This window comes from Streptomyces sp. NPDC058335, from assembly GCF_042723915.1.
In the GTDB taxonomy this organism is placed as follows: Bacteria; Actinomycetota; Actinomycetes; order Streptomycetales; family Streptomycetaceae; genus Streptomyces.
Window position 1 is genome coordinate 1 of record NZ_JBHXHX010000036.1, and the last position, 44,743, is coordinate 44,743.

A 44,743-nucleotide genomic window follows, 5' to 3' on the forward strand; every position below is an offset into this window, starting at 1 on the left:
GGACGAGGCGGAGAAGCCGTTCGACGGGCTTACGTCGCCACGTTCGGCTGGGGCGACTACGTCACTCCTTGATGGGGTTAAACAACAAGCTCAACCGAGATTGGGCAGTTGCCATCGGGGGTGTTGCCCGTTGCCGAATGAGGGCACCTGCCCGGCCGCGCGCGGCCCCGCCGACGCGCGGGACGGGGAAAGCCAGCGCCCGATCCCTCCAAACGCTCCACACGTCCCCCGCCCTTCCCGCCCTTCTTCTTCCAGGCCGGGCCGGTCGTGGTTCTGGGACCCCAACGACTTCTCCCCACCGCCCTACCCCGACATCGCCTGGTGATGGAACCTCCTCGACGCCTCGGCTTGAACAGCAATCACGGCCTGCCCGGTCCGAGCGTCGTCACAGGATGCCCGCTTCTCGGCCGTCAAGAGCCTCTCCGAACTTCTCCTTAGCCTGCCCGCTGAGATCGTCCATTTTGTTATTGGCCTGATCGACCACTCCGTTGAGATCAAGGGGAAGGTCCGCGCCCCCGCATTGGCTGGCCGGGCCGCCAAGGGGGATCCCGGCAAGGTTGCCGTTGCCAGTTCCAGTCCCGTGTGTGGTGCTGCCGCGCGCCTCCGCGCCGTGGTGATTCATGCAGGTGGTCGCGAAAGCGGGCGACAAGAAGTCGCCCACACCGCCCGCCGCTGCGGGGGCCGCTGCCGCGACTCCGGTACCGACAAACGCTGCCGTGACAAAGACGGCGCTTATGACCATGCGAGTGCTCATACCTAGCGAACGATCAACAACCACAGCAGTCACTTGCGAGATAGCCACCCCGGTGGAGGTTAGAAACTCAAAGACGGGGCCTTCGGTCAGGGTGATGGGCGGGATTTCGAACGGGCCGTGGCCGGGCAGATGGTCATGCAGTCGACGACGGCGGAAATGCACTGAGGCATGTGTTCGGCGTAGCGGGCGATGTTGGTGATCAAGCGCGCAGTGCATGAGGATCTGGTCATGGAGCATCCGGCGGTGCGCCTATCTGGCGCGCACCAGCGGGGCGTTGGCCGGGCTGGAAGGCATCCTGGAGCGTGATCCGGGTCATGGGCTGGCGCCGGGCACTGTTGGTGGGCCGCCAGGCCGACGAGCTAAGAGCTAGAGGCGAGCGGTGGACCCTTCGCCGTGCTGTGTTGCAAACCCCCGGTACGGGGGTAGTGGAAGCAGTCGATATGTCGGCAAAGAACGAAAACAGCCGTTGCGCGGTGATGGTCCACACACCCCGGTCGAACACCGCGCGGTGCGCGCATCGTCCTGTTCCACGCGGTTCCGCAGAAGAAGAGGGCGACGTGGTAGCGCGGTGGAACTGCGGTTGTGCGCGGGCGGACACGCCCGGTGCCGTGCTTCCGGCCGGTGAGGACTGACAGTTTCTGTCCGACGCGGCTAGGGCAGTTTTGGGCGGCAGGCATGAAAGGCGCGCATTTCCCAGCCTCCCTCACTGTTGATCGCCAGTCCGGCTGTACGACGGACCGGCCGCCTTGGTCGTCACCGACTTGGAGGACTGTCCATGGGGACCGATCTGCCGGAGGTGAGCGCCCCCTGCGTGCCGGGAGCGTGGCCAGTCCTGGGGCACGCCCCGGCTCTGCTCCGAGATCCACTGCGGTTCTTCGGGTCCTTGGCAGACCACGGTGAGATCGTGCGTGTCCGTCTGGGTCCGGTCCCGGTTTATGCCCTCACTCACCCGGCTCTCGTCGACCGGGTGCTGGTCACCGATGCGCATCTGTACGAGCGCGGGCGGCTGTTCGACAAGCTGTCGGGAATCGTCGGGCACGGTCTGCTGACCAGTTCGGGACCGCCGCACCGCGCCCAGCGCCGCATGGTGCAGCCGCTCTTCCAGCGAGAGCAGATCGCCCGCCACCTGGGGGCGATGCGGGCCGCGGTCACGGAGGTCACTTCCTTGTGGAGGCCCGGGCAGCGTGTCGCGGTCGAGAGCGCCGGCAATGACATCGCCCTGCTCGCGGTCACCAACAGCCTGCTTCCGCCCGGAACCGGCGGGCAGGTGGCGCAGGCGGTGAAGGAGAACCTCCCGGTGCTGATGCGCGCCCTCATCCTGCAGATCGCCCTTCCGGAATGGTGGATGCGTCTTCCCGTCCCCGGCAACCGGCGCGCCGAGCGGGCGGTTGCGAACCTGCGGGGGGCCATCGCCGAAGCCCTCACCCGCCACCGGGCCGCCCCGGCCGGGGGAGGAGACTTCCTGTCGAGCCTGGCGAGCGCACGGGACGCCTCGGGTAAGCCACTGGACGACGAGGCGGTCATCGACCAGGCGCTGGCCCTCCTCGTCGCGGGCGTGGAGACCACCAGGTCCACGCTCGCCTGGGCCTTTCACGAACTGGCCCGACACCCGCACGCCGAACGGCAGGTCCACGACGAGGCCGACGCGACGGCTACGGAGGAGATCAGCGATCCCAAGCAGTTACGCCGGCTCTCCTACACCACGCGGTTTCTGCAGGAGACTCTGCGCCTGCACACCCTCAGCTTCTTCATGCGCCGCACCCTGGAGCCCTGCGACCTCGGCGGGGCACGCCTGGCGGCCGGCGCGGAAGTCGTCCTCAGCCCGCACGCCCTGCACCACGATCCCCGCTGGTACACCGACCCCGAAACCTTCGACACCGACCGCTGGAAGCCCGGCACCCCGACAGTCCTCAAAGGCGCCTATCTCCCCTTCGGCTCGGGCGCACACCGGTGCGTCGGCGAGCACTTCGCCTTCACAGAGATCCTCACCGCCCTCACGATGATCTGCTCACGATGGCGGCTGCGTCACCTTCCCGGCACCCGCGTGCGCGAGATTCCCCGCATCGAGGTGCACCCCAGCACGTTCCACATGCTCCTCGAAGAACGATGACGGCCCGCCACCCCACCGCAGGCCCCGCCTCTGATCGCCAGCACACGCCCACCGGGAGAACCAACACCCATGAACGGCCCCCGCATCGCGGCCTTCCAGCGGATCTACGACGGCATCAACGCAGACGACCTCGACGCCGCCGTCGCCAGCTACGCCCCCGACGTGCACTACGAGGAGACAAGTCTGTACTGGGACCTGCACAGCCGCCAGGAAGTACGGGACAACTTCGGCCCCTGGTTCAGCTACGCGGCTCTATGCGCGGAACTCGTTGACGGCATCGAGACCGAACACAGGGCAGCTGTCCAATGGCGGTTCTCCGGCGAGATCCGCGCCGCGCTGCCCGGCGTGTGGCCGGCCGAAGCCGTCGGCCGTCAGTTCTCCTTCCTCGGCACCACGATGGCCACCTTCAACGAGGAAGGGCTCATCAGTCACGCCGTCGAAGTGTGGAACCTCGCCGAACTCCTCAAACAAGTCGGCTCACTCCCAGCCTGACCCCTGACCCCTGACCCCTGACCCCTGACCCGTGACGGCGACAGGTGACTGCCGCGAAGCCGGCCGGCGTAGGCAGATGTGCAGCAGAAGCGAGGGGCAGGTCGGTGGCTGTGCGCTCCGACGGCGCCGGTATCAACGACGAATGCGACAGCCCACCCAGATCAGCCCGCCCACCCGATGTCACGGACCTCGATCGCTCCGGCGTGCGGCATGAACTGGATCCAGCACCGTCGGCCGAACGCCTCCCGGATCTCCTCCACTGAGCCGACGTCGCGCGCATCGGGCCAGGCCCGCGGATCCATTCGCGCAACTTCCACCAGCGCCATCACCTCCTTCCGGGCCCGGTCGTCCGGCAGCTGCGCCATGACCTCCACCGCGAGCTCCTCCACCACCGCGCCGTACCGCATCCCGCGCACCCCCGGGTGATCGACTCGGGCAGCAGCGTACGAAGGAACCACCGATCGCGTTCCGGCCTGTGGATAACCCGCGTTCGTGCCGCTCAACGGCCCCGGAGACCAGCCTTTCCACGGCGGGGCGCTGGGACGACAAGCCTCCGGGGTCAACCAGCCCCGGAGGCTTGTCCCTTGCTCCGCAGACCCGTTCAACGAACGGGGTCCGACGGCGTCACACCACGGCGGCCTGCTGTGCTTCGCCAGTGCAGCGAGCGGGGAGCGCCGGCCTTTCCCGACTGAACGCAGCTGCTCCCAGTCGACATCGGTCCTCGAGGCGAGCGCGTCGACGGACGCCGTGGTGTAGAGCGCGACGTCGACGGCCCCGGCCCGGGAGGTGACGAAACGGACCTCGATCGATTCGGCGGGCCTGATCCACTTCAGGCGCAGCATCCAGTCGAAGCCGGCCTTGCGGACCCGGAGCCGCTCGGCTGCTTGCTCCGGTCCGAGCGGCGTGTCGGTGGCGACCAGCTCCGCCAGGTCCTCGCGCTTGCAGACCTCCGCGACCTGGCCGGGGTGGACCAGTGAGTCGACTGTAGATGGCGCTTCTATCTGATCACCTACGAATACTCGGACAAGATCCTGCGCGACATTCGGCAGAAGGACAAACCGGAGGGCCTCGCCGACGACCACCACGACTACGAACTCTGGGTCAAGAGTTGGGGCGAGATCCTGAATACGGCGGAGAGGAAGCTGCTGTTCTTCCAGAAGCAGCTGAACTACGAGGCCACCGACGACCGCGTCACGCAGCACCTGCGCGGAAGCTACTCCCGTTTCATCCCGGAGGCCCTCGCTGACCACGGCCAGAACGGCGCGGCAGCGTCCGACAGCAACACGGGCAGTTGAAACAACGAGCACGTTGCGCCCCTGACCTGGGTAGAAGCCCTCACGTCCGGGACTGCGGAGAACGCGTTGCACCATCGGTTTGCAGTGAGGCCAGCCGACAGTACGAGACCCCGAGACGCTCCGTTGCTGAAGGTCAGCGCAGACGCCAGAGGTCGGCTGGAGGAGCAGGCCGCGCACGTCCACGGTCAGGCCCTGCTTACGGCCCGTCGCCGGCAGTGCAGGAGTACGGCGGGACGGGTCCAGTTCGCGATGCGGGACTGGACTCGTGCAGTTCAGGCGGCCACGACAGGTTCGCCGCTCAGTGCGACACCGGCGCGGCGCAGCTCGTCGAGTGCGGTGCGCGTGGTGTCGGCGGCGACGCCGGCGGTGTAGTCGAGCAAGACCCGCACCGTGAAGCCCGCGCGCACTCCGTCCAGTGCAGTGGCCTTCACACAGTGATCGGTCGCGATGCCGACGACATCGAGGTCGGTGACATCGCGGGCCTTCAGCCAGGCGGACAACGTCGTACCGTCCTGGGTGATGCCCTCGAAACCGCTCTTCGAGGCGGAGTGCGCGCCCTTGAAGACGACCTCGTCGACGTGCCCAGAGTCCACGGCGGGCGCGAAGTCCGGATGGAACTCGCCGCCTTCACTGCCGACGACGCAATGCACGGGGAACGAGTCCTGGAAGTCGGGGTTTTCGGAGAAGTGGGCGCCCGGGTCGATGTGGTGGTCACGGGTGGCGACGACGAAGGCGTACTGCCCGTCGGCATGCCCGGCCAGCTCGGCGATGGCGGCGGCCCGGCCCGCGCCGCCCTTCACCGGAATGCTGCCGCCCTCGCAGAAGTCCTTCTGCACATCGACGATGATCAGCGCACGACGCATAGAAAAGCCCTTTCCCTCGGATGAACCGCTCCTGGATGGTCGCCCTTGCGTCAGCTGGCGTGCGCGCCACTCACCGGTCGTTCACTCAAACGTGCGCGGCGCGCACGCTAACCAAGGTGCAGCGCCGTCTCCAACGGGGACCGCGGGGTGCCGTGAGACGGCCGAGTTCGACCGTCGCCGAGACAGGCGGTCGGTACGGAAGCCTGTGAGGACGAGGACTGATCGACGAAGTCCCAGGCGGATACCCAACTCACCGAATTCGTCCACGGTTCCGGAACCGGGCTCCTGATGCCCGACGGGGCGGGGTGAAAACGGTGTGTCCCACGGATTCACCGGATCGTGCAGATAAGCCACCGTTTAACCGTTTCGCCGTTCTTCCTCGCTGATGCTAGGGGTGCGGCCGTCGCCTTCCGGGGGAACGTTGTCTGTCGTTTTGGCATGTCCGGTCGCACGCATCATCCGACCAACAGAGACGAGTCATCGTGCATTTGACTCCGCATGAGCAGGAGCGCTTGCTGATCTATGTCGCGGCCGACGTAGCAGCGAAGCGTCGTGACCGGGGGCTGCTTCTCAACTACCCCGAGGCCATGGCTCTGCTGACGGCTCACGCCCTTGAGGCGGCGCGCGACGGTAAGACGGTCAGCGACGTCATGGACTCGGGCCGGCAGTTGCTCACCCGCGCCGACCTGATGACCGGCGTCCCGGAGATGATCGACGTCGTCCAGGTGGAGGCCACCTTCCCGGACGGCACCAAGCTGGTGACGATCCATGACCCCATCCCGGACGCCGCGGTGAAGGCCGAAGGCCAGGTCCACCCGGGCAAGATCGAGCACCCCAAACCGCAGCGCAAGCCCAATTGCCCGGGCGACCGCGACACCGGCTCGCACTGCTGTTGCGACAAGTGCGAGGACGAGGCGGCCTGGACCGACCCGATCGAGTTCAACGAGAACCTGCAGGACGACAAGACGAAGATCAGGGTCAGGAACACCTCCGACCGTCCCATCCAGGTCGGCTCCCACTACCACTTCGCTGAGGTCAACCCCGGTCTCACGGTGGTGAGGGTCGGCACCCGCACGTCCCCGAGCGACCCGTTCGACTGGAAGGAGCCCTCGAACGGATCACTTCTCAAAGAGTGCGCCGAGGCGAAGGGGCGTCGGCTCAACATCGCCGCCGGCAAGTCCGTGCGATTCGAGCCAGGAGACGAGTGCGTCGTGGAGCTGGTGAAGTTTCAGGGCGAAGCCGCGACCGACACCGACCAGATTCACGGGCTGCGCAAGGGGAAGGTCACGCAATGACAGACCAGCCGGCGTCGGGCCAGGACGGTCCGCATCACAAGAAGAAGCCGAGCAACTGGCTGAAGCGGACGGACTACGCCGCTCTGTACGGGCCCACCACCAGGGACCGCGTCCGCCTGGCCGACACCGACCTCACCGTCGAGATCGAAGCCGACTGGGCCGGCGGGCCGGACCACAGCGGCAACGAGATGGTCTGGGGCGGCGGGAAGATGGCCCGGGAGTCGATGGGCATGTCCCACTTCGACTCGCGTGGCAAGGGCCCGGACGACCCGGAGGACCAGCCCGGCAACCCGGATTACATTCCCGTGGACACCGTCATCACGGGAGCGCTGATCCTCGACTGGTGGGGTGTGGTCAAGGCCGATGTCGGGATCAGGGGCGGCAACATCTGTGCCATCGGCAAGGCGTACAACCCCGAGACGATGAACCCGAGGGACTTCCGGGGGCTCGATGTTGAGCTCACTCGTAAACAGGCGCTGGATGACGTCCCACCGTCGTGGAAACCGGAGAACTTCGTGGTCGGCCCGGGCACCGAGGTCATCTCCGGCAACGGCCGGATCCTCACCGCGGGCGGCGTGGACACCCACGTCCACTTCATCTGTCCCGACGAGATCCACGAAGCCCTGGCCTCGGGCGTGACCACCCTCATCGGTGGCGGCACCGGCCCCGCCGAGGCCAGCGCGTCCACCACCGTGACCCCGGGCGCGTGGCACATCACCCGGCTCTTCGAAGCCCTGGACGAGTTCCCGGTCAACGTCGGCCTGCTTGGCAAGGGCAGCACGATGAACACGGCTGCGCTGCAGGAGCAATTGGAGGCCGGTGTCATCGGCCTCAAGGTGCACGAGGACTGGGGTGCCACGCCCGCGGTGATCGACAAGGCGCTGGAATTCTGCACGAACAACGAAATCCAGGTCGCCCTGCACGCCGACTCGCTCAACGAGGCCGGATTCCTGGAGAGCACCAAGGACGCCATCAATGGCCGTTCCGTTCACATTTTCCACATCGAGGGCGCCGGAGGAGGCCACGCCCCGGACATGATCGAGCTGGCCAAGGAGCCGAACGTCCTGCCCGCCTCGACCAACCCCACCCGGCCCTTGACGGTGAACACCGTCAAGGAGCACATCGACATGCTGATGGTGGCCCACCACCTCAACCCGGACATTCCGGAGGACATGGCCTTCGCGGATTCCCGCATCCGGCCGTCCACGATGGCGGCGGAGGACCTGCTCCACGACATGGGCGTCATCTCGATGATGTCCTCGGACGCCCAGGCGATGGGGCGCATCGGCGAGATGATCATGCGCACCTGGCAGACCGCGCACGTCATGAAGGGCCGCTACGGCACACTGCCCGAAGACCGGGCGTACGCGGAGATCCGAACGATCGCAGTCGATATCGATCCCGAGAACACCAAAGACCGGGCCAAAGTACCGAATCAGGGTGAAGGGGAGCATTCGTTCCAGGAGGATCCGGAGGTGCGGCTGCCGAACGACAACTACCGGGCGCGCAGGTACATCGCCAAGTACACGATCAACCCGGCGATCGCGCACGGCATCGCTACGCACGTGGGCTCCGTGGAGCCGGAGAAAATGGCAGACCTTGTGCTGTGGGAGCCGAAGTTCTTCGGCGTCAAGCCGCACAGGATCCTCAAGGGCGGCCAGATCGCCTACGCGCAGACCGGCGACGCCAATGGGTCGATCACGACACCGCAGCCCTACCTGCCGCGGCCGGTCTGGGGCTCTACCGGGCACGCCCCGGGAAGCAACTCGGTGAACTTCGCCGCTTCGAAGCAGGTCGACAAGTTGAACCTGCGATTCGGCACCACCCAGAGCAGCGGGGATACTGCGGCCGCCAAAAATGCTGCGAAGGCTCTGGCCGATGCGGCCGATGCAGCTGAAGAGGCCCTTGAGGCCGCTATGGCCAGGGCGGAGAATGCGGCCCAAGCGGCCCTTGAGTCAACTCAGTCCGCTGAGGCCGATGACGCCGAAGCGGCCGATAAGGACCTCAAGGCCGCTGAGGCCGTCAAGGCCCTTGAGGCCGCCCAGAAGGCTAAGGCCGCCGCGGATGCTCTGGCCGATGTGGCCAAGAAAGCCGCTCGGGCCGCTCAAGAGGCTCAGGACGCTCAGGGGGCGGTGGGAACGGTCGGTCTCAACAAGAAGTTCGTCGCGATCACGGACACCCGGGACATCAAGAAGAAGGACATGCTGCTGAACAACAAGGTGGCCAAGGCCAAGGCGGTTGACCCGGATAAGGGGGTTGACCTCGAAGTCGACCACAACACCTTCGAGGTCACCATCGGCGGCGCGACGACGGGGGACTCCCGCACCGAAATCAACGGTGTGACCGTGCCGCGCGCCTATGTCAGCGAACTGCCCATGGCGCAGCGGTACTTCCTCTTCTGATCCGGTGCCCGCCCGGCCTTGGGCGCCACCGCGCCACGGCCGGGCCCCGGGCGGGCGCGATGTGCCCGCCCGGAGGCCACCGCCTCACCCTCCGACCCTGTGAAAGGCAGCCGCTCGCCCATGAGCCGCGCAGCCCTGCTCCTCCTGGCCGACGGCCGCTTCCCCGCCGGTGGGCACGCCCATTCCGGCGGCGTCGAGGCCGCGGTCGCCCACAAAGCCGTACACGACACCGACAGCCTGGAGGCGTTCTGCCGCGGGCGTCTGCACACCACCGGCCTGACGACGGCCAGCCTCGCAGCCGCAGCTGCCGCCGGGCTTGACCCGCTGCTGCTGGATGACGCCGCCGACGCGCGCACCCCCGTCCCAGCACTTCGTGCCGTCGCCCGCAGGCTCGGCCGGCAGATGCTGCGCGCGGCCCGTGCCACCTTCCCCTCGGCCGCACTCGAAGAGCTGGCCGCCGCGCGTCCCCAGGGCGCTCACCAGCCCATCGTGCTGGGCCTCGCCGCACGCGCCGCCGGGCTCGCCCCGGTGGACGCCGCCCATGCCGCCGCGTACGAGAACATCAGCGGCCCGGCCACCGCAGCGGTGCGCCTGCTGAGCCTCGACCCGCTCAACGCCTCGGGGCTGTTGGCCCGCCTCGGCCCCGAGACGGACGACGTCGCCCAAGCCGCGGCCGAAGCCGCGACCCGCGCCCTGACCGAGGGCCTCGACGCCCTGCCGTCGGCCTCCTCACCCCTGCTGGACATCACCGGGGAGCAGCACGCCGCCTGGACCGTCCGTCTCTTCGCCTCCTGAACCCCTAACCCCCCAATGCGCAACGGAGTTGACATGCACCTCGACCACTCTGAGACGTTCCCCCAGCGGCACACGCACAGGGCCGATCCGCTCCGCCCCGACGGCAGCCGTCGCGCCCTCCGCGTCGGCCTGGGCGGCCCCGTCGGCTCCGGCAAGACGGCCACCGTCGCCGCGCTCTGCCGCACCCTGCGCGACCAGTGGCAGATTGCCGCCGTCACCAACGACATCTACACCCGCGAGGACGCCGAGTACCTGCGCCGCGAAGCCGTCCTACCGGCCGAGCGCATCACCGCCGTCGAGACCGGCGCCTGCCCGCACACCGCGATCCGCGACGACATCTCCGCCAACCTGGAAGCCGTCGAGCATCTGGAAGAAACCCTCCACCCCCTCGACCTCGTGCTCGTCGAGTCCGGTGGCGACAACCTGACCGCCACCTTCTCCAAAGGCCTCGTCGACGTACAGATCTTCATCATCGACGTGTCCAGCGGCGATGACATCCCCCGCAAGGGCGGCCCCGGCATTACCACCGCCGACCTCCTCATCATCAACAAGACGGACCTAGCTCCGTACGTCGGTGCCGACCTGGACACCATGGCCACCGACGCGAAGCGACAGCGCGGCGACCTTCCCGTCATCTTCACCAGCCTCACCTCCGACGACGGCATCCGCGACGTCGCCGACTGGGTCACCGGCCACCTCACCCAGTGGCGCGCCGGGGCAGCCGTATGAGCCCACCCACCCAACTCGCCGCTCCCCAGGCCACATCCAACCGCTACGTTCCCTCAGCCGACGCCCAGGAGCCGGCCGGACACCCGCACGGTGTACGTGCCACGGCCCGGATCCGCGCCGCGCACAACGGACGCGTCACCACCCTCCCGCAGATGCGCAGCGACGGCCCGTTCTACCTGCGGCGCATGCGCACCGACGGCAGCGCCGCCACGGTGGGGATCATTGGCGCGATGAGCGCCCCGCTCGGAGGCGACCGGCTCACCCTCGACATCACCGCCGAGGACCGGGCCGAGCTGAAGGTCATCACGGCTGCCGCCACGCTCGCCCTGCGCGGCCCCACCACCGACGCGGCGACCTACGACGTGCGGCTCACCGCCGGGGAACACGCCCATCTGCGCTGGCTGCCGCAGCCCCTGATCAGCGCCGCCGGCAGTAACCTGCGACAGACGTACACCGTCGACCTCGCCGCCACCGCACGGTTGGTACTGCGGGAAGAGCAGTACCTGGGCCGGGCCGACGAGGAACCGGGCCACCTCGTCAGCCGCATCCTGGTCCACCGTGCCGGGCGTCCACTGCTCGACCAGCGCACGGCATACGGGGCCCCAGAACCCGGCTGGGACGGACCGGCCGTCCTGAACGGGCACCGCGCCGTCGGCCAGCTCCTGGTCGTGGACCCGCGCCTCGACGTCCGACGAGACCCCGTACTGCTCGGCGACGGCACCAAGGACGGGTGCGCCGTCCTCGCACCGCTGGCGGGCGGCCCGGCACTGCTCGCCACCGCCGTCGCACCCACCACCTCGACGCTGCGGGAACTGCTCGACGAGGCGTACGCACTCGCCCTCGCCCGCTAGCGCGGACGGGCTGCCGCCCCCGACTTCGCTGATCCGGCACAGCCGCTCACGTCTCGAACAGGCCCGGTCAATCTGCGCCGTGATGAAGTCCATGGCTCCGCCGCTGTCCGCGAACGTGCTGGATTGGTGGCGTCCCGTACGCAGCTCCCAGGGGAGGGACCATGGGCGAGGTCGCCACGGCGGTGTCTGAGGAAGCGTTCTCCGCACTTGCCGAGAACTTGAGCCACACCCTTGAGACCCGCGCACTGCTGTGCGTCATCGCGCCGGAGGACGTCCAGGGTGAGGCCGTGGTGGAGGCCGCTCTCGGCCGCTGTGAAGGGGCGGACTCCGTCTTGGTCACGACCGCGGCACCGGGCAACCTGGCGGCGCTTCTGGACGCCTTCTCAGTTCCAGGAGTTGCTGATCTTGTGTAACAGGAGTTCCACGGACGCGTCCGGGTTGGGTACCGCCCGAGGCCTGGCCGAATTCGACGGCTAGCCTGACCGGGCTCGAGACGTCCGAGCGGGCGTCGGCGACATCCGGGCGAAAACGGGGAAACGGGGAACAGACATGGGCAGACGTGACGAGCACGCGGTGTCACGCAGGCAGGCGCTCAGGCTGGCCGGGACGGGGATCGGGCTGGCCGTACTGGGGGCAGGGGCATGGGGGTGCAGCCCTGAGGAGGAATCGGGCGCGTCGGGCGGCGGCACAACTGCCGGTGGAGGCCGGGGCGGTGACACCGACAAGGGTGGTGGCACCTTCACCACGCCGCCCCCGGGTACCGCGCCCAAGCCGCTGTGGCAGCAGGAGACAGGCAACGACAACCTGGCCGGGATCCACGCGCTCGCGGTCATCGGGGACACGGTCGTGGTGTCGGGTGACCCGCTGGCCGGGCGTGACGTCGTCAGCGGCAAGGAGAAGTGGTCACGGTCTGGCGTCACCATTCCCGGCGCCAAGCTGATCACCGGCGGCGGGACGCTCTATCTCGCCAGCGCCGAGTACGACGGCGACGTCGTGGGCCTGGATCCGGCCACGGGCAAGGAGACCTGGCGCAGCCGCCTGGGCAAGGAGTACGAGCAGCCGCGCCCCATCGCGGCCGACGACCGACACGTCTACGTCCTCGCCGGGATCCTGGAGGAGGACCTCTCGTCGCCGACCAACGTGATCGCCGCGATCGACACCACCTCCGGCAAGATCTCCTGGCGTGAGCAGCGTGACAAGGGAACCGAGGAGTTCGGCATCACCGCCGCGGTCGTCGGCGGGCGTCTCGCGTACACCGACTACCGGAAGAACGTGACCGTACGGGACGCGGCGACGGGCCGGCAGCTCTGGACGAAGAAGATCGGCAGGTCCAACTACTACCGCTTCGCCGTGCACGAGAACCTGGTGATCGTGCCGGACGGGGAGCGGCTGCGGGCGTTCGAGCTGGCCGCGGGCACGGAGCGCTGGTCGCTGGCGAATGAAGAGTTCACCTGGTTCAACGATCCGCAGGTTCTGGACGGGGTCCTCTACGCCTCCGACGGCGCGTACGGCATGTGGGCGGTGGACCCCGGTACGGGCAAGCAGATCTGGCACAACGAGGATCTGGTGGGCTCGGCTGCGCAGGCGTGGCAGTTCGCCAAGGTGGGCGGCACGTTGTACGGCGCGACCGAGCACGACAAGAACGGCGGCGTGCACGCCTTCGACACGGCGACCGGGAAGCTGCGCTGGACGTACAACGACAACACCGGTGACAGCGAGAAGTGGTACGTGGTCGCGGCGGGCAAGCGGCTGGCCGTGATGCACGCCGAGCGGCTGTACGCGCTGCCGGCAGTTTGAGCCGACGGGGCAGCGGACAGAAGCGGCGGCGGGAGCCTGTAGTGCGACACCGACCCCGCCCTGGTCGCCATCACCCCCGAAGGCGTCAGCTGCGCCCCGGCCCCCGGACCAGACAGCCGGCGCGTGGGAGATACCCCGCATCCCGTTGAGCTACGACCGGGCCGTCCTCGCCGGTGCGGTGGTGCGGGAGAAGCACGGTGGCTCGATGGAGAACAGCCCGCGCGCCAGCGGTGGCGGAGCCTGGTCAGCGCCAGGCGAGGTCACCTGCGCGCCACCCGATGAAGCACTGCGGGACCCGCCATTTCCGGTGGGGCCCGCAGACGTCTGCTGCTGTGATCAGGGGGCGAGGTCCAGTACGCGGACCGGTTCACCTGCCCACCGGTGCGGGGCAGTGGTCGCGATGATCGTGCCGTCCGTACGGTCCGGGGTCGGCTGCGCCGCGTGCTGGCTGTGCGCCGTGGCCCAGGTCTCCTGCCGCGCGACGGCCAGGGCAGCAGCCAGGTCCAGATCGAGGACGGTGATTCCCGGCAGGGAAGCCAGATGCTCGGCCGTGCCAGGCTGGGCGCGATCGGCTTCCACCAACGCGCACGCCGGGGCGTACAGGAACCAGCCCGATTCGGCATGGGCGCGGTGGATCAGACGGGAAGCAAGGAAGTTGCCCTGGCCGGCTGCGGTCATCGCGGTGTCGTCCAGGACGATATGCACAGCGTCGCTCACCGGCTGGTCACCTGGGCCAGGCGCCGGTCCAGCTCGCTGTCCAGGTCCTGCTCCTCGACAGCGGTCGGCGCGTAGCCGTTCCACTCCTTCGACGCGGCCAGGGCCTTCTCTGCCCGCTCGGCACGCCCGGCCGGAGTCAGCAGCGTCTCAGCGAGACGGGCGAGATACGCGCGCAGCGACAAGCCCTCAGCGGCAGCTATAGCGGCCAGCCGGTCCTTGGCTTTCCTCCCGTGGGGAGGCGGGGGAGGGACGGCGCGGCCCCGCCCAGGTGACAGCACGCGGGCGGGGTCAGAGGTGGGGCCTCCACGGGAACCGGGCGGCCAGGGGCCGGCACGCGAACCGGCGCTCTCCTCAGTTGGCAGTGCGGCGTTCGTCGTCCAGGTGAGCCATGGTGTAGCCGCGTTCGTCGGGATGACGGGCCAAGCGTGCCATCACCCATGCCGTTCGGGCGTCCATCCCTTCGCCGAAGTCGGCGGCCAGGCGCCGCGCCTGCCACGTCGTGCGCGGAGCGAGCACCCACCGCACGAGCGGGAACCGGACCCGGCTGGTGCCGGCAGTCGTCCGTCCTGCCCCATCAGAGGAAGGCTCGGAGGGGAGATCACGGGTGCTCGGGTCGACCACGACCACGAGTCTGGCGACGGCCACATCACCACGACGGATATCGGGCCGTAGGTCACCGAAACGGGCGGCCTCGCCCCCGAGCGTTGACGCCTGCTGGGCCTAGCGGCAAGAGCTGAAGGCCGAGCAAGGAGTCGACTTCGTGGATCGCGCCCCGCTCGGGCACGGGCGCGCCGTACGGTCATTCCACGCATGGCGACCGGGCAGTGACGCCGGGTCAGGCAGGGGAAGGATCTCAGGATGGTCAATGCCCGTACGTACCCGCTGTGGCGGGATCTTGCGATGAGCGAGGACCTCCCCAAGGAGCCCTCAAGACGGTGATTGAGGCCCTGTGCGCCCCGGCGATCAGCCCTCACGGCATCGGCCCCCAGGCCGACCGGTGGCGGGAGGAAGCCCTCGAAGCTGGCCTGCCCGCGCTGCTGGCCCGGACCTCTGCCAAGCGGCTGCGGAACCGGCTTCTGGTGCAGGCCGACGAGAAGATGCCGGCCGCCCTGGCGGCAGACGGCACGGTGACCACCGCTGACCTGCCCGCCATCCTGTGCACCCGCCGGGTCTGGGCCGGACTGGTCGCCGGTCTCGCACGACACCCCGACCAGGTCGAGGCGGCGATCGCTCTCCTGCCCCGCCTCCCCGGTCAGGAGGTGGAGCGGTCGTCCGGGACTGGGATCTGGACCGCTACACCCGCACAGATGGTACCGAGCCGCCCCCGCCCCTGCCGCAGGCACTGTTCGACGCCGTCCTGGAAGCCTGCCTCACTCGGCTCGCCGCGTACCTGCACCACCCGGAGCCCGAAGAGGGCTGGGAGGCCGTATCGGCGTTCTCGAAGGACTGGTCGCTGGAACTGGGCGACAACAGTGCCTGGGCGATGCCGGCCAGGTGTCCCGAACGGTGGGCGGAGCTCGCCGCACACCCCACGTTTGGCCACCGGATGGGGTGCTGCTTCTTCGGCGATGCCGCGGGCGGCGGCCGTCGGGTCTCGAGGGCCTGGTCGTGGTGGGGGTAGGCGGCGTTGTTCTCGCCGAGGGCGTCGTCGGCCAGGGTCCGGGCGGCTTTGGTGCCGACCCGGGTCTCGGCGGCGGGATCGGTGGTGGGCGTTGGTGCTGTGGGCGGGGTGGTCCGCTACGGCCGGTGGCCTCCTGGCCCATCCGGCCAGTGTGTCGGGCGTGTCTGGAGTCAGCCGCCGCTTGTTGCGGTGTCCGGTCTCGGGTTCCCAGTTGCGTAGGGGCGAACGTTCTCAGTTGACGGCGCGTGTTCCTGGGTGGGCTCCGCCGGGTCCACAAGATCGTCTCTGCTGCAGGCGGTGTGACGGCCTGCCGAGCGCGGGGTTCAGGGTTGCCGTGTGCGGGCGAGGGGGGTGCCAGGGGCGTCGTCCTGTGTGGCGGTCGGGTGCAGGCACCCGGTGCTGTCTGGGGTGACGAACCCGTAGATGTACTCACGGATTCTGTCCTCGGTTCGGGCGGCCAGGCAGGTGGAGCCGAACTCTTGGACGAGTGCGAGAAGGTGTGGCGACCGAAGGTCGCGTTCGCCCCAGAAACGGGGGTGATCAGTCAGGGCCTGATGGAAGTCGGCCACCCCGGCCGTTGCGATGTGTATCCCCATGGTGGCGATCATGGCGGGAGCCTTGGCCGTTTCAGGCGAAGGTCCGCACGCAGACGTCGAGCCGTGGCCGCCGGGCACGGCGAACTCGCGGCCCGAACAGGAGGCTGCCGTCCCGGTTGTCGTCTTCAGTGAGTGGTTGCGACGTACTGGTCCGACGACAACGCGAATACCCGTACTGGCCGGCCGCAGGTGGGATTGACGGTTTCGCGGACCGGATGCATTCCCAGTTTGGTGATGATCCGTTCGGAGGCGTCGTTGCCTGTTTGAGTGATGCTGACGATCTGCTCCAGCCCTCGCTCTTGGAATCCGAACCGTACGGCGGCCGCAGCGGCCTCGGTGGCCAGGCCCTGTCCCCAGTGGGAACGTCCCAGGCGCCAGCCGACCTCGACCGCCGGCAGTACCTCCGGCAGGAAGTGGGGCACCGAGAGGCCGGTGAACCCGGCCAGCTCGCCTGTGGAGCGGATCTCCACGGCGAACAGGCCGAAGCCGCGTGACTCCCACTCGCTCTCCCATGCCCGGATCCCGTCGCGGGTCTGCTGTTCGTCACGGACGCTGCCGTCACGGATCCACCGCATGACCTCGGGGTCGGCATGAACGGCAGCCATGGGCGCAACGTCTTCCTCGCGCCAGCGGCGCAGGATCAGACGGGGAGTCTCGAGCATGACCATCCGACCATTGTTGATCACAAAGCTCCGTTGTGTCGGGGGTTGGTGCCGGGCGGGGGTTGACGGGGTGTGGGGAGTGTTGAGGGATGGGGGTTGAGTTGCTGAAAGTGCCAGGAGTTGTACTGCATGCGCGAGGACATGGCCCAGGCGGTGTCGGCGACGGCGCTGAGGATCCCCCGAAGTGCCGGCCGGCATCCGGCAGGGGCACGACACAGCAGAAGTAGTGGGTGAGGTCCCACGCGCAGATCTGCTCCCACTGCTCGTCCCGCATTGCCGCGATCAACGCGGGCAGGGAGCGCATTCCACGGCTCATGGCGAAATCGGCGCGCAACGCGGAGGCGACCGCGGCGACCGTGCGATGTACCAGTGACTCCAGGCCGGTGCCGTAGCCGGAGTGTGGCTTGGCCAACCAGGCAGGGTCGCCGATGACCTCCTCGCCGAGCTCGGCCAGGGTGGTGCCGGTCAGCGGCAATCGGGCTCGCAGGTCCCGGCAGACTGCCGCCTCCGCCTCCAGAGCGGGTCCGGCGACGGACCCGGCGACTCGCTCGATCTTGTGCATCAGCGCGCCGTGGATCTCCCGGTAGAGCTGGGCGCTCCTGCCGACCTCGGCCCGTCGCTGGCGCAGGCCTTCGGCCAGGGCGGCAAGGTCTGCCACACGGTGGGAGGCGGCGGGCGCGATGCCGGCAACAGGCAGGATCTCGTTGTAGCCGCGGCGGATGCGTTCGAGCATGAACGCCACGTGGTCGGTGGTGATCTGCGTGCCGTTCGCCTCCTCCACACGGCCGAAGCCGGACGAGGCGGTCAGCAGTGACAAGCACACCACGAGCTGCACGTCGCTGTCGGACCACAGCTCCAGCGGCACCCCGCTCAGGCTGCTGAGGGTGCAGTCGGGGTGTCCGGGCCACAGGGTCTTGCCGGTGATCGTGTTCTGGTCGCGGAAGTTCGTGTACTGGCTGTTCTCCTGGTACAGCACGAACGGCGCGGTGCGCTGTGCCGCTTCCTTGGCCTGCTCCAGCAGCTCGTCGCGACCCTCGCCACCCTGACCGGCCAGCCACCGAGGGCAGTCGGCGACGGACTCGGCCTGGCGCTCGACGGCACGCGACAGTTCCTGCTGGTGGAGGTGCAGGACCCGCTGCGACCAGGGCACGCGTAGGACGCCGCCGGCCAGGCGATCGCGGTCGAGGGGCGGTTGGGAGGGACCGCGCAGCACGATGCGGCCGCTGGTGCTCAGGGCTGTCTCGCCGGGGAAGGCCGGTTCCTCCTCCCCTTCGCCGTCCCCGCCCGGCGCGGCCGGACCGCAGGCGGCCGGCTGTCCCTCCTCTCGCGCCAGGTCAGGCCGAAGAGCGCCTTGAGAGCGGCCTCGTCGCCGTGGCTCGTCGGTCTCGACCAGGGCCGCAGCGCCGCTTGAGCGGCGCTCGAACCGCGCATCAGCACTGCGCCGGACGACCGCAGCGGCGCACCGAGGGGCGTCGGGCCGCACCGCGGTACCTGCCCCGCACCATGACTCACGACCTGTCGAGAGGCCGCCGAGCGGCTGCCCGCGGGACAGCCACAACGGTGTCGTCCTCCGGGGTGGGACGATGCCCCCGTTCGGTGACGGGCCACCGGTGCACAGCCTCGGACCGTCCTCGTCCGTCCGGCCCCGCCCGACGCTCCCACCGCAGTACGGCCGCATCAAGGCACCGCAGTCACGTCGTACTCATGCCGCGTACAGGTCGAACGTCGAGGTCCGCCGAGGTCCGGCGATGACGTCGAGCCGGGGGTCCACCGCGAGCATCGCCTGGTGCATACGCTGCAGTTGCGGTGAGGGCTCCACCCCGAGCTCAGTGATCAGCCGCTGCCGCAGCCGGCGGTAGACGTCGAGCGCAGAGGCCTGCCGCCCCGGCCGGTAGAGGGCCACCATCGCCTGCGAGTGCAGCCCTTCGTTGCGGGGGTGACGTGTGATCAGATCGGCCAGCTCGGCGATCAGCTCGACGTGCCGGCCCAGCCTCAGTTCGGCGTCGATCCGCCTCTCGCGGGCGACCTGGCGGCCCTCTTCCAGCCGCATCACCTCTATCTGCAGGATCGGTCCGGCATGCACGTCGACGAGTGCAGCGCCTTCCCACATCCCCAGTGCTTTGCTCAGGCAATGGGCCGCGCGCGCAGTCGACCTGCCGGATGGTGTGAGCGGGCGGTGGGGTGGCAGTGGGTGGGCGTCAGCGGGACCGGGGTGGTGATGTTCTGGCAGGAGGTGTGGGGCGGGGCGGTGGCCGCTGTCATGAGGACCAAGCGGCTGGTGTGGCTGGCAGGTTGGTTGCTGGCTGTCATGGCTTTCGCTCTTCCTACCGGAAGGGCTGGCTGGGCAGGGTGGGCTGGGCCGTATGACGGTTCAGGGGGTCTCGGCGGGTGGGGCCGGGATCGGCTGGTGCTGTGCCGGCCGGGGGCGCGTCGTTGGCGCGGGGTGTGGTGGTACGGCGGCTTCTCGCGGTGGATGGGGAGGGGACGCTGCGGCGGTTGCATGTGCGGATCGCGGCGGAGCGTCCCCGCTCGAGCGGAGCCGAGAGTGGGGAGGTCGGCGACAGCGAGTCGAGCGGCAGCGTCCCCGACAGACCCCTGCCGGCCATGAAGATCGTCGGCCTGGACCACGTCATCGACACGTACCCCACGCTGGAAGCCGCCCTCCGGACGTAAGCGGGCCTGTCGGCCTTCACACGCCGGGCCGGCTGGTGCGAGCCCGGCCGGCGACGGCTTGGACAGCCCCGCCCCAGTCAACCCACCGAGGCGCCCGGACCGTGCCATTCGCAGAACAGAACGGTGGCGTCGTCCTCCAGCCGTCCCTGGTGGTAGTCCATGACGGCGTGCATAAGACGGCGCAGCGTCTCGTCGACAGGCAACTCGTCGGCGTGGTGGCGGATGATGAAGTCGGTGAAGCGCTCCACGCCGAATTCACGGCCGTCTCTGTCGCGGGCTTCGGTGATGCCGTCGGTGAACAGCAGCAGCCGGTCGCCTGGCTCCAGCTGCTCGGTGCACTGTTCGACCGGCAGGTTGAACCCGCTGCCCATCGGCCCGGCCGGCGGGCAGCGCAGCGTGCTGGCCCAGCGGCCGCCGCGGATCAGTACCGGCAGCAGGTGGCCCCGGTTGACCCAGCTGAACTTGCCGGTGTTCAGCTCAAGGTCGGCGAGGATGCCCGTGGCGTAGCGGCTGTGCCCGAACTGCTCGATCAGGGTGTTCTCGATGGCTGCGCTGGCTTCGGGGATGGTTGCGCCGGCGCGGCGGTGGCTGCGGCAGGTGGCCATCGACAGGGCCGCGGTCAGGCCGGCGGAAGTGTCGTGGCCCATCGCGTCGAAGACCGCCAGGTGCAGGACGTCATCGGCCACCGCGTACTCGAAGGCGTCCCCGGCCACCTGGTAGGCCGGTTCCATGAAGGCGCTGATGGTGACCCGATGGTCGGAGAAGGTCCGCGGCGGCATCAGCGCCCACTGCAGCTCCGCCGGCACTCCCATCGGCCGGGTGCGGATCAGCCGGGCGTGGGAGTCGCTGTGGGCCCGCTTGGAGACCAGCAGCAATCCGGCCATCGACGCCAGCGCCCGCACCACGTCCTCATCGGGCTTGCCCCCGTCGCCGGGAGGGGGCTCGACCTGCAGGACCCCCAGCCGCTGGGTGCCGTCCCGCACCGGCACCCAGCACGCCCCTCCGCGCGGCGACACCACGATCTCTGTGAGCTGGTAGGCGCGGCCCGGCAAAGTGCCCTCGATCCGAAACTCCTCGCCACCTTCGCCGGCGCTCAAGCCGATGCCGGTGACCTCGCGCAGCACATCCTCCTGAAGATCCGCCACGAACAGCCGCGCTCCACCCGCACCGGCCTCCTTCGCCGCGGTGTCGAGCAGACAGCGCAACTGCTCGAAGGGCGCCGTGTGACTGGCCTCCAGCAGCCCGGCCAGCGCACGCGCCAAGCCCTGCGCCGTCATACCCGCCTCCGCAGCCCAGGAACCGGCCCGCCGACATCCCACTCTTCCGCCATGACCTACCCCCCTACAAGCGCAAGACCACAAGGGCCCGCGAACCGATGAACACATGCCACCGGGAACCACGGACTCAGCCCGAAGGAGCGACCACCGGCGCGACCAGCCCACCCTGACCCCTCGGCGGGGGCAGACATGACGACGGTCTCCACCACTCTCCCACCCTGGCCTCGGTCAGCCCGCATAGCCCCGTGACTGTTCACGGCCCCGCCCGCTTCACGCTCGGCCCACACCTGGACCTTGCCGGTCCGACAGGTGCTCCCCTGAGCTTCGTCTCACCTGTGGCGGCTCACTGCCGACGCCGACTCCCAGAGCAGTCGACGGCTGATCGGTGATGTACGGTGATATGCGGTGATGTGCTCCGGTATCGACCTCGTGGCCGATGACGGGCCCGATGATCCGGACGAAGTGATCGCTCTGGCGATCGCGGGAGTGATCCGGCAGGAGGGGTTCCGTCATGCCCGCATCTACGGCGGCCCGTCGCGCGTACGGTGGCGGTACGACCCGCCGCCGGGAGGATCAGCCGATGAGCGCGGAGCCCGACCACCCACCCGTCCCGCCCTACGCTCCCGCCCCGGGAGCTCCGGCCGAACTCCTCGCCCAGCTGCGCGCCGACCGGCGTGCGGAGCAGTGGGTGCCGGCCTCCGAGCAGGAGTGGGCGACGGCCGTGGAGTTCCCTGTCAGGTCAGTGTGTTCAGATTCCGCGCGGTGACCGCCGAAGGGCTCCAGGCCGGGAGGTCGTCCCCCCGATCCGTGACCAGATCGAGCAGCTTGTCTGATGCACATCTTTGGGCCCCACCGCACCAAGTTTTTCGGGGACCGAGGATGTACCAAGTTGATCTGGCTCCACCGGTATGACACGGCAGTTCAGGTGAAGGCCCGGCTGGCCTGTGCACCGACGACCTTGACGAGCTGATTTCCCAGCGCATCGCCGAGGGCCGCACGATCACGGTGATGCCCAGCCGACAGGTCCCGTCATCGCGTGCGGCCGAACCGCCGGTTCGAGCAGCGACAATGTCCGGTGCTGCGCATCCAGGCCGACGCGGATGCCGACCGGCATCGGCAGATTCGGGCCGGCATGTCCGAACTCTACGTTTGCCAGGACCGGGATATCACGGCCGCCGAGGACGTCGAGGACTATCTCGGGGAGGGTCGGGGACGCATCGGGCGCGCCCGACCCGAGTCCGTCGATAGCGTGCGGAACACCCACGACCATGCCGGCGATTCGATCGAGGATGCCGCAGTGCCGCAGTGTCTGCAGATAGCTCCACACGTGCGATGCGTGGCCGCCCATCTCCTCCCAGAACAGCACCGCGCCGTCGAACCCCTCGAGCGGCAGCGCGTAAGGCGTCGCCTGCGTCAGCACGATGCGATTGAGCAGCCCGCCGATCAGGCGACCTTCGGCACGGCCAGGACGCCAGCACTCCCACCACGGGGTGGCGGGCAGCGCACCGATCGCCTCCGTGCCGGTCAGCAGCGTCGAGTAAAGCTTCTCAAGCTCCGCTCGGCGCGCCGCGGGCGCGGCCTGCCACGCCCCGCCGAGACCGGGCGTGGCCACGTCGGCATGGAACCCGACCAGACCCGTGCGCGCATAGAGCACCAGATGCAGCAGCGAGATGTCGCTGTAGCCGAGGATCGGCTTGGGGTCGGCAGTGATCGCCTCAACGTCGATCAGGTCGAGATAGCCGAGTGCCGTATGGCCGCCGTCATGCGCGATGATCGCGCGCACCTCAGGATCACGCAGAAGAGCGTTGAGTTCCTCGGCGATCTCCGCCGGCCGAGCCGCACTCCACCAATGGTGCCGCCCAGCTTCGAGGAGCGGTGCCCGACGCACGCGGAATCCCATCCGCTCGAGTACGACCACCGCCTGCTCGAGGTCGGGCTCGTAAACGGCATGGAGCGGCCCGGACAGCGACGCGATTACAACGAGATCTCCGGGCCTCAGGGCACGAGGCCGAAGCAGTTGAGGCAGTGCGGAACCGGTCACCGACGCAGTCTCCCCACACGCCCGACAACACGCCACACATTTACGATCGACCACCCGGCCCGCATACCGCGGCTGGTCCCAATAGGCCCGAAACCGCACGAAGAGCTCGGCATCGCCGTATGAGGAACCGCGGGTATCAGGTGCCGGGCGGGTGGAGAGGGACGACGTTGTCGGGAACCGGGGCGGGCTGGGCGGCCGTGCGGTGCTGGTGAGTGAGAACGGCGTTGGCGACGGTCAGGCTGGTCACGAACTGGCGGAGCTCTTCGAGTTCCGTTCGCTGGGCGGCGATGGTCTTCCTGAGCTTGGTGACGGTTTCCCTCAGCCGCTGCTCGGCTTCGGGGACCTGACGGGCTTCGTTGCATACGACGCGAACCAACCATCGCAGCGCAACAGATGGCGCGTTGCGCCCTGGCTTGCCGCGGAACCCAGGATCAGGCGTCCGGGACCGGTGCTGGCCCCCACATGTTGCTGCGCAACGGTTGCTGCCGTGTCCGGGTTCACAGACAGCCAGAACACTCCGCAGCTCCCGGACGGCGCGCTCGTGGCGGTGTTCGGTGAGGATCGCCTCGTACAGCTCCAGGACGCGCCGGCGGACCAGGCCGGTGCGGTAGCCGTCCGACAGCGTCGTCACGGCGTGCTACTGGTACTGCACCCGGCGGGCCTCGCCGAAGCCGCCGCCTCCGGCGAACTCGCACCGACGGACGTCCCGCGCTTGCTAGTTCTGGTGGGTGTGGAGGTGTTGGAGTGTTTGCCAGCGGCGTTCGAAATTTGGCGATGGTGTCGAGTGATGGGTGGGGATGGTGCGTCCGGTGGCCGGCCCAGATGGTGTAGAGGCGGAAGGAGAGGAGGTAGCGGCGTAGGTGGCCGGGGCTGACGGGTTTGTTGCCTCGGCCCCGCATGTCGTGGTGTGCGAGGTATGCGGAGAGCTGCTTCGCGCCGGGCTCGTGGTGGTGGTGTTCGCTTTGGTAGCGCATCCACGCGAGGTAGTAGCGGTCGACGGTGGTCAGGGACAGCGGTTCTGCAGCCGCGGGGCCATGGTCTGACGTTCGGTCGGTGTGGATGCTGGGTTGTTCGTTGGCTGCCTGCGCGTCGGTAGCTGAGGGTGTCTCGTCGGGCTCGTCCGGGATCACGGCAGGGGTGCGGCGGGTGGCTGGTCGGGGGGACGGCTGGGTGTCTGCGGGCTGGTGGTCTGGAGTGGGCGTGTCGGTGCGGGTCGGCTGATGGCCTGGCCGGGAGCGGCGGTTGTCGGTTGTGGCGGTATCTGGGTGGGGTGTGCGCGATGGCGGTATAGCGGTGTCGGGACGGCTGGCGCGCTGGTGTGTGACGTGCTGGGGGTTTGCGGCGTGGGTTCGTGGCGGCTGGCCGGCGGGGGCGCGGTGATCGTGGTGGGCTGTCGCGGTGTTGGGGTGGTGCGGGCGTTGGCGGAGGGTCTGGTTCAGTGGTTTTGTCTGCTGTTCGGGATGCGGGTGGCCGCTGGTGGTGGAGACGGCACCGGCAGGGGTGTCATCGGTCTTGTTGCCCGGTTCAGCAGCGGTGGGCTGGACATGGAACCATGCGGGGAATTCGTGGTGGCAGGGCTCGGTGAAGTGCTCGACTGCCTCGTCGGTCGCTGCCTGCGGTCCGTTCGCAGGCAGCAGCTTGTCCGGACCGGCCACCTCGGCCGGGGTGGCCTGCGGTGTTGTGGGCGGTTGATCTGTATCGGGTGTGTGTGCTGCCGGTGGGCCGGCTGACGGCGGTGGTGGTGGTGGTGAGGGTGTGCGCTCGGGTGTCGGAGGGAGACCTGTCGGAGAGCGGCATGCCGGTGGACGCAGGATGGGGCGCGATGCCTGCTGCTGTGAGGCCTGCGGGGGCCGTCTTGGCCAGGGGGAGGCCGTAGCGGGCCAGGCGCAGGGGCATCAGGGATTCCACCGGAGCCTTGCGGCGCCAGGCCCGGCCGAAGCGCGAGCGGAGGCGGGCCTGGTAGATGAGACGTTCCTGCTCCAGCTTGATGACCTGCTCGTAGGAGCGCAGCTCCAATAGTGAACTTCCGTCATGGATTGTGGTGGTCGTGGTGGAGCCTGGGTGGGTGATGGCTGATGCGGCGGTGGACGGCGGGGCGGGGTGGGTGGATGAGTTTGTGCTGGCGTTGGCGGCGCGGGGGGTGATGGACCGGTGGGCGGGCCAGCAGCAGGCGTGGGTGGGTGAGTTGCTGGCTTTCGCCCGGGTCCCGGTGTGGGAGGTGGGGCCGGGGGATGTGGGCGGCTGGCTGGCCGCTGCCCGGGAGTGTGGTGCGGGACCGCAGACGCGGGGGGAGATGGCGCAGGCGGTGTACCGGTTCTACGCGTTCGTCGAGGTCCGGCACGGGGGTTGGGTGGAGGAGGTGACGGGTGGGCCGGTGCGGCGGCCGGTGGATGAGTTCAACCGGCCGCGGCGTCTGGCCCGGGTGGGGGTGCGTGTCCTGCCGTCGGCGCGGGAGGTGGAGGCTCTGTTCGGTGCGTGGCGTGCCTGGCTGCCGGGCACGTCGGGCCGGGGTTTTCTGGTGGCGGCGCGCGGGATTATGTGGCGGCGTCGTTGTGGCGGCGGGTGGGCTTGCGGATCAACGAGACGGTCCGCCTTCAGGTGGGGGACTTCTATCCCCAGGTGGGTGCGTGCGGGGTGTTGCATGTGCGGTGCGGGAAGGGCGCCAGGGGCAGCGGGCCCAGGCAGCGGCTGGTGCCGGCGGTCGACGGGGTGGACCGGCTGCTGGCCTGGTGGCTGGGCGAGGTGCGGCCGCAGTTCGGCGACGGGTCGGCGGGTGGGCGGGCGGTGCTGCTGCCGAGCCGCCGGCACGCGCCGGCCGGCGGGCGGATGCCGGCGTGTGCGGTGACACTGCGCCAGGGGCTGGCGGTTGCGGTCGGGCGGTGGCTGCCGGCGTGGTCGGGCAGGCTGACGCCGCATACGCTGCGGCATTTTTGCGCTTCGCACCTGTACGCCTCGGGTGTGGGGCTGGAGGCGGTCGGGGCGTTGCTGGGGCATGTGTGGCTGTCGACGACGGCCCGGTATGTGCATGTGCCCGCCGAGCGGATCGAGCGGTGCTGGCAGGAGGCGAACGCCCGGGTCGCCGGGCGTCTGCTGGGTGCGGATCCCTATCCCGCTGCTGCTGGTGCGGTGGGGCCGTTGTGGGCGTGAGGGAAGAGACGGCGGGTGAGGACGTGCGGTGGGAGTCGCGGCTGCGGGCGGCCGAGCGGGGTGTTTTCGAGGCGGTTCAGATGCGCCGGCTGCTGGCGCAGGCGGGGCTGGAGATCAGCGCGGGGAAGATGTCGGCGCTGTGGTCGACGACGGTGGCGCCGGTGTCGGTGAGGCTGGACGATCTGCAGGTGTTGTGCCGGGTGCTGGGCTGTGACGCGGCCGGGCTGCTCGTCCTGGACACGCCTGCCGGGTGGGCGCCGCCCGCTGCCGGGCCGGCCCCGGCCGCAGGAGGGGCGCGTATCTGGGCCGGCGGCGAACCGGCTGCCGCGCCCGGGGGAGCAGGGCCCGGGGAGGGGCCTGGCCAAGGTGGCGTGGTGCGGCCGTCGCTGCCACCGGTGTGAGCGTCGGCAGTGACGGCTCAAGGACGGGCCGGAGGGCTGCTGGGCGACGGTGCAGCGCGGCGCGGCCTGGCCCGGTCCGCTGCGCGGCCCCCTGGGGCCGCACCGTTCGGTGCTTCCCCGCGCTCGACTGCTTCGAGAGCTGCGAGGTTGCCGTACCAGCGTCGGCTCCAGCGTGCCCGAAATCCTGGCGGCAGGCATGACGATGAGGAGCGGTTGATGCGGCACCGGATCGCACCCGTGGGGCCGGGTCTTCCAGGTGGGGCGGGAAGCGGGTGGGAGGCGCAACGGGCAAGGGATCTGGCCGGACGTGGGGGAAGGCCTGCGGTGTGTGCGGGGTGTGGGGTGCGCCCGGTGGCGTTCACGGTGCCGCGCGTCGATGTCTGCTTTGCCTGCCTGCCCGGGGGGCCGCATGTTCCGCCGCCGTGCACGGTATGCGGCAGGGCGGGGTTCTTCTATCACCAGGGCCTGTGTGCCGGCTGCCATCCGTTCTCGCCGGAGCGCCGCGGTTCGTGTCCGGACTGCTTCGCGTGGGGTACCAGCCGGGCCTCGCGGTGGCGTTGCTGGGGCTGTGTGGGCTGGCACCGCAAGTTCTCGAAGGCAGGTCCAGGCGGGCCGTGTGTGTGGTGCCGGCGGCCGGTGGCGGTCAACCACGACCGGGTGTGCCGAATGTGCTGGCTGCAGCGCGCCCGGCTGCGCCGGGCGACGGGGGATACGCGCCTGTCCTACACCCAGGCCCTCGAGGGCGGCTGGGTGCAGCTGTCTTTGGCCAACACCCGCCCGCAGGAACGCTGTCGCCTTCCCGCTGACGGGCCGGCGCTGCCGGGCGCGCACGACACATTGGCGCCGGTGGCGGCCGTGACCCCTCAGCAGCTGGCCCTGTTCGCCCCACCGCCCCGCACCCTCGCCGCCGCCCAGCGCAACGCGGTGGCCGATCCGGTTGCAGCCGCATGGCTGGCCCAGGAGCTGACCGGCTGGGCCGCGTCCCGCGGCTGGACACGCCGCAGGCTCAGCAAGGCCCGCCGCGGCCTGCACATTCTGCTGGCGGTGCAGGACACCTCCGGCTCTGCCGTCCCGATGAGCCTGATCGACCAGCTGACCGGGCTCAGCCTGCCCGCCCGCCTGCTGCACGAGTTCCTCGCCGCCCACCACTTTGCCGAGGACGACCGCACCCCGGCCATCGACGCCTGGTTCGCCCGCATCACCGCACACCTGCCCGAGCCGATGACCGGCCAGCTCGCCCACTGGCTCACCGTCCGCCTCAACGGCCACGCCCAGCGCCCACGCAGCCGGCCCCACTCCCCGAAAACGGTCCGCCACCAGCTGCACTTCGCGCTGCCCGTCCTCACCCGCCTCGCCGACGCCGGCACCCGCGACCTCGCCGACGTCACCCCTGCCCAGCTCAGAGAGCACCTGGCCGCCTGCCGCCTGGCCGGCACCGACCACGCCCACACCGCCTCGAGCCTGCGGGCCGTGTTCACCACGCTCGCACCCACCGCATCACTGCCTCGCCCGGCCGTGCACCTCCGCGTCGGCGCCCCGACCCCCACCATCCCCTTGCCCGCCGACACCGCCCCGATCCGCCAGGCTCTGACCGGCCCGGATGCGGCCCGGGCCGCGATCACTGCCCTGCTCGCCTTCCACGCCCTGCGCGCCAGCGAGATCCGCCACCTCACCCTGAACGACGCCCGCGACCTCGCAACAGACCGCCTGCACCTGCCCGCCCGCACCATCCGCCTCGCCGAACCAGTACGTGTACGCCTGTGCTGGCCGCACACCAGCCGCACCGCCCTGTCCACCGTGCCGGTCAGCCGGCCCTGGCTGTACCGCCAGTACCCGGCCTCCAGCACCCTGCTGCGCGGCGACCGCATCGTCGACGAGGCCCAGGCCGCCGGCGGCGACGTCCGGCTGATCTGCGAGCTGTTCGGCCTCAGCATCCAGGCCGCCACCCGCTACACCGCCGCCGGGAACTTCCCCTCCGTGTGACCGTCTGCCGTGCAGGGCCCCGGCCCGGCACAGGAGGACGGGGCTGCGGTGGCCCATTCCGCAGGCGCCGCAGCAGCGGACCCGTGCAGCGCGTGCCTACGCGCCTTCTGCGCCGGTTTCCGCCTCGTACAGGGAAGAAGGCGCCCGGCTCGGGACGGTGCCCGCCGAATAGCGCGTCCCGGCGTGCGGTGACCGAGGCCCGCCTCCGCCCAGCACCCGCAGCTGTCCGGCCATGGTGAAGGGCTGGTGTTCCTGGCGCAGCCACCAGAGGTCGTTGTCGTGCCTGCGCAGCCAGGGCAGGGACCCCTGTACTACGGACCCCTTCGAAACACTCATGCGTACGCGATATGTACGCGACAGAAGCGAAATTCGTACGGGTTGTGGGCTAGGGTTGTACGCAGGGAGGTGCTGTCATGTCCGAGTTGTTCGACGCGGTTGACGCGCTGGTCGCGTCCCGCGCCGCGCTGCCGGCGCCGTCGGAGCGTAAGCGGCTGCGTGCTGCGCATGGCCTGACGATCGACGAGGTGGCCACCGCGCTGAAGGTGCGCCGTGCCACGGTGTCCGGCTGGGAGGCGGGTAAGACCGAGCCCCGGCCGCCGGAGCGTGACGCGTATGCGCGGATGCTCAAGCAACTCGCTCAGCTCTACCCCGCCCCCACCACCCCCGCCGCCCCCGAGAAGGACCCGGCGGTGCCCGAGGGGTCCACCGGCAAGCCCGCCCCCGCTGCGGAAGTCCGGACTCCGGCCGCAGCGCCGGTCTCCGAGGCTGCGGCCGTGACGGCAACGGAGAACCCCCGGACCGGGAACACCCCACCCCCTGCCTCTGCCACTGCTCCCGTTGCCCCAGCTCGGGTGGCTGGGCAGCCGGCGTCGTCGGGGGCGTCGCATCGTCCGGTCGCGCGGAAGGCGGATCCGGCCGCGACTCCCTCGGGCGGCGGTGATCCGCGGTTCGCCAACGGTCCGCTCGCCGTCGTCGACGTCGATACCGGCGGCCAGGTCCTGGCGTACTGCACCGGTGGCCTGGTCCTGGACGTGCCCGCCAAGAGCCTGCCGTCCCTGGTCGAGTGGACGCTGAAGGAAGCAAGGCTCGGCGCTCCGAGGCTGTCCGGTCCGGGCAAGGACGCCGACCCGTTGCTGGTGCTCACCGCATCCGCGCTTAAGCGCTACGGCCTCCCCGTCGCCCTGACGGAGGAGGAGCGCCATGCCGGGCGGCTTCCGGAGGGCCACAAGGTCGTCAAGCAGCTGGTGCGCGCGGAGTGGAAGCTCACGAAGCGCGGGCTGGGGCCGTGGGCGAGGATCTACCGCCCCGCGACCGGTTCGGAGCGGGCCTGCGTGCAGCTGTGTATCCCCTCCTGGAACGCGCTCGATCCGCGCAGTTGGGGACACGCCGGGCAGCTTGCGCCGGCGGAACTGGCCCGGGTGCTGGGCGTGTACGCGTCCCGGGTGATGACGCCGCGCGGTTCGACCGCGGTGACCGGCCTGGAGCTGATGACTGCCCTGCACCCGCCGACCCGTGCCTCCGAGCCGGACGCCGACGGCAGGCGGCACTCCGAGCACAACCCCGGCAGCCTGGGCAAGGATCCGGTGGACTGCGCGCCGTGCGAGGCCCCCGACGGGCACCCGCTCCTGGCGGACCTGCCGCGCTTCCACGTGCGCGGCCCCGGGGAGAAGCTGTTCGAGGAGGCGTACGACTGGGCGCGCCCGCTCACCGACGCCGAATGCACCCTGCGGCACCTTGTCGGCATCGACGTGAACATGGCCTTCGCCGCCGGCGCCAACGGCCTGGTCGTCGGCCTCGGCGCGCCGACGCACGTCAAGGCGCCGGTGTTCGACCCGAAGCTGCCCGGCTCCTGGCTGGTCGACCTCTCCCACGTCGACCTGTCGCGGGTGAAGACCGGCAAGGACAAGTGGGCGGACCTGGACGCGAGTCTGCTCCCCAGCCCGTTCACGCCGTCGGGCGAGCGGCCGCAGGGTCCGGCCTGGTACGCGACGCCGACCGTCGCCTACGCCCAAGAGCTCGGCTACGACGTCACGCCGGTCGAGGCGTACGTCCGCTACGACAACGGCCGCTACCTGGACGGCTGGTACCAGCGGCTGCGTGACGCCTTCCTCGCCACGATGGCCGACCTCGGCGTCCACGCAGACCTGTCGCCGGCCGACTTCCTCACGGCGATGGACGACTACAAGAGCCGCGACCCGGAACTGGCGATCGTCGTCTCGGCAATCAAGGCGACGGTCAAGGGCGGCCTGGGCAAGCTGCGCGAACGGCCGCGCGGCGAGGGCTGGAAGCCCGGGCAGCCGTGGCGCGCCCTTGCCCGCCCGACGTGGCGGCCGGACATCCGCGCGGCGGTCATCTCCCGCACCCGGATCAACCTCCACCGCAAGATCGTCAAGCACGCGGCGTTCACCGGCCAGTACCCGGTCGCGGTCCTCTCCGACTGCGTCGTCTACGCAGCCGACGGAACGTCACCGCTGGACTTCCTGCCCTACCGCGACGGCAAGCCCCTGCCCGGCGGCTTCAAACTCGGCATCAACCCGGGCCTGGTCAAGCACGAGGGCACCCAGTCCGTCCTGTGGGGGGAAGAGGTCCGCGAGCGGTTCAACGCCCCCGAACTCAACCTCGCCCGCTACATCAAGGACGGGCAGGTCACGGACAAGGACAGCGGGGAGTAGCAGGCGATGAGCATGTTCGCAGACGGCCTGGACCAGGCGGTGCAGCGGGCGTTCACCCGCCCGATCCCGAAGTCGGCCGGCGCCCAGATGCGGTACCTGGTCAAGCAGTACAAGGGCACCCGGGCCGTCGCCCAGATGCTGCGGATCTCCCAGCGCACCGTCGAGCGGTACGTGAAGGACCAGATCAAAAAGCCCCGCCCGGACCTCGCCGCGCGCCTGGAACGCGAGGTGAAAAAGCGGTGGCAGCCGCAGATCCGCGCCAAGGCCAAGGAACGGGCGGCGACCACCGGCGGCATCGTCATCGACACCCGCGCCCGCCTCGGCTACACCGCACCGATCGGGTCCACGGACCAGGACCGCATCCGGCACCTGACCGTCGCCCTGCCCCCGCAGCACGCCGCCCGCCTCTTCGACGCCCAGGAGCAAGGTGCCACCGAGCAGCGCCTCCAGGAACTGGCCGCTGAGGCACTCAAGGAGGTGTACTTCCAGGACGGCGGCCGCCGCGCCGGAAGCCTGGAGGAGGTCCGGTTCACGGACATCGAGCACCTCGAGTTCGACCTGTAGCAGCCGCCGGTGCGGCGCACCGGCGGGACCCCGGGGTGACCTCACCGCGCTGGCCCGAATGCACGGGACGAGCACAGCGCACACGGTGTCCGGCTGCCGCGCGCGGGCCGGCCGTCAGGCACCGGGGAATGATCAGCCTTAGTGCGAAACTTGCAACCGCCTTACGCCACCGTGAAGCGGTGGCTAGTCTGCATTCATGGCTGTTACCACCATGACTCTGCGCATCCCCGATGAGCTCGCTCCTTCGATCAAGGCGGCCGCCGTGGTGGCGGGTCTGAGCGTGAACGCCTACGTGGTGCGCGCGGCCCGTCGTGCCGCGACTCTCGACGCCGCGCAGCAGCTTGCCGCGCTCGGCCTCGGCGACGACCTGGCGGGAGAGGGCGACGCCCTGTGAGGCGCGGTGAGATCTGGACTCTGTCCGATGGCCGCAGCGTCCTGGTCGTCTCCCTGACCGGGCTGGAGGAGGCTCATGGGGCGGTGCTCGCGATCGTGCTGCATCCCTCCGGCCGCTATCCCGACACCGCCATGTCCGTCGTGATCGACGACCCGCTCGCCTGCACCGCGGTCGCCGTCAACCTTCAGCAGCTCAGGGTCGCCCGGTTCGACGGCGGGAAACTCCTCGGTGAGGTCGACCCCGCGGCGATGGCCCGCGTGGACCAGGCGCTGCGCGCCGTCCTCGACCTGTAGCCGCAGGCAGACGGGGCGCCGAAGTGACCTTTGGCATGGCGACGCCCTGCAGCGAGACAGCACGAGAAGGCATCTGTGGCCCGGGGTCTCTCTGTGCTCTGGGTGTCCGGTCGGTTCACCGACCCGCTAACGGGAGTGTCACGCCCACTCCCCGCCCAGGTTCCGCAACGCGCTGATCTGCTCGGCGCTGAGTTTGTCGCGGCATGTTTCTAGTTGGAGTACCAGATGCCTAGGTCGTGTCTGACAAATGATCTCTGCGAAGCTTCGTGTCCGAAGCCGAAGGAGGGCTCATGGGGATTGAGCTGGAACTGCACTCGGGGCGACCCACGCGAAAGGGTTCGTCCCGGGAGACCTTGCTGCGGGGCTCTTACGAGCACGGTGAGGCGTTGGCTAGTGTGCTGAGCACCCTCGACGGGCATGGCTCGGGCAAGCTCGGCTGGGTGGATCCGTACGGCGACACGCTGTTTAACGAACAGGAGGCTCAAGTCGCCCGCCAGGAAGTCACCGCCCTGACACAGGCGTGTACTGACGACCAGCAGAAAGCGGCCCTGCTCGACCTTGCCGAGCTTCTCGAAGCGTGTGCGGCAACGCCGGGCAGCTACTTGTGGTTCATGGGTGACTAGCCATACCTGATCATTGATCTTGTGGTTGGTCGGGGTGAACTGACGGATGCGGCGTGGGAGCGGATAGGCCCACTGCTACCGCGTGTTGATGGTCGTGGGCGGCCGTGGCGGGATCACCGCCAGGTGGTGAACGGCGTGCTCTGGCGGTTGCGGACCGGGGGCACCCTGGCGTGACCTGCCCGAGCGCTATGGTCCCTGGCAGACCGTCTACGAACGCTTCGCCCGCTGGGAGACGGACGGAACCTGGGCAAGGCTGCTGGAGTACGTGCAGGTCAAAGATGATGCGGTGGGCACGGTGGAGTGGACCGTGTCGATTGACTCCACCATCAACCGTGCCCACCAGCACGCCGCCGGAGCCCGCAAAAGGGGGCACTGGCACAGGCCGAACTGGAAGATCCGCCACATCCGACGCTTGGCCAGGTACTCGGCCGGTCCCGCGGCGGGCTGACCAACCAAGGTCCACCTCGCAGCCGACGGCCGCGGTCTGCCTCTGGCCATCGTCGTCACTCCAGGCAACGTCAACGACTCAACGGTCTTCGACATGGTGCTGGACGCGGTGCGAGTGCCCCGCCTGTCCTCAGGCCGACCCCGTCGCAGGCCCGAGACGGTCATCGCCGACAAGGCGTATTCGTCACGAGCCATCCGGACCGGCTTACGACGGCGCGGCATCCGAGCGGTCATCCCGGAACGGTCCGACCAGATCGCCAACCGAAAGCGCCGAGGATCCGCCGGCGGGCGGCCGCCAGCCTTCGATACAGAGCAGTACAAGGCCCGTAATGTGGTCGAACGCTGCTTCAGCAGGCTCAAGCAGTTCCGGGCTGTGGCCACCCGCTTCGACAAGTCGGCTGCCCGCTACCTCGCTGGTCTCCGACTCGCCTCGCTCATCCTCTGGCTACGTGAACCGTGATCATTTGTCAGACACGGCCTAGTGCCAGGTCGTGGTGCTGGCCGTCGATGACGACCTTCTCGCGGTGGGCCCGTTCGTCGAGGGCTCTCCTTCTCGGGCGACGTATTGCGCCAACGCTGTCAGGCCGCGTTGGGATGCTGGCTGTGCTTTGCCCGGGCCCTTGGCCGTAGACCGCGGCGCGGGGGCGGGGGATGGCGGCTGGAGGGGCGTCATGCCCAGCTAGCCGGTTGGGGGAGTCGGGCTCAGGACACCGCCGGCCGCAGGCCGGGGGACACCTCCCGTGAGCGGGCCCCGCGTGGTGCAACGAGCAGATGAAAGGACGGGACGCGCGTCCGACTTGCAGAAGGCGGGCGACGTCGTAGCCGGCGTCGCTGACGATCACGATGGCCGGGTCCCCGGCTTGCCAGTGGCCTGCGGCGACGAGCCGTTCAACGACTCCTCGGAGCTGGGCAGCGGTGACCGCGGTCGCATCGTCCGCCGGGTCGAGCCGAACCGTGTCCAGGATCGCGGTCCAGGAGGTGGCACCCGGCTCCAGCACGGCCACGAAGGAGTAGGGCCAGCCCGGAATGAACTGCGATGCTGTCTTCGCGCGGCCGTAGACGTGGCAGAACAGCCGCTCTGCTGAACATGGCGCATCCGAGCGGAGTCATGGCGACACGTCGACCGCCAGGACCAGGCGCCCGCCCTCGAAACGCGGCAGCCCGGCCAGCACCGGCTGGAGCCGGTCGACGTTGATCCGGCCGTGGTTCAGGCCGCCGTCCGGCGAATGCCCATGCGAGCGAATCGGTTCGAGACGCCATTCGAGCCCGTGGCACCGTGCACCGCATGACGACGAACCGAAAGTCCATGCCGCGTAGACGGCCAGGACAGATCCGTGCTGGCGCCCCCGGCAGCCACCTGACAACCGGTGCAAGGCCAGTTATCGACGGCCTGTCTTCGCGTGCACTGTCCGAGATCGCCAGTCTCGAGCACTCGAGCACACCCGCAACTATCTGCAGCCAGGCGATGTCAGCACAACTGTGGGCCTGTGGAAGAACTACGTCCACCAGCCCGAGCGGGATCTGTGGCACGACTACGAGTGGGGCAACGTGCACTGGTACTGCTGCGGCGACCCCCTCGAAGTCCGAGCCCTCCTCGACACCGTGATGCAGGCCATATCACCCCGAAGTGCCCGCGAACTGCGAAAGGTTGTCAGCCGGTCACGCCGTCTGGAATCGTCCATCCCCGCCCTATGACGCAGACGGTAGATAAAGAACAAGCTAATGGGGACGAGTACTCGTTGGCGCGGGCCAGCCCGACGGTGACGGCGGCGATCCGGGACGGGCGCGGCGCGGCGTCCCAGCGCATGACACATGCGCATGACTGGACTGCCCCAAGATCAAGCCAATGAAGTGACATCTATCCGTCCCATCGTTGATTACTCAATCAATTGCTGGCTTCGAATTTTCGGCCTGTAATTCTGATCAACCCTGCTGTGACCAGCTCTTTTGGCGGAAATTTATCTGCGGGTGCAGTGTGCTGTTGCTTGTCGGCTTGCGGCGAAACAAGCCGCTGCATCGGCCACACGTGCGTTCCGGATGGCGATGTTCCAAGCTCAGAAGCTGCTCAACAATGTGGATAAGGCCTTGCTGTGTTTGTCTTGTGCATGGTGGGCTCTGAGTGCCTGATCACTGACCAGTTCAGGTAACTCACAAAACACATGGGGGATTCGAAATGCACCTCGGCGTGCGTAGATTAGCGGCGGCCGGAGCGGTCATCATGGGGGCGGGACTGATGATGGCGCCGTCCGCGGCGGCAGACGAGACCGGTACGCAGGCCTGTCCGCCGGACGTCTGGTACAAGGTGGTGTCTTCAGGGGCCTCGTACGAGGCGGTCGGGAGCACCGCCGGCAAGTACAACTCGAGTTCCACGGCATCGATCCTGCGTTACGACCTGACGACCACGAGGTCGAAACAGACGAGTTGGGGTGCCGAGGCTGGCGGGAGCGTGAGCTGGGGGATCGGGCAGGTGGAGGCCAAGACGAGCTTCGACATCACCAGCTCGACCACCAGCGGCAAGACGGTGTCGAACACCATCAACGTTCCGGGCAGAAGCTACGGCTACACCACGCCGAAGGTCGAGCGGCGCAAGTTCACCGTGGAGAAGTGGCAGGACACTGCGGCCTGTGGCGCGCGGTTCCTGGGCAACATGGGAACGCTGAGCGGGATCACCGCCTACCCCTTCTTCTCGGAATGCACGGCCAGGAGTGCGTGCACGCCCAAGCCGTAGGGCCACCTCGCCGGGAGCGGGCTGACCACCCGCTTCCGGCATCAGCACAACCTCTGACGAAACTGGGGGGAACCCGATGGTCCACAAGACGACTCACATCACGACGCGCCGACGGCGATGTGGTGCCCTGCTGGCCCTCGGCATTCTCACGGCGATGGCTACCGCATGCGGGCCGGGCGAGGACGGCGACGACAGCCAGTCCGCACCGCACGACATCGTGGTCAATCTGGGGGGCGAGGTAGCCGTCCTGGACGATCTGAACGCAACGCCCCGCGTCGTGGGCCCCCGGCCGGCCGGGGCGGAGAACGCCGACGCCTACCGCCTCGCCAGCCCGCGCCAGCTCGCCTCCGGCCAGGTCATAGGCATCCGTGACGGCGGGGTCGTAGCCATCGAGCCACGCAAGCCCGGCAAAGCGGTACTCCTCGGCCAGGCCGGCGCCTGGTTTCCCGCCGCTGACGGCAAGCGGCTCTGGGCCGTCACCGAAGAGCCGACCGATACCGCCTGCAACGGACTGGACCTGCCGCAATCGGTCTCGACTCGCTACACCGTGACCCTGTACGAGACTTCCGGCCGCCCCTCCCGCACCACCCTGGAAGCGGCCTGCGGCCTGCGCCCGGTCGCCGACACCTCCCAGGGCCTGCTCGCCCTACGGACCACCGGCGACACGGGAGGAGGCGGCACCGGCGTACGAGCGGTGACCGACATAGTGCTTCTCAACACCCGGGCGGACACCGCCACCGAAACCGTCGCCACCAACGCCAGCGTGGTCGCCGCCGCCGGCAACCACGTCATCTGGCGTGACGACACATGCGACACAGGCAACTGCACCCACGTCTACAACATCGAGAAACGAAAGAATGCCTCCGCTCCCTCCTGCACGCACGGCGACACCGTAGGCATGGGCACACTCGACCCCAGCGGCTACTGGTATGCAAGCGCTCTGCGCACCAACCACCTGGCGATCCTCGACCTGAACGAAAACACCTGCCAGGAACAAGAACTCGACACACTCCCCACCGCCGGCTCGAGCGACCTGGACCAAACCTTCGGGACCGCCTGGTCAGGCTCCAACCTGTTGCTGCTCGACCAACGCTCCGGAGCGCTCACTTCCGTCAACGCCCCCCACAACACGACCGACAAGCGGGCCGAACCGCTCCCGGTCGTCAACCAAGCCCAGATTTGGAGCGCCTCCACCGACTGAGAGGTGCGCCAAAAGCTCGTTGCGTGGCCGACCGGTACCCGACGCCGGCGAGCCAGGCCGCACCGGCGTTTTCTGCCCGTGAGGCGTGACCCTGCTGGCTCGCACGTACGTGTGGCGGCTGGCCGTAAATGCCTGCAACGTCGCTGGTGAGCCCTTCCGCCAGTCGTTTGACGGAGCCAGACAGGGGGGATCGATTAGGGCTAACCGGCTTTGAGGTCGCCAGTGCCTTCGCCTAGACCGTCCAGCTCCTGGAACTTTTCCTGCACCGCGAAGGCCGCGCCCCCGCCGCCCGCGAGACCATACGCGTCGACGGCGACACCGTCAGGATCGGGGCCTGGCTGGCCAAGGCCCGTACCAAGCACCGTGCCGGCCAACTGCCCGATGCGGACGTACGCCTGGTCGCCGCGCTCTTCGACGGGGAATGGACCGGCGAGGACGCTGTTCCAGCCGCCATCGTGTAGCGCCCGGGCGCTTGCAGGATGAGTCCTCCCGGCGTGCGTGCAGGGGCGGACGGCGGCTGGCGTGAAGCGTTCCATGATCAGTGAATGGAGCACGCAGAACCTCCCTGCCGGAAGGCTGACCATCGCCTCTTTCGAGGCGCGCGGTGGGCCCAGGGCTGCGCCGGGTTCGCGGGTGAGCGGGGAGATGCTTTCAGTCGGCGGGTCGATGGCCTGCCTGCGCGGTTCGTACAGCCTGACGACACAGAGCGCCCTACCTGGGCCATCTACGAGAACGAGCGGTACCTCGGAACATTGCACGCCCGTCCGGACGGCGACGGCCTCTGGCACGTGCAGTCCGCGGCTGAACAGTGTCGTCTCTGGACGATGCGGTGCGAGTCCTGCGCGCTCGTCGCACGGCCTCTAGCCCAGGTACCACTGAGCGGCTTCGGCGTACTTCTCGATCGTCACGGTCGGAGTGCCTGGCTCGTACCCCGGTTTGACGCAAAGGGTGTGTGCCGTTCCCAACGCCGTGCGGGGTGCATGCGGTAGCAGTCCTTCAACTGGTAGCCCGATCTTGTACGGGCTGCGCCTTGAGCACTCTCGGATCCTGCCGTCGACCTGTAGCAGCATGATGCTCCAGGGCTCGCCGTAACTCGCTGATGTAGTAGCTGACGACCCAGCCCTGGGTGACGGGCGTGTACGCGTCGACGGTCTCCCACTTGGCGAACCGGTTCTTGCGGCGCTTGACCTGCTCGTACTCGTAGACCGTCTCGGGCTGCACTCCGTGCCGGCGCATCAGGTCGATGAACCCGCGCGCGGCCTCGGCACCTGCGGCGAACAGTTCGGCCCGTCGCCGCTCCTCGGCCTGCTGCGCAGCATTCTCCGCGTCACGCTGCTTCTGCAGCGCGCGCTCGATGTCGTCTGCGGACACGTTGCCTCCCCGTCACCAGTCGCGCGTGGCGGCAGCCGGTAGCCGCCCGTGCCATGACCGGCGATCCTACGGAGACGGGCGACCCGCAGGGCACGATTGACCACATACGCCAGGCTTCTACATGGCGCGTACTTTTTCCGTACATCACGCGTGCGCGTACTGGGGCGGGTGAACGCTTCTCGATACGGTCGGTCCTGGTCAGGTCCATCGCATGCCGATGGCGGACAGCCTCTCCATCCGTTCCGGTGTGAGCGTCGCTGCCCGGCTGCGCTGGTTGTCGATCCACGCCCCGAGCCGGAGCTCCCGAACTACTTCCTGGTCCTCGCCGCTGCTCCCGTCGCCGCCGACGGCGATCCGTTCGACGTGCTTTCTCGGCACCCGCAGGTGTCCCTCGCGCTGGTAGAACTGCTTGGCGGCCTCGTAATGCATCGCCCACTTGTCGGCCTGTGTACGGCGCGGCTTCGGCTTCTCGTCCTCGGTCGCGGGCTCGATGCCGAGGATGTGTTCGCACATCCATTGCTGCACGGTCGTGAGCTGGTCCCACCCGAGCTGCACCGACTGCACCCACCGCCCCAGATCCTCGCCCTGGCGCAGGACTTCGCCCACCTCGGTGGGCAGCGCCTCACCGGCGTCCAGGTGCAGCCGTACGAGGTGGAAGCACCGCTGCCAGGTCACCGACCAGCTCGGGCACCAGGACGCGTCGATGTCCTCGAGCTGCTCGCGCCGCTCGTCCGACAGCGCCCCGGCCGCTGACTGCACGGGCAGCCCCTGGGCACGCCGCTGCTCGTTCTCGGCGGCCCGGCGGGCCGCGGCCCGCGCGTTCTTCAGAAAGATCCCCACCCGGTATCCCTGGTAGGTGGCGTCCGCGGGCGCCAGGAGGTGCCCGTGTTCGGCGGCCCACCCGCGTGCGGCCGCGAGTCCTTCTTCCCAGGCGACGTCGTAGTGCGACCAGATCATGCCGAGCTTTTCCAGATGGGCAACGCGGTCGGCGTCCATGTTCCCGCGGGCGTAGAAGCGGCGGGCGTCGGCGATCCACTGCCCGAGCGGGAATCCGACGAGCGAGGCCGGCCACCCCTCGGCCTCCACCGCCTGGTCCTCCCCGCCGGGCACCCGGTAGGTGAAGGGCACCTTGAGGTCGCCGTGTTCGCGGGCGTAGATGACAGCAGCTTCGATGCCGCGTCGCCAGTGCTCGTGCTCGGGGTTGAGGACGCGCAGGTTGATGAACGCGGCCAGCTGCGCCGGATCGCGCGGCGTACTGAATTTCAGCAGCTGACGGGCGGGCGCCGACAGCCAGTCGCTTCGGTCGCTGCTGGCTTCTTCGCCCTCTTGGTCCCCGCTACGGCTCTGCACGCCTCTAACGCTGCTGCGGGCCTGCTGCTCGGCGAGTGCTTCCACGACACGGGCATCGTGGGCACGCAAGGCTTCCAGCAGCTTGGCCAGTCCGCCGAACGCCCGGGAGGTGAGCATGTTGTCGGCTGTCTCGCCGGGGCCGAGCAGAACGGGCACCACGAGCGAGGCCATCTTCCCCTCGCCCGGCTGCATCCGCAGCGCCCGGCCCACGGCCTGGACCAGGTCCGGCATCGAGCCGCGCACGTCCGCGAAGTACACGGAGTCGCACCGGGACGTGTCCACGCCTTCTCCGAGGACCTTCACAGAGCTCAGGTAGCTCTTCTCCACGACGGTGCCGTCTGCGGCGATTCCGTCGGCGAACTCCCCAAGGAGCCGGCGGCGGTGGAGCGGCCTGTGGTCGCCGCACAGCCAGTCGGCCCAGATCGTCTTGGGATACAGCTCCGGCTCGGCGGCATGCAGCCGGCCGGCGACGTGGGGGAGGCCGACTGCGAACGCTTCGGCCTCCTTCACCTGGTGGTGGAAGACGAGCGTCCTACGCAAGCCCTGCTCCGCCGAGGCCTTCACCAGCGCTGTCTGCAGGGCGGCGAGCCGGGCCCCGCGCACCTCATCCGAGCGGCCCTCCACACCCAGCAGCTGCGCCGCCTGGAGCTGGGTGTCGGTGATGTCCAGGCACACCACCTGGTACGGCGCGCAGATGCCCCGGTCGATCGCCTCGGACAGCGTCAACGTGTAGCAGCGCGCCCCGAACGGCCCGTCCGGGGCGTCCTCCATCGAGGCCACCAGCTCACCCTGCACGCCTGGCGCAGCCTCGGAGTTCTCGTCGAGCTGCCACAGCCGGGGTGTGGCGGTCATGTACAGCCGGCGCAGGGCGGGGATGCGCGTGTTGTCGTGAACGACCGCCCACGGTTTCCCGATCCGGCCCGAAACCCGGTGCGCCTCGTCGACGACGATCAGCGACCACCCCGGAAGGCCGGCGGCGTGCGCGCGCTCGAGTGTGCCGAGCCCGAGCGAGGCGTACGTCGCAAAGACGGTGACCTTGTCGAGCGGCCGCACCCAGTCGACCAGCTCCCCGACGTCCGTGGTGTTCGGAAAGGACGCCTCCTCGCCCCGCAGGGACGAAACCCCGATCATCGTGCCTGTGCGGCCTCCCGCGCGCCACGCGGCTTCCGTCTGGGCGAGTAGATCCAGGGAGGGCACAAGGACCAGTACGCGGTCCGCACGGAGCTCCTCGGCACTTCGGGTGGCCACCAGGGTCTTGCCCGATCCGGTCGCCATGATCACCTGAGTGCGCAGCCCCCGCTCCGGCACAGTAGATCTTGCAGGCAATTCGAGTGTCCGGAGAACCGCGTCCACGGCTTCTCGCTGGTGAGGACGGAGTTCCTTCACAGCCATTCCGATCTGCCATTTTCTACAGGCTGGACGAAAAATTCCACACGCCAAAAACCAGCAACCAGCATGCCACTGCCATGCGATGGTCACGGCGCGCCACCAAGACACCGCAATCACACCTCTGCTCCGGGACACAGACGATCACCTTGCAGCGCCACACAGATCCCACAACCCAGGAGCCACTGAAACCCAGAGTCTATCGCAACCTCAAAATGAAGCAAATGCCTAGACGAGTCAACACCGGCGCCATGGGTACTAGGCGCTGTTTCTCGGATCTCCCTCCTTGAGTGGGGTGTTGGCGGCAGGCTGGCTGTATGGGACGTGGAGATCTGACGAATGCGGAGTGGGATCGGCTGGAGTCGTTCTTACCTCGCGGTGGTGCACGTGGGGGCCGGTGGAGCGATCACCGGCGGGTGATCAACGGGGTGCTGTACCGGGTCCGTACAGGGGTGCAGTGGCGGGATCTACCGGAGCGGTTCGGGCCGTGGGAGACGGTCTACAAACGCCATCGCCGCTGGTCGGCGGACGGTACCTGGCAGATGCTTCTGTCGAAGGTGCAGGCCGCCGAGGACGCCGCGGGACGGATCGACTGGGATGTGTCCGTCGACTCCACGGCGGTGCGGGCTCACCAGCACGCCGCCGGGGCAAGGAAGGTACCGCCCGCCGCGGTTCCTCAAAAGGGGGTTCGCCCGCGGACGAACCAGGACGATCCGGTTCTTCGGAAACTGGTCGTCCGGCTGGAGGAGGTGGTCAGATCGGCGAGTGCCTGGGACGCTCCCGCGGCGGCTTCACCACCAAGATCCACCTCGCAGCGGACGGACGATGTCGACCGCTCGCCGTTGTCCTGACACCCGGACACTACGGAGACGGCCCCCAACTGCAGCCTGTCCTGGGGCAGCTGTCGGTGCCCCGCAGCGGCGTCGGCCGGCATCGCAGCCGACCGACCACGTCCTGGCCGACAAGGCCTACACATCCCGCGAAAACCGCCGCTACCTGCGCCGACGCGGCATAGCGCACACCATCCCCGAACGACTCGACCAGCGCAGACACCGACGCAGCCGCGGTTCCCAAGGTGGTCGGCCCACCGGGTTCGACCGCGAACGCTACAAGAAGCGGAACACAGTTGAACGTGCCATCAACCGTCTCAAAGGCTTCCGCGCAGTCGCCACACGCTACGAGAAACGGGCCTACACCTACCTCGGCACAGTCACCGTCGCAGCACTCATGATCTGGCTCCGCACATGATCCGAGAAACAGCGCCTAGGCATCCGCCGCTGTCCACCCTGTCCCTGGAGAGCCATGACACACAAGACTGAAACCGACGAGGGCAACCGGTTCTGCAAGGCATGCGGCACGCCGGCCGAAGACGGGAAACTGTGCAACCACTGCGGCGCCGTCCTGGACCTCCCCGACGCTGCAGGGCTGGTCGAGGACCAAGGCGCGGCCATGCGACGCGACTTCGAAGGACGCACCCAACAGCAAGAGTGAACGGCGGCCGAAGGACGAACCCGACCAACCCGATCCGTTGAAGAGTGTGCACTGGGGTACATGGGCCGGCATGGCATCCACAACTGATCGCGTCATGTCCTTGCGGGCCGTGCGGCAGCTGCGCCGGGTCCGCACCTTCTATGCGGGAGGCGCCCTGCTGTGGGCGGTATTGACTGCCTGGACGGCCTGGCAGTTGCCCGGCAGCCGGCAGATGTGGGTATCCGCCCTTCTCCTGGCCGCCTTCAGCGGCCTCCTGCTCACAGCCTCCCTATGGCTACACCGCCTTCAGGCCGCAGGCTCGCGACGCCCCGCGCACCATCCCGCATCACACAGGGCCACTGCACCACGCCACGCGCACGCCTGACGAACCGCCGGTAAGGCAGTACCATCCGCGACCCCTGGTTTCCTCGTGTTTCTGCGCCTCTTCGCGGGCTTGGTTCAGGTCGTTGCCCTCAACTGCTCTGGCGGGTAAATAGCCCTCACAGTGTGGCTGGATGAAGGACCCTGGCAGGACCGAACCCTGTGAGCATCTCTGAAGCCGGTGGTGCCGTCTGTTTTCGGCCCTCTCCCAGACGTCGGGAGGCAAGGGGAGGGCAGGGGGTAGGCGGATAGGTATGGATGGCACACGACCCCGACAGGATGATCAGAGCACACAGGCAACCCGTGCCCGAGGAACGATGCGGATCTGGCGGTGGGCCAGGTGGGCGGCACTTGTTCTCGCGGTCAGCTGGGCGGTCAGCTGGGTCATCAATCTCGTCCAGGGCGAAGGGGGACGGGACCTGTGGTGGCCTCTGGTCAGTACCGTCATCTGGACAGCGATGACCGTGTACGGCTTCAGGACCTACCGGCGGATCGGGACAACGACCCTGCCGGCCATCACCGGCCGCCCGTCTGCCTGACCACATCGGCCAGCCCGCTCCCTTGTGCTGCTTCCGGGTAGATGAGCACCGAACAGTGACGCGGTCATGCGGAAGACGAGGGGGATGGCGATGGAAGCGGCCAAGTGGTCGGTGGACCGCGAACGCTTGACCCAGTGGGTTCCTGAGGGCGAGCGGATGACAGCCGGCTGTGCGGTGACATACGGACGCACACTGTGGGGCCTGCTCCCGCGACGCGCTTCGCTTCTGTTGACCGACCATCGGGTACGAGTACTGCGCCACCGGGGCAATGACCTCCAGTACGCCATACGCGGTGTCTGGTTCGAGATGATGCGCGGCGAGGCCGTGGCGGTGTGCAGGAATCCGCGGGTGCGGGTGGAGTTCGACAAGGGGCAGGAGATCGAGCTGCGCCGGCACGAGGGCGGGGTGGAGCGTTTGCGGATCAGCCAGTGGGATGCGGTGCATGCCGAAGCCCTGTACGCGGCGTTCCCTGGCGAGGGCAGCGATCCGCAGTCCTGAACACCGCCGTGAGAGCCGGGGCCGCTCAGGCCGGCGGGCTGCCTCGACCACACCACCAGACCCCCTCCTTGTTGCTGCTCGGGCCAAAGGCCCGCGGCCAGGCACCGCGCAGCGGGGCCGGCCCCTTTGGTGTGGCGCATCGCGCCATCGGGTGGCTGGAGCGCAGCGGAAGTCACCCCTGTGGGGCCGCAGGCCCCACAGCTCCGTCCGCTGCGCGTCCCGCTGGCGCTCACGCGGAGCGGGAGCGCAACACCCGCGCGCAGCGCGGGTGTTCGCTTGCATATCGCGCAGCGATATGGTACCCGTATAATATACAACTAACCGA

36 protein-coding genes and 8 pseudogenes are annotated in these 44,743 nt (G+C 69.0%); 24 read left to right on the top strand and 20 right to left on the bottom strand.

Features of this window, described 5'->3' with window-relative positions; genetic code table 11:
• Positions 1-385 precede the first annotated feature (385 nt).
• Entirely contained in the window at positions 386-991 is a 606-nt protein-coding gene (locus ACFWJX_RS39480; RefSeq protein ID WP_383251774.1) for a hypothetical protein, read from the bottom strand.
• A gap of 538 nt (positions 992-1,529) precedes the next feature.
• Between ACFWJX_RS39480 and ACFWJX_RS39485 the strand changes: the two genes are divergently transcribed.
• Both ACFWJX_RS39485 and ACFWJX_RS39490 read left to right on the top strand, forming a co-directional pair.
• Positions 1,530-2,864 (top strand): cytochrome P450, encoded by a 1,335-nt coding sequence (locus ACFWJX_RS39485; protein WP_383251776.1) that lies wholly within the window; start codon positions 1,530-1,532, stop codon positions 2,862-2,864.
• Between the two features lie 69 nt (positions 2,865-2,933).
• Entirely contained in the window at positions 2,934-3,356 is a 423-nt protein-coding gene (locus ACFWJX_RS39490) for a nuclear transport factor 2 family protein (RefSeq protein ID WP_383251778.1), read from the top strand.
• Positions 3,357-3,517: 161 nt separating this feature from the next.
• On the opposite strand, the gene ACFWJX_RS39495 is transcribed toward ACFWJX_RS39490, so the two are convergent.
• Positions 3,518-3,763, bottom strand: a complete 246-nt coding sequence (locus ACFWJX_RS39495; protein WP_383251836.1) for a hypothetical protein — start codon at positions 3,761-3,763, stop codon at positions 3,518-3,520.
• A 1,160-nt stretch (positions 3,764-4,923) separates the two neighbouring features.
• On the bottom strand, positions 4,924-5,514 hold the full coding sequence (locus tag ACFWJX_RS39500; protein WP_383251780.1) for an isochorismatase family protein: 591 nt from the start codon (positions 5,512-5,514) through the stop codon (positions 4,924-4,926).
• Positions 5,515-5,996: 482 nt separating this feature from the next.
• Here ACFWJX_RS39500 and ACFWJX_RS39505 point away from each other — a divergent pair.
• The 8 genes and pseudogenes from ACFWJX_RS39505 to ACFWJX_RS39540 form a co-directional block, all read left to right on the top strand.
• Positions 5,997-6,293, top strand: a pseudogene (locus ACFWJX_RS39505) (urease subunit gamma); the annotation flags it as partial.
• Positions 6,294-6,455: 162 nt separating this feature from the next.
• Positions 6,456-6,809, top strand: a pseudogene (locus ACFWJX_RS39510) (urease subunit beta); the annotation flags it as partial.
• Positions 6,806-8,608 (top strand): annotated as a pseudogene (locus ACFWJX_RS39515) (urease subunit alpha); the annotation flags it as partial. The pseudogenes ACFWJX_RS39510 and ACFWJX_RS39515, both read left to right, overlap by 4 nt.
• A 723-nt stretch (positions 8,609-9,331) precedes the next feature.
• Positions 9,332-10,006 carry an urease accessory protein UreF gene (locus ACFWJX_RS39520; protein WP_383251781.1) on the top strand — a complete coding sequence of 225 codons (675 nt, stop codon included), beginning with the start codon at positions 9,332-9,334 and terminating at the stop codon, positions 10,004-10,006.
• Between the two features lie 33 nt (positions 10,007-10,039).
• On the top strand, positions 10,040-10,735 hold the full coding sequence (gene ureG / locus ACFWJX_RS39525) for an urease accessory protein UreG (protein WP_383251784.1): 696 nt from the start codon (positions 10,040-10,042) through the stop codon (positions 10,733-10,735).
• Entirely contained in the window at positions 10,732-11,586 is an 855-nt protein-coding gene (locus ACFWJX_RS39530) for an urease accessory protein UreD (protein ID WP_383251786.1), read from the top strand. Before ureG ends, ACFWJX_RS39530 begins: the two co-directional genes overlap by 4 nt.
• A 161-nt stretch (positions 11,587-11,747) precedes the next feature.
• A complete protein-coding gene (locus ACFWJX_RS39535) occupies positions 11,748-11,999 on the top strand; it encodes a hypothetical protein (protein ID WP_383251788.1) in 252 nt (83 codons plus the stop codon).
• A 136-nt stretch (positions 12,000-12,135) separates the two neighbouring features.
• A complete protein-coding gene (locus ACFWJX_RS39540; protein ID WP_383251790.1) occupies positions 12,136-13,383 on the top strand; it encodes a PQQ-binding-like beta-propeller repeat protein in 1,248 nt (415 codons plus the stop codon).
• A 336-nt stretch (positions 13,384-13,719) separates the two neighbouring features.
• Here ACFWJX_RS39540 and ACFWJX_RS39545 read toward each other — a convergent pair whose 3' ends face one another.
• From ACFWJX_RS39545 to ACFWJX_RS39575, 7 genes and pseudogenes are all read right to left on the bottom strand, one after another.
• Positions 13,720-14,100 (bottom strand): hypothetical protein, encoded by a 381-nt coding sequence (locus ACFWJX_RS39545; protein WP_383251792.1) that lies wholly within the window; start codon positions 14,098-14,100, stop codon positions 13,720-13,722.
• The gene (locus ACFWJX_RS39550) at positions 14,097-14,375 is read right to left on the bottom strand and encodes a hypothetical protein (RefSeq protein WP_383251838.1); all 279 of its coding nucleotides are present in this window, start codon (positions 14,373-14,375) and stop codon (positions 14,097-14,099) included. Before ACFWJX_RS39550 ends, ACFWJX_RS39545 begins: the two co-directional genes overlap by 4 nt.
• 76 nt (positions 14,376-14,451) lie before the next feature.
• Positions 14,452-14,721, bottom strand: coding sequence for a hypothetical protein (locus ACFWJX_RS39555; RefSeq protein WP_383251794.1), 270 nt, complete (start codon positions 14,719-14,721; stop codon positions 14,452-14,454).
• A gap of 1,323 nt (positions 14,722-16,044) precedes the next feature.
• Entirely contained in the window at positions 16,045-16,329 is a 285-nt protein-coding gene (locus tag ACFWJX_RS39560; RefSeq protein WP_383251796.1) for a hypothetical protein, read from the bottom strand.
• Between the two features lie 113 nt (positions 16,330-16,442).
• Positions 16,443-16,922 (bottom strand): GNAT family N-acetyltransferase, encoded by a 480-nt coding sequence (locus tag ACFWJX_RS39565; RefSeq protein WP_383251798.1) that lies wholly within the window; start codon positions 16,920-16,922, stop codon positions 16,443-16,445.
• Positions 16,876-18,462, bottom strand: a complete 1,587-nt coding sequence (locus tag ACFWJX_RS39570) for a hypothetical protein (RefSeq protein ID WP_383251800.1) — start codon at positions 18,460-18,462, stop codon at positions 16,876-16,878. The genes ACFWJX_RS39565 and ACFWJX_RS39570 overlap by 47 nt, the downstream gene beginning before the upstream one ends.
• 219 nt (positions 18,463-18,681) lie before the next feature.
• Positions 18,682-19,122 (bottom strand): annotated as a pseudogene (locus ACFWJX_RS39575) (AfsR/SARP family transcriptional regulator); the annotation flags it as partial.
• 353 nt (positions 19,123-19,475) lie between these two features.
• Between ACFWJX_RS39575 and ACFWJX_RS39580 the strand changes: the two are divergent.
• Positions 19,476-19,652 (top strand): hypothetical protein, encoded by a 177-nt coding sequence (locus tag ACFWJX_RS39580; RefSeq protein ID WP_383251802.1) that lies wholly within the window; start codon positions 19,476-19,478, stop codon positions 19,650-19,652.
• Between the two features lie 77 nt (positions 19,653-19,729).
• On the opposite strand, the gene ACFWJX_RS39585 is transcribed toward ACFWJX_RS39580, so the two are convergent.
• From ACFWJX_RS39585 to ACFWJX_RS39600, 4 genes and pseudogenes are all read right to left on the bottom strand, one after another.
• Positions 19,730-20,929, bottom strand: coding sequence for a PP2C family protein-serine/threonine phosphatase (locus tag ACFWJX_RS39585; RefSeq protein WP_383251803.1), 1,200 nt, complete (start codon positions 20,927-20,929; stop codon positions 19,730-19,732).
• Between the two features lie 1,000 nt (positions 20,930-21,929).
• Positions 21,930-22,970 (bottom strand): LD-carboxypeptidase, encoded by a 1,041-nt coding sequence (locus tag ACFWJX_RS39590; protein ID WP_383251804.1) that lies wholly within the window; start codon positions 22,968-22,970, stop codon positions 21,930-21,932.
• Positions 22,971-23,106: 136 nt separating this feature from the next.
• The gene (locus ACFWJX_RS39595) at positions 23,107-23,601 is read right to left on the bottom strand and encodes a hypothetical protein (RefSeq protein ID WP_383251805.1); all 495 of its coding nucleotides are present in this window, start codon (positions 23,599-23,601) and stop codon (positions 23,107-23,109) included.
• 1,167 nt (positions 23,602-24,768) lie between these two features.
• Positions 24,769-24,989 (bottom strand): annotated as a pseudogene (locus tag ACFWJX_RS39600) (hypothetical protein); the annotation flags it as partial.
• 456 nt (positions 24,990-25,445) lie between these two features.
• On the opposite strand from ACFWJX_RS39600, the gene ACFWJX_RS39605 reads away from it, so the two are divergent.
• Positions 25,446-26,117, top strand: a complete 672-nt coding sequence (locus ACFWJX_RS39605) for a tyrosine-type recombinase/integrase (protein ID WP_383251807.1) — start codon at positions 25,446-25,448, stop codon at positions 26,115-26,117.
• A 76-nt stretch (positions 26,118-26,193) separates the two neighbouring features.
• On the opposite strand, the gene ACFWJX_RS39610 is transcribed toward ACFWJX_RS39605, so the two are convergent.
• Positions 26,194-26,358, bottom strand: coding sequence for a hypothetical protein (locus tag ACFWJX_RS39610; RefSeq protein WP_383251810.1), 165 nt, complete (start codon positions 26,356-26,358; stop codon positions 26,194-26,196).
• A gap of 826 nt (positions 26,359-27,184) precedes the next feature.
• On the opposite strand from ACFWJX_RS39610, the gene ACFWJX_RS39615 reads away from it, so the two are divergent.
• Positions 27,185-28,501 carry a hypothetical protein gene (locus ACFWJX_RS39615; protein ID WP_383251812.1) on the top strand — a complete coding sequence of 439 codons (1,317 nt, stop codon included), beginning with the start codon at positions 27,185-27,187 and terminating at the stop codon, positions 28,499-28,501.
• Between the two features lie 96 nt (positions 28,502-28,597).
• Here ACFWJX_RS39615 and ACFWJX_RS39620 read toward each other — a convergent pair whose 3' ends face one another.
• Complete coding sequence (locus ACFWJX_RS39620; RefSeq protein WP_383251814.1) at positions 28,598-28,837, bottom strand: hypothetical protein; 240 nt, start codon at positions 28,835-28,837, stop codon at positions 28,598-28,600.
• A gap of 77 nt (positions 28,838-28,914) precedes the next feature.
• Between ACFWJX_RS39620 and tap the strand changes: the two genes are divergently transcribed.
• The 6 genes and pseudogenes from tap to ACFWJX_RS39650 all read left to right on the top strand — a co-directional run bounded on the left by tap (position 28,915) and on the right by ACFWJX_RS39650 (position 33,954).
• Positions 28,915-31,173 carry a telomere-associated protein Tap gene (gene tap / locus ACFWJX_RS39625; protein WP_383251815.1) on the top strand — a complete coding sequence of 753 codons (2,259 nt, stop codon included), beginning with the start codon at positions 28,915-28,917 and terminating at the stop codon, positions 31,171-31,173.
• Positions 31,174-31,179: 6 nt separating this feature from the next.
• Positions 31,180-31,737, top strand: coding sequence for a telomere-protecting terminal protein Tpg (gene tpg, locus ACFWJX_RS39630; protein ID WP_383251817.1), 558 nt, complete (start codon positions 31,180-31,182; stop codon positions 31,735-31,737).
• A gap of 196 nt (positions 31,738-31,933) precedes the next feature.
• Positions 31,934-32,131, top strand: coding sequence for a toxin-antitoxin system HicB family antitoxin (locus ACFWJX_RS39635; RefSeq protein WP_383251819.1), 198 nt, complete (start codon positions 31,934-31,936; stop codon positions 32,129-32,131).
• Positions 32,128-32,424: a hypothetical protein gene (locus ACFWJX_RS39640; RefSeq protein WP_383251820.1), complete on the top strand. Its 297-nt coding sequence runs from the start codon at positions 32,128-32,130 to the stop codon at positions 32,422-32,424. The genes ACFWJX_RS39635 and ACFWJX_RS39640 overlap by 4 nt, the downstream gene beginning before the upstream one ends.
• Positions 32,425-32,714: 290 nt before the next feature.
• Positions 32,715-33,047, top strand: coding sequence for a hypothetical protein (locus tag ACFWJX_RS39645; protein ID WP_383251822.1), 333 nt, complete (start codon positions 32,715-32,717; stop codon positions 33,045-33,047).
• A 21-nt stretch (positions 33,048-33,068) separates the two neighbouring features.
• A pseudogene (locus ACFWJX_RS39650) lies at positions 33,069-33,954 on the top strand (IS5 family transposase).
• A 328-nt stretch (positions 33,955-34,282) separates the two neighbouring features.
• Here ACFWJX_RS39650 and ACFWJX_RS39655 read toward each other — a convergent pair.
• Positions 34,283-34,735: pseudogene (locus ACFWJX_RS39655) on the bottom strand (transposase); the annotation flags it as partial.
• Between the two features lie 932 nt (positions 34,736-35,667).
• Between ACFWJX_RS39655 and ACFWJX_RS39660 the strand changes: the two are divergent.
• On the top strand, positions 35,668-36,222 hold the full coding sequence (locus ACFWJX_RS39660) for a hypothetical protein (RefSeq protein ID WP_383251824.1): 555 nt from the start codon (positions 35,668-35,670) through the stop codon (positions 36,220-36,222).
• Between the two features lie 76 nt (positions 36,223-36,298).
• Entirely contained in the window at positions 36,299-37,423 is a 1,125-nt protein-coding gene (locus ACFWJX_RS39665) for a hypothetical protein (protein ID WP_383251826.1), read from the top strand.
• A 200-nt stretch (positions 37,424-37,623) separates the two neighbouring features.
• On the opposite strand, the gene ACFWJX_RS39670 is transcribed toward ACFWJX_RS39665, so the two are convergent.
• From ACFWJX_RS39670 to ACFWJX_RS39680, 3 genes are all read right to left on the bottom strand, one after another.
• Positions 37,624-37,977, bottom strand: a complete 354-nt coding sequence (locus tag ACFWJX_RS39670) for a hypothetical protein (protein ID WP_383251827.1) — start codon at positions 37,975-37,977, stop codon at positions 37,624-37,626.
• 442 nt (positions 37,978-38,419) lie between these two features.
• Positions 38,420-38,794 carry a hypothetical protein gene (locus tag ACFWJX_RS39675; protein WP_383251829.1) on the bottom strand — a complete coding sequence of 125 codons (375 nt, stop codon included), beginning with the start codon at positions 38,792-38,794 and terminating at the stop codon, positions 38,420-38,422.
• 198 nt (positions 38,795-38,992) lie between these two features.
• A complete protein-coding gene (locus tag ACFWJX_RS39680) occupies positions 38,993-41,536 on the bottom strand; it encodes a Helicase associated domain protein (RefSeq protein ID WP_383251830.1) in 2,544 nt (847 codons plus the stop codon).
• A gap of 311 nt (positions 41,537-41,847) precedes the next feature.
• Between ACFWJX_RS39680 and ACFWJX_RS39685 the strand changes: the two are divergent.
• The 3 genes and pseudogenes from ACFWJX_RS39685 (at position 41,848) to ACFWJX_RS39695 (ending at position 44,418) form a co-directional block, all read left to right on the top strand.
• Positions 41,848-42,778: pseudogene (locus ACFWJX_RS39685) on the top strand (IS5 family transposase).
• Positions 42,779-42,832: 54 nt separating this feature from the next.
• Positions 42,833-43,021: a hypothetical protein gene (locus ACFWJX_RS39690; RefSeq protein WP_383251832.1), complete on the top strand. Its 189-nt coding sequence runs from the start codon at positions 42,833-42,835 to the stop codon at positions 43,019-43,021.
• A 989-nt stretch (positions 43,022-44,010) separates the two neighbouring features.
• Positions 44,011-44,418, top strand: a complete 408-nt coding sequence (locus ACFWJX_RS39695; RefSeq protein WP_383251834.1) for a hypothetical protein — start codon at positions 44,011-44,013, stop codon at positions 44,416-44,418.
• The last annotated feature ends 325 nt before the right edge of the window (positions 44,419-44,743 follow it).

Bases quoted from the DNA above. Each gene is read 5' to 3' on its own strand.
- ACFWJX_RS39680 (WP_383251830.1), bottom strand. From the start codon at position 41,536: ATGGCTGTGAAGGAACTCCGTCCTCACCAGCGAGAAGCCGTGGACGCG.
- ACFWJX_RS39540 (WP_383251790.1), top strand. From the start codon at position 12,136: ATGGGCAGACGTGACGAGCACGCGGTGTCACGCAGGCAGGCGCTCAGG.
- ACFWJX_RS39565 (WP_383251798.1), bottom strand. From the start codon at position 16,922: ATGGCTGCCGTTCATGCCGACCCCGAGGTCATGCGGTGGATCCGTGAC.
- ACFWJX_RS39490 (WP_383251778.1), top strand. From the start codon at position 2,934: ATGAACGGCCCCCGCATCGCGGCCTTCCAGCGGATCTACGACGGCATC.
- ACFWJX_RS39615 (WP_383251812.1), top strand. From the start codon at position 27,185: ATGTGCTGGCTGCAGCGCGCCCGGCTGCGCCGGGCGACGGGGGATACG.
- ACFWJX_RS39500 (WP_383251780.1), bottom strand. From the start codon at position 5,514: ATGCGTCGTGCGCTGATCATCGTCGATGTGCAGAAGGACTTCTGCGAG.
- ACFWJX_RS39620 (WP_383251814.1), bottom strand. From the start codon at position 28,837: ATGAGTGTTTCGAAGGGGTCCGTAGTACAGGGGTCCCTGCCCTGGCTG.
- ACFWJX_RS39560 (WP_383251796.1), bottom strand. From the start codon at position 16,329: ATGATCGCCACCATGGGGATACACATCGCAACGGCCGGGGTGGCCGAC.
- ACFWJX_RS39660 (WP_383251824.1), top strand. From the start codon at position 35,668: ATGCACCTCGGCGTGCGTAGATTAGCGGCGGCCGGAGCGGTCATCATG.
- ACFWJX_RS39635 (WP_383251819.1), top strand. From the start codon at position 31,934: ATGGCTGTTACCACCATGACTCTGCGCATCCCCGATGAGCTCGCTCCT.
- ACFWJX_RS39535 (WP_383251788.1), top strand. From the start codon at position 11,748: ATGGGCGAGGTCGCCACGGCGGTGTCTGAGGAAGCGTTCTCCGCACTT.
- ACFWJX_RS39690 (WP_383251832.1), top strand. From the start codon at position 42,833: ATGACACACAAGACTGAAACCGACGAGGGCAACCGGTTCTGCAAGGCA.
- ACFWJX_RS39695 (WP_383251834.1), top strand. From the start codon at position 44,011: ATGGAAGCGGCCAAGTGGTCGGTGGACCGCGAACGCTTGACCCAGTGG.
- ACFWJX_RS39495 (WP_383251836.1), bottom strand. From the start codon at position 3,763: ATGCGGTACGGCGCGGTGGTGGAGGAGCTCGCGGTGGAGGTCATGGCG.
- ACFWJX_RS39520 (WP_383251781.1), top strand. From the start codon at position 9,332: ATGAGCCGCGCAGCCCTGCTCCTCCTGGCCGACGGCCGCTTCCCCGCC.
- tpg (WP_383251817.1), top strand. From the start codon at position 31,180: ATGAGCATGTTCGCAGACGGCCTGGACCAGGCGGTGCAGCGGGCGTTC.
- ACFWJX_RS39585 (WP_383251803.1), bottom strand. From the start codon at position 20,929: ATGACGGCGCAGGGCTTGGCGCGTGCGCTGGCCGGGCTGCTGGAGGCC.
- ACFWJX_RS39530 (WP_383251786.1), top strand. From the start codon at position 10,732: ATGAGCCCACCCACCCAACTCGCCGCTCCCCAGGCCACATCCAACCGC.
- ACFWJX_RS39485 (WP_383251776.1), top strand. From the start codon at position 1,530: ATGGGGACCGATCTGCCGGAGGTGAGCGCCCCCTGCGTGCCGGGAGCG.
- tap (WP_383251815.1), top strand. From the start codon at position 28,915: ATGTCCGAGTTGTTCGACGCGGTTGACGCGCTGGTCGCGTCCCGCGCC.
- ACFWJX_RS39480 (WP_383251774.1), bottom strand. From the start codon at position 991: ATGCTCCATGACCAGATCCTCATGCACTGCGCGCTTGATCACCAACAT.
- ureG (WP_383251784.1), top strand. From the start codon at position 10,040: ATGCACCTCGACCACTCTGAGACGTTCCCCCAGCGGCACACGCACAGG.
- ACFWJX_RS39665 (WP_383251826.1), top strand. From the start codon at position 36,299: ATGGTCCACAAGACGACTCACATCACGACGCGCCGACGGCGATGTGGT.
- ACFWJX_RS39645 (WP_383251822.1), top strand. From the start codon at position 32,715: ATGGGGATTGAGCTGGAACTGCACTCGGGGCGACCCACGCGAAAGGGT.